Annotated in this window: 34 protein-coding genes and 1 pseudogene; 24 read left to right on the top strand and 11 right to left on the bottom strand. The window is 75.0% G+C overall.

Annotated elements, in window-relative coordinates; all coding sequences use genetic code 11:
* The 4 genes from ABZ457_RS18255 to ABZ457_RS18240 all read left to right on the top strand — a co-directional run.
* The coding region (locus tag ABZ457_RS18255) for a hypothetical protein (RefSeq protein ID WP_359158593.1) at positions 1-195 on the top strand (195 nt) is incomplete at its 5' end.
* A gap of 92 nt (positions 196-287) precedes the next feature.
* The gene (locus ABZ457_RS18250) at positions 288-1439 is read left to right on the top strand and encodes a YcaO-like family protein (RefSeq protein ID WP_359158592.1); all 1152 of its coding nucleotides are present in this window, start codon (positions 288-290) and stop codon (positions 1437-1439) included.
* Positions 1436-2893: a TfuA-like protein gene (locus ABZ457_RS18245; protein WP_359158591.1), complete on the top strand. Its 1458-nt coding sequence runs from the start codon at positions 1436-1438 to the stop codon at positions 2891-2893. The genes ABZ457_RS18250 and ABZ457_RS18245 overlap by 4 nt, the downstream gene beginning before the upstream one ends.
* Entirely contained in the window at positions 2890-3789 is a 900-nt protein-coding gene (locus tag ABZ457_RS18240; protein WP_359158590.1) for a tetratricopeptide repeat protein, read from the top strand. The genes ABZ457_RS18245 and ABZ457_RS18240 overlap by 4 nt, the downstream gene beginning before the upstream one ends.
* 35 nt (positions 3790-3824) lie before the next feature.
* On the opposite strand, the gene ABZ457_RS18235 is transcribed toward ABZ457_RS18240, so the two are convergent.
* The gene (locus tag ABZ457_RS18235) at positions 3825-4649 is read right to left on the bottom strand and encodes a hypothetical protein (RefSeq protein ID WP_359158589.1); all 825 of its coding nucleotides are present in this window, start codon (positions 4647-4649) and stop codon (positions 3825-3827) included.
* 464 nt (positions 4650-5113) lie between these two features.
* Between ABZ457_RS18235 and ABZ457_RS18230 the strand changes: the two genes are divergently transcribed.
* The 4 genes from ABZ457_RS18230 (at position 5114) to ABZ457_RS18215 (ending at position 10838) form a co-directional block, all read left to right on the top strand.
* Positions 5114-8338 carry an amino acid adenylation domain-containing protein gene (locus ABZ457_RS18230; protein ID WP_359158588.1) on the top strand — a complete coding sequence of 1075 codons (3225 nt, stop codon included), beginning with the start codon at positions 5114-5116 and terminating at the stop codon, positions 8336-8338.
* Complete coding sequence (locus ABZ457_RS18225; protein WP_359158587.1) at positions 8338-9282, top strand: nuclear transport factor 2 family protein; 945 nt, start codon at positions 8338-8340, stop codon at positions 9280-9282. The genes ABZ457_RS18230 and ABZ457_RS18225 overlap by 1 nt, the downstream gene beginning before the upstream one ends.
* Positions 9283-9433: 151 nt before the next feature.
* A complete protein-coding gene (locus ABZ457_RS18220) occupies positions 9434-9979 on the top strand; it encodes a hypothetical protein (protein WP_359158586.1) in 546 nt (181 codons plus the stop codon).
* Positions 9980-10178: 199 nt separating this feature from the next.
* Complete coding sequence (locus tag ABZ457_RS18215; protein ID WP_359158585.1) at positions 10179-10838, top strand: DUF6082 family protein; 660 nt, start codon at positions 10179-10181, stop codon at positions 10836-10838.
* A gap of 50 nt (positions 10839-10888) precedes the next feature.
* Here the strand turns inward: ABZ457_RS18215 and ABZ457_RS18210 are convergent, their stop codons facing one another.
* Both ABZ457_RS18210 and ABZ457_RS18205 read right to left on the bottom strand, forming a co-directional pair.
* Positions 10889-12001, bottom strand: coding sequence for an SPFH domain-containing protein (locus tag ABZ457_RS18210; RefSeq protein ID WP_359158584.1), 1113 nt, complete (start codon positions 11999-12001; stop codon positions 10889-10891).
* Positions 12002-12090: 89 nt separating this feature from the next.
* The gene (locus ABZ457_RS18205; protein ID WP_359158583.1) at positions 12091-12528 is read right to left on the bottom strand and encodes an NfeD family protein; all 438 of its coding nucleotides are present in this window, start codon (positions 12526-12528) and stop codon (positions 12091-12093) included.
* Between the two features lie 288 nt (positions 12529-12816).
* Between ABZ457_RS18205 and ABZ457_RS18200 the strand changes: the two genes are divergently transcribed.
* From ABZ457_RS18200 to ABZ457_RS18185, 4 genes are all read left to right on the top strand, one after another.
* A complete protein-coding gene (locus ABZ457_RS18200) occupies positions 12817-13407 on the top strand; it encodes a sigma-70 family RNA polymerase sigma factor (protein ID WP_359158582.1) in 591 nt (196 codons plus the stop codon).
* A complete protein-coding gene (locus tag ABZ457_RS18195; RefSeq protein WP_359158581.1) occupies positions 13398-13997 on the top strand; it encodes an Asp23/Gls24 family envelope stress response protein in 600 nt (199 codons plus the stop codon). Before ABZ457_RS18200 ends, ABZ457_RS18195 begins: the two co-directional genes overlap by 10 nt.
* Positions 13998-14048: 51 nt before the next feature.
* A complete protein-coding gene (locus ABZ457_RS18190) occupies positions 14049-14453 on the top strand; it encodes a hypothetical protein (protein ID WP_359158580.1) in 405 nt (134 codons plus the stop codon).
* 102 nt (positions 14454-14555) lie between these two features.
* Complete coding sequence (locus ABZ457_RS18185) at positions 14556-15065, top strand: Asp23/Gls24 family envelope stress response protein (RefSeq protein ID WP_359158579.1); 510 nt, start codon at positions 14556-14558, stop codon at positions 15063-15065.
* A gap of 93 nt (positions 15066-15158) precedes the next feature.
* Here the strand turns inward: ABZ457_RS18185 and ABZ457_RS18180 are convergent, their stop codons facing one another.
* Positions 15159-16520, bottom strand: a complete 1362-nt coding sequence (locus ABZ457_RS18180; protein ID WP_359158578.1) for a DEAD/DEAH box helicase — start codon at positions 16518-16520, stop codon at positions 15159-15161.
* Positions 16521-16811: 291 nt separating this feature from the next.
* On the opposite strand from ABZ457_RS18180, the gene ABZ457_RS18175 reads away from it, so the two are divergent.
* Positions 16812-17417 (top strand): snapalysin family zinc-dependent metalloprotease, encoded by a 606-nt coding sequence (locus tag ABZ457_RS18175; RefSeq protein WP_359158577.1) that lies wholly within the window; start codon positions 16812-16814, stop codon positions 17415-17417.
* An 85-nt stretch (positions 17418-17502) separates the two neighbouring features.
* Here ABZ457_RS18175 and ABZ457_RS18170 read toward each other — a convergent pair whose 3' ends face one another.
* Positions 17503-18339: an endonuclease gene (locus ABZ457_RS18170; RefSeq protein WP_359158576.1), complete on the bottom strand. Its 837-nt coding sequence runs from the start codon at positions 18337-18339 to the stop codon at positions 17503-17505.
* Between the two features lie 265 nt (positions 18340-18604).
* Positions 18605-20629, bottom strand: a complete 2025-nt coding sequence (locus ABZ457_RS18165) for a cellulase family glycosylhydrolase (protein WP_359158575.1) — start codon at positions 20627-20629, stop codon at positions 18605-18607.
* A gap of 371 nt (positions 20630-21000) precedes the next feature.
* Between ABZ457_RS18165 and ABZ457_RS18160 the strand changes: the two genes are divergently transcribed.
* From ABZ457_RS18160 to ABZ457_RS18125, 8 genes are all read left to right on the top strand, one after another.
* Complete coding sequence (locus ABZ457_RS18160) at positions 21001-22362, top strand: MFS transporter (RefSeq protein ID WP_359158574.1); 1362 nt, start codon at positions 21001-21003, stop codon at positions 22360-22362.
* Between the two features lie 73 nt (positions 22363-22435).
* A complete protein-coding gene (locus ABZ457_RS18155) occupies positions 22436-23770 on the top strand; it encodes a non-ribosomal peptide synthetase (RefSeq protein WP_359158573.1) in 1335 nt (444 codons plus the stop codon).
* A gap of 490 nt (positions 23771-24260) precedes the next feature.
* On the top strand, positions 24261-27524 hold the full coding sequence (locus tag ABZ457_RS18150; protein WP_359158572.1) for an amino acid adenylation domain-containing protein: 3264 nt from the start codon (positions 24261-24263) through the stop codon (positions 27522-27524).
* Positions 27521-29758 (top strand): non-ribosomal peptide synthetase, encoded by a 2238-nt coding sequence (locus ABZ457_RS18145; RefSeq protein WP_359158571.1) that lies wholly within the window; start codon positions 27521-27523, stop codon positions 29756-29758. The genes ABZ457_RS18150 and ABZ457_RS18145 overlap by 4 nt, the downstream gene beginning before the upstream one ends.
* A gap of 1 nt (position 29759) precedes the next feature.
* Positions 29760-31625, top strand: a complete 1866-nt coding sequence (locus ABZ457_RS18140) for a non-ribosomal peptide synthetase (protein ID WP_359158570.1) — start codon at positions 29760-29762, stop codon at positions 31623-31625.
* Positions 31615-34473: a condensation domain-containing protein gene (locus ABZ457_RS18135; protein ID WP_359158569.1), complete on the top strand. Its 2859-nt coding sequence runs from the start codon at positions 31615-31617 to the stop codon at positions 34471-34473. Before ABZ457_RS18140 ends, ABZ457_RS18135 begins: the two co-directional genes overlap by 11 nt.
* A gap of 154 nt (positions 34474-34627) precedes the next feature.
* Positions 34628-34828 (top strand): cold shock domain-containing protein, encoded by a 201-nt coding sequence (locus ABZ457_RS18130; protein ID WP_359158568.1) that lies wholly within the window; start codon positions 34628-34630, stop codon positions 34826-34828.
* 206 nt (positions 34829-35034) lie between these two features.
* Positions 35035-36975 carry a glycoside hydrolase family 15 protein gene (locus tag ABZ457_RS18125; protein ID WP_359158567.1) on the top strand — a complete coding sequence of 647 codons (1941 nt, stop codon included), beginning with the start codon at positions 35035-35037 and terminating at the stop codon, positions 36973-36975.
* Positions 36976-37007: 32 nt separating this feature from the next.
* Here the strand turns inward: ABZ457_RS18125 and ABZ457_RS18120 are convergent, their stop codons facing one another.
* From ABZ457_RS18120 to ABZ457_RS18110, 3 genes are all read right to left on the bottom strand, one after another.
* Positions 37008-37304 carry a YkvA family protein gene (locus ABZ457_RS18120; RefSeq protein WP_359158566.1) on the bottom strand — a complete coding sequence of 99 codons (297 nt, stop codon included), beginning with the start codon at positions 37302-37304 and terminating at the stop codon, positions 37008-37010.
* A 49-nt stretch (positions 37305-37353) separates the two neighbouring features.
* A complete protein-coding gene (locus ABZ457_RS18115) occupies positions 37354-38505 on the bottom strand; it encodes an AI-2E family transporter (protein WP_359158565.1) in 1152 nt (383 codons plus the stop codon).
* 179 nt (positions 38506-38684) lie between these two features.
* A complete protein-coding gene (locus tag ABZ457_RS18110; RefSeq protein ID WP_359158564.1) occupies positions 38685-39413 on the bottom strand; it encodes a ribonuclease H in 729 nt (242 codons plus the stop codon).
* A 303-nt stretch (positions 39414-39716) separates the two neighbouring features.
* Here ABZ457_RS18110 and ABZ457_RS18105 point away from each other — a divergent pair, with 303 nt between their 5' ends.
* Positions 39717-40475, top strand: a complete 759-nt coding sequence (locus tag ABZ457_RS18105; RefSeq protein ID WP_359158563.1) for a lysophospholipid acyltransferase family protein — start codon at positions 39717-39719, stop codon at positions 40473-40475.
* A 10-nt stretch (positions 40476-40485) separates the two neighbouring features.
* On the opposite strand, the gene ABZ457_RS18100 is transcribed toward ABZ457_RS18105, so the two are convergent.
* Positions 40486-41019 (bottom strand): hypothetical protein, encoded by a 534-nt coding sequence (locus tag ABZ457_RS18100; RefSeq protein ID WP_359158562.1) that lies wholly within the window; start codon positions 41017-41019, stop codon positions 40486-40488.
* Positions 41020-41112: 93 nt separating this feature from the next.
* Entirely contained in the window at positions 41113-41262 is a 150-nt protein-coding gene (locus ABZ457_RS18095; protein ID WP_359158561.1) for a hypothetical protein, read from the bottom strand.
* A gap of 235 nt (positions 41263-41497) precedes the next feature.
* Here ABZ457_RS18095 and ABZ457_RS18090 point away from each other — a divergent pair, with 235 nt between their 5' ends.
* Together ABZ457_RS18090 and ABZ457_RS18085 are read left to right on the top strand one after the other, a co-directional pair.
* Positions 41498-42388 (top strand): serine protease, encoded by an 891-nt coding sequence (locus ABZ457_RS18090; protein WP_359158560.1) that lies wholly within the window; start codon positions 41498-41500, stop codon positions 42386-42388.
* A gap of 243 nt (positions 42389-42631) precedes the next feature.
* A pseudogene (locus ABZ457_RS18085) lies at positions 42632-43248 on the top strand (hypothetical protein); the annotation flags it as partial.

The following is a 43248-nucleotide window of genomic DNA, read 5'->3' as shown; positions in this document are numbered from 1 at the left end:
ATCGTGGTTCCGGTGGACCTGGACGCCGAACTCGACGAGAGCATCGAGACGGCCGCCGTGGAGGCCGCCCTCAACCCCAACCACAACGAGATCGTGGTTCCGGTGGACCTGGACGCCGAACTCGACGAGAGCATCGAGACGGCCGCCGTGGAGGCCGCCCTCAACCCCAACCACAACGAGATCGTGATCGGCTGACCTTGTCGGCTCGCACGAACGGACGCCTCCGGCCGCATCCCGCCTCGGCGGGCCGGCCGGAGGCACCTTCCGGGCACTTCGGGGAGAGAAGCGTGGGCGAGAGTGCTGTGCCGGGCGCCGGCGGAACGGTGGAGGCCGGTACGCACCGCGCCGTTCCTCCCGAGGAGACCTGGGCGCGGGTGGCACCGCTGCTGCCGGCGATGGGGATCACCCGCGTCGCGGAGCTGACCGGTCTGGACGTCGTGGGGATTCCGGTGTTCCAGGCAGTGCGGCCGAATGCGCGGACCCTGTCGGTGGCTCAGGGCAAGGGGGTCACCCACGAGTCGGCGCGGGTGTCGGCGGTTATGGAGTCCATCGAGACCTGGCACGCGGAGGAGGCCGCGCCCGCTTCGGTGGCGGGCACGGTGCGGGAGATGGCGCGGCTTCTGCCGTACTCGGTGTTCGACCTGCCGATGCCGCCGCGATCGGTGCTGTCCGGGAACACCAGGCTGCTCTGGGTGGCGGGCCGGCGGATCGGCAGTCGCGAACCGGTGTGGCTGCCGCACAGCTGTGTGCGGATGGACAGCACGACGGCCGACGGGTGGTGCCCGCCGCTGCTGACCTCGAACTCGAATGGCCTGGCCAGCGGCAACACCGTGACGGAGGCGCTGCTGCACGGCTTGTACGAGGTGCTGGAGCGTGACGCCCGGGCCCGGGTCGAGGAAGCCGGCCGTACGGGTCCGGAAGTCGATCTCGGGTCGGTGACCGGGATCCCGGCGGAGCTGCTGGAGCGGTTCGCCGCCGCCGACGTGCGGGTACGGGTGCACGACCTCACCGAGGCCGCGGGGGGCGTGGCCTGCTACGAGGTACTGATCTGGGCGGCCGACCTGCCGGTGCGCTTCGCCGGCTGGGGCTGCCACCGGGACGCGGACGTAGCGTTGTCCCGGGCTCTGACGGAGGCGGCGCAGTCCCGCCTGACCATGGTGGCCGGGACGCGCGACGACCTGCCCGACGGGGCCTACGCATGGGCGGCCTCCCGGTCCCGTCTGGAGTGCCCCTTCCCACCGTCCACGCCGGCCCGGGTCTTCCCCGCACGGGGCACGGGGGCAGGCGGCGGCCCGGAAGAGGACCTCGCCTTCCTCGCGGACGTCGTGCGGCGACGGGCCACCGGGGTGTTCTGGGCCGACCTGAGCCGTCCGGGGTTCGACATCCCGGTGGTGAAGGTAGTGGCTCCCGGCCTGCGCATCGTCAAGGAGTACCGATGACCGTCTTCCTGTTCGCCGGGCCGTCCCTGCCCAGGACCGTACGGGAGCGCTGCGCGGCCCGCGCGAGGGTGCTGCCCCCGGTGGCCGCCGGCGACCTCCCTCGCCTGGCCGCCTGTCCGGGCGATGTGGTCGGGATCGTCGACGGGTTCTTCCACCGCCGTCCGGCGGTGCGGCACAAGGAGATCCTGGACCTCCTCTCCCGGGGAGTGCGGGTGCACGGCGCGGCGAGCATGGGGGCGCTGCGCGCCGCCGAACTGGCGGCGTTCGGGATGACGGGGCACGGCCGCGTCTTCGCCGACTACCGCAGCGGGGCGCTGTCTGCGGACGACGAGGTGGCGCTGCTGCACGGCACCGAGGACGAGGACTACGAGCCGTACACCGAGGCGCTGGTCAACGTCCGCTACGCCGTGGCCGACGCCGTCGGTCGGGGCCTGCTCGCGCGGACGGCCGCCGAGACGGTGCTCCGTGCCGGGGCCCGGCTCCCGTTCACCGAGCGCACCCGCCGGGCGATCGTGGCCGCCGCCGCGCACGACGGCCTCCCGCACGGTGACCTCGCGGCGGTTCGGGAGGTGCTCGACCGGGTGCCGGATGTCAAGCGGCAGGACGCCCTGGCGCTGGTGGACGCCGTCGTGGGACGAGCGGAAGCCGGCCCCCTGACCGGTGGCGCGGGACGGTCCTGGCAGCTGCGGGAGACCCTCCACCTGCGCCAGTGGCGCTCGGCCGCCCGGGGCGAGGAGGATCCTGCGGCCGGGTGGGTGCCCGAGGAGCAGGTCCACCGTCTGGCACAGGTCCTGGCCGTCGACTATCCCGCGTTCCGGGAACGGACCGGCCTGCGGTACCTGGCCACGGGCCCCCTTGCCGCGCCGGACGGCACTGTGGCCGGAGGCCCGGGGCCCGGGCCCGACGACGGGCCCGTGGCCCGGGTGCTGGAACGGCTGCGCCTGCTGGGGCTGCTCGCCCCCGGCGCGAGCGCGGACCCTGGCCTGGACAGGTGGTGCACGGCGGCCGAACGGGATCTGGAGGACGCGGCGCGCACGGTCAGGGCCGCGTCCCGGGCGCTGTTCCCGCATCCCGTTCTCGCCTGGCACGACCCGTTCCTCGCCGAACTGAAGGCGGTCGGAACGTACGCGGTGGTGCGCGAGCGGCTGGTGGAGTGCCTGCTGTTCCATCGGGAGTTGCGGCGGCAGCGGCCCACTCTGCAGTTGGCTCAGCTCCGGTCGGAGAACATCCTGGCCCACTTCGCCGGGCGGTGGGGCCGGCAGGACCTCCAGGACGCGGTGCTGGAACGCGGCTTCGCCACGGTGGACGACTTCCTGGCCACGGCCCGCGCCTTCTACCTCTACGACAAGGCCCGTCCCGACGCAGAGCCGCTGGTCCTGCACCCTCCGGCTGCGCACGGCGGCCGAGAGGCGGCCGGACCCGCCGAGTTCGTTCCCCCGCCGGTCGCGCCGTGACCGGCCGCCAGGCGGCCGAGCCGACCGCGGCCGCCCTGCGGGCCGCCATCGCCCGCCACCGCCACGAGCCCGCCAGGCGTCTGCACAGCCAGATCGCTCTGAGCCGCCTGTGGCGCGAGCGCGGCGACTACCGGCGCGCCGGGATCCTGCTCGCACTGACGCTGACCGCCGCCGAGCGCGTCCACGGGACCGACTCCCCCGTGGTGGCGACGGTCTGCAACGAATGGGGCGTCCTGGGCAAGTACACCGGCCACTTCGACCGGTCCCACGCCCTGTACCTACGAGCGCTGACCATCTGCGAGAGCACCTACGGCAGCGAGCACGACACCGTCGCCACCCTCTGCCACAACCTCGGCGGGCTGGCACACGCCCGAGGCGCCCCTCACGAGGGCGAGCCGTTCGCCGCACGCTCGGTGGGCATCCGTATCCGCCTGCACGGCTCCGACCACCTGCTGGTCGCGGCCGACCGCGCCGCCTGGGCGGCGCTCCTGGACGGCTGCGGTCGCCTCGACGAAGCCGAGACACAGCTCCGCGCCGCTCTCGCCGTCTTCCGCCGCGTCCATGGCGACGAGCACTACGAGATCGCCGTCACCCTTCACAACCTCGCCGCCATCCAGCACCGCCGCGGGCACCACAGCGAGGCAGCCGAGGGCTACACCCGCGCCCTCGGCCTGAAGACGCGCCTCCTGGGCGACGCGCATCCCGACCTGGCCACCACCCTGGTCGGTCTCGCCACCGCGCACCGCCGGCAGGGCGACATGGGCCGGGCAGCCGCCCACTACACCCGGGCCGTCGCCCTCCTCTCCCCCCGGGTCACCGACGACCATCCCGCCCTGGCCGCAGCCCGCCGCGGTCTCGAACAGACGCTCGCCGCCCCTGGAACGGCAGGCCCTTGAACGACCGGAGGCGGCGGTCCGCACCATGCGGGAGGTCAGGGTGATCCAGGGGCGGGTTCGGCAGGCGCCCCCGGCGGGACGGCGAGCACCGTGCGCACCCGGGCGCCGAGTTCGGCGAGGCGGGCCCGGGAGTCCGCCCACAACCAGCACTGCGTCACCGGCCTCCCGCGCCCGGGGCCGGTGACGGCGGCGCGCAGCAGGATGCGCTCGCCGTCGTCCGCGGCGGCGAAGCGCCGTCGCCTGCCGGACTCGGTGGCGGGCCGGGGCTGCCAGTACCGTTCCAGGTCCGCCAGGCCCTCGGGACCGGGCGGCGCGATGTCGAGCCGCGTTCCCAGGGGCGGGTGCAGGATGCGGTGGTCCCAGACGCGGGTGTGGACGAACTCGGAGAAGCGGTCCGCGCCGGGTTCCCAGACGGCCGTGGAGGAGAAGGCGTCCCAGGCGGTGACCACGCGGGGATCGTCCCCGTCGTCCAGCCGCACCGCCCAGTAGCGGTCGGCGAGCAGCACGGGCAGCAGGCCCCGGTCGCGGACGGGGTCGACGTGGGGGCCCTCGCCGTCCGGCCAGGCGTCATGGGCCGGGTCGTCGCCCCCGTGGTACTCGCCGAAGTCCTCCGGCCCCCAGGCGGATTCCTGGTGGTGGAACTCCGGTCTGCCGCACACACCGCGCAGGCCGTACCACTCCCGGACCGAGGCGGGGAGGGCCACACCGTGCCGGGCCTCGAAGCGGTCCATCCGGCCGACCGCGACATGGTCCAGCTCCGGGGCGGCGGGAGGGTCTGCGGCGGCCGCCACCAGGGCCAGGGCCAGGGCATGGAAGCGCACCGCCTCGCCCTCGGACGGTCGGGCCGGTCGCCGGGTCACCCGTGGCTCCCCGGCGGGTGGAGGGCTCGTGCGGGGCCGTCCCACCGTCTCCTCATGGTTCAGGGCTCCGATCCGTCTCGTGGTCCGGGACTCCGGTCGCGGCCGGCGCGGCGCAGCGCGGCCGTGCCGAGGCTCTCACCCGCACGCTACCGAGACCGCGGCAGTCCTCCCGCGCCCCCGGCCCGAGCACCGCGCCTCGCCGGGCCGTGAACCGGGCAGGGGCCTTGCGGCGCCTGGGCCGTCAGGGTCCGGGCAGCCGATGAGCAGCGACTACTCATCCCGGGCCCCGTGGGCTCTCCGTAGGGTCGGACCGAGGCCCTCGGCACCGCCCCGTAGCGGCCACGCGGCGACCAGACGCGTGTGCGTCCGCCGGACGACAGAGGAGGCGGGACTCCGGGGACCGAACTCGGACCGGCGCGGTGCGACGCGCGGCGCCTGTCATCCCGGACAGCAAGGTGCACGCCATGGTCGAGAACCCTCAGCACGCGCTCACTCACGGAGCGTTCCGACCGGACCGGCCCGCCGACGACGGGGAGAGCACCGCCGCCGAGGCGGCCACGGTGCACGGCGGCGTCGAGGACTGGGCGGTGCGGACGCCGGACGCCGTGGCCGTCTCCGACGCCGTCCGGTCGCTGACCTACGCGGAACTGTCGGCGGAGGCGGACCGGGTGGCGCGGTTCCTCGCGGCGGAGGGCGTCCGCCCCGGGCAGCGGGTGGGCGTGCGGCTGCCACGCGGCGCGGACGCGGTGGTCGCCTTCCTCGCCGTCCTGAAGGCCGGCTGCGCGTACGTTCCCCTGGACCCGCACTACCCGGAGCCTCGCCTGGCGTTCATGACCGCGGACGCGGGCCTCGCGGTCACCGTGACCCCGTACCTCCTGCGGGAGTGGGGACACCGGGACGTCCCCGCCGCGGACGGCGGCCGGGAGCGGCGCTCCCGAGAGACGGCCGGCCGGGACATCGCCTACGTGATCTACACCTCCGGGTCGACCGGCGAGCCCAAGGGCGTCGAAGTCCCCCACCGGGGGGTCGTCGCGATGGTCGCGGCGTCGGCCGGGCACCTCGGAGTGGACACCGCAAGCCGGTTCCTGCACGTCTCGTCCGTCTCCTTCGACGCCGCGGTGCTGGAGATCTGGGTGACGCTGCTGAACGGCGGGCACCTCGTGGTGGCCGACGACGGTCCGCCGAGTGCCGCCGAACTCTCCGGCGCGCTCGGCCGCGTCACCCACGCCTTCCTTCCCACGGCGCTGTTCCACCGGCAGGCGGAGGCCGCGCCGGAGTCCTTCCGGGGGCTCGCGGTGCTCGGCGTGGGCGGGGAGGCCATGGACGCCGGGCACGCGGCCACCGTTCTCGCGACCGCCCCGGAAACACGGCTGGTCAATCTCTACGGTCCGACCGAGATCACCGTCTACTGCACCTTCCATGTGCTGGACGCCTCCCGGGACGTGTCCGCACCGGTACCCATCGGCGTCGCGACCCGGCACACCCGGCTCAGGGTGCTCGACGCCGGTCTGCGCGAGGTCCCGCCGGGCGAGGTCGGGGAGCTCTTCGTCGGCGGGCCCGCCCTCGCGCGCGGCTATCTGAACCGGCCGGAACTGACCGCGGAACGCTTCGTCCCGGACCCCGGCGACGCGGATCGGCGTCTCTACCGGACGGGTGACCTGGTGCGCCTGCGGTCCGACGGCACACTCGAGTTCCGCGGCCGTGCCGACCGGCAGATGAAGCTCAACGGGCACCGGATCGAACCGGGTGAGGTCGAGGCGCTCCTCCGGCAGCACCCCGGCGTGGCGCAGGCGGCCGCCGTACGGTGCGACGACGGCTCCGGCCGGCCGTTCCTCGCCGCCTATGTCGTGCTCCGGGAGGGTGTGCCGGACAGCCCGGCACGGCTGCGCGAACACCTGGCGGGTGAGCTTCCGGCGCACCTCGTCCCCGCGACCCTCGACGTCCTGACGGAAATGCCGCTCACGGCGAACGGGAAACTCGACGCGGCGGCGCTGCCGCCGCCCGTACGGCGCCGCGACCCCGGGGCGGGGCCCATCACGGAGCCGCGCACCACTCTGGAGAAGGACCTCGCCGCCCTGTGGCAGGAGGTACTCGGCGTCCCGGAACTCTCGGTCGAGGACGAGTTCGCCGCGCTCGGCGGCACCTCCCTGGCGGCGATGCGGGTCACCTCCGCCGTCTCCCGCCGGTTCGGCGTCAGCCCGCCGCTCGCCATCCTGCTGGCCGGCGGCACGGTCGCGACCCTCGCGGAGTGGGTACGGCGCACCGGCGACGAGGGCGGCAGCGCACGGTACGAGCCCGTTCCGCGGGCGCCGGAGGACGGGCCGGTGCGCGCGACCGACGGCCAGCAGGGGCTGTGGTTCCACGACCAGGCGCGCCCCGGCAGCGCGGTGTACAGCGAGATCCTTCCCCTCCGCCTGCGCGGCCCCCTCAAAAAGGGTGTGCTCCGGCAGTGCGTGGAAGGACTGGTCGCCCGGCACGAGGCCCTGCGCACCGCTCTCGTCCCCGAGGGCCGGGACCTGTTCCTGCGCGTCGTCGGGCCCGAGAGCGCGGTGATGGCGGAGATCGACCTCTCCGGGCTCCCGGAGGCCGCGCACCCCCGGGCCGTCGACGAGGCGGTGCGCTGGGCGGCGCGGCCCTTCGACCTCCGGCGGGGTCCCCACCTGCGCGCCCACCTGATCCGCTTCTCCGCCGAGGACCATCTGCTGGTGCTGTCGGCGCACCACGCGGCCGTGGACGGGTGGTCGGCCAACATCCTCTTCGAGGAACTGGCCGAATTGTACCGGGCGTTGTCGGCCGGCGACCGGCCCGCGCTGAAGCCTCCCGCCCGTCAGTTCGCCGATTTCGCCGCCTGGCAGAACCGGCGTGTGGAGCAAGGTGCGTTCAGCGACGACGAGGAGTACTGGCGGCGGCAGCTGGCCGATGCTCCGGCTCGTTCCACGCTCCCCGCCGACCTAACCGCCGCCGCCGACGCGATCGGAGAGGGGGCGTTGGCGCGCATCGAGCTGCCCGGGGACCTGGTCGCCCGGGTGGACCGCCTCGCTCGGGAGACGGGTGCGACGCGGTACATGGTGCTGCTGGCGGCGTTCCAGCTGCTTCTGGCCCGCCACAGCGGAACCGACGACGTGGTGGTCGGCACACCGGCCTCCGGCCGCACCCATCCCGACCTGGACGGTGTCGTCGGCTATCTGATCAACACCCTTCCGTTGCGCACCCGCCTGAATCCAGAGGAACGTTTCTGCGACCTGCTGGCGCGCGTGCGCGCCACAGTCCTTGACGGCTACGCCCACCAAGGGCTCCCGTTCCGCCGGATCCTCCGGGCGGGCGGCGTCCCCGCGGACTCCCTGACCCCGCTGGTCCAGGTCGCCCTGGTACCGGAGGACGTGTACACGCACGCGTTCCGCCTCGCGGACGATGTGCGCGCGGAGTTCGAGTACCACGACGCGGGGATCGCCAAGTACGACCTGACCCTGGCGCTGGCCCCGCGTCCCGGAGGCGGGTTGGGGGTCAACGCGGAGTTTCGCACCGACCTCTTCCTGCCGGTCACCGTCGCCAGGCTCCTGGAGCGGCTGCGCACGGTGCTGGAGAGCGCGACCTCCGCGCCAGATACTCCCGTGGGCGAGCTGCGGACCCTGCCGGACGGCGAACTCGCCCTCCTGCCGCGGCGTACCAGGCGTGAGGAGGCACGGTGATGAGTGGGCAGCACCCCCGAGACGGGATCAGGGAGGCGTGCGAGAGCTTCCTCGACGCCTACGGGAGCCGGGACCTCGACCGCTTGCGGGGGCTAATGAGCCATCGGGAGGACCTTGTCGTCCTCGGCACTCACCGGGACCTGCGCTTCACCGGCTGGACTGCATTCGAGGCGGCTCTTGCCGACCAGTTCGCCGCGATGGGGCGGATGGCCGTTCGGACAAGCGGATTCGAGGCCTCGCTGCTCGCGGGGGGACGGGCGGCGTGTGCGGCGCTGACCGTCGACTGCGACGGCACGGTGTCCGGGAATCCGGTCAGGGCGGAAGGTCTCCGGATCACCCTGACCCTGGAAGTGCGGGACGGGACCTGGCGCATCGTCCAGCTCCACTGGTCGGTGCCCCAGGACGGGTCCCTGCTCCGGCCCGAGGAGTGCGACGCCCCCGGCGGTGGTGAGGACCCCGACGACATCGCGGACGCCTTCGCCGCCTACGAGGAACTGGCACGGCGCGTCACGGAGTCGGTCAACCGGCGCCGGTTCGACTTCTCCCGCGACATCGCACCCCTGGTCGCAGGGGACTTCGTCGAGATCGTGAACGGTGTGCCGTACGGGCCGGACGCGGTCCGGCAGACCTTCGCACCACTGGTGGAGGCGGTGGGCGGCGGCGCCGCCTTCTCCTGGACCGTCGCTCTGGAGTCCGGGCGGGTACTCACTGACGGCACCGTGCTGCTGATCACGACGGCACGTGTCGTCCTCAGCGGTCGGGGCCGGCCGCGCGTGGACGACCGGTACCGGATCACCAACGTCCTGCGGAGGTCCCCCACCGGCCAGTGGGTCTTCGTCCACCAGCACCGGTCCGAGCTGGCCGAAAGCGCGGCCGACGTCGACCCCGCGGACAACACCGGCCCGGAGAGAGCCGCCTCCTGGGCAAGGCGCACGGGGTGGTGACGGTTCCGCTCCGTCGCTGAATGGCCGCGCCGACCGTACAGACCGCCGTGAAACCGGCCGGGCGCAGATACGTGACGCCGTGGATGGGTAGTGGGCCCTCGGCTGCCGGGCGAGGAGCGCGCGGCGAGGACGAGCCGGTCGAGGGGGACTTGTGGCGGTACTGGATCAACTGCCCGCGCTCATAGGCGTCGTGGTGGGTTCGATCGGCTCCTACGCGGCGCAGAGCCTGACCGAGCGCCGGGTGTGGAGGCGTCAGCGGGACGAGCGGTGGGACGAGAAGCGTTTCGAGACCTACGGCCGGTACGCGGGCGCCCTGAAGGCCCAGCTCCGTATCGCCCAGCGCATCGGTGCCTCCCTCGGGTTCGCGGACGTCACCGACCCGCTGGAGCCGGCCGAGGGTCTGCCCCTGTTCGCAGACGCGGAATCCGTGCGCGCGACGGAGTGGGAGTCCGTCCTGCTGGTGGGCGACGCGGCCACCATCGCGGCGGCCCGGAACTGGCACGAGACGGTCTGGACGGTCGAGCTGCTCATACGGGAGGGGCCGGTCGACGCGCAGCTGTGGACCAGGGCCCACCAACTGGCGAGCGCCGCGCGGGACTCCTTCTACGAGAGCGCCCGGCGTGACCTCGGCATCAAGGGCACGCCCCCGCCGTCGGGGCAGTGGCCACGGCAGTGGCGGGCGGAACTGTCGGGGTAGGCGGGGCGGACGGGCCGCGCTGCTCCAGCAGTTGGCGGATCGTCTGCTCCACCTGCCGGTCCGTCCCGGTCTCGCCGCCCGTCATACTTCCCGGTGTTCCACCGGCGCCACGGCCTCGCTCCGCGCGAGGGTCGCGCGGGTGAGGCGCGCGGGGCGTGGGTAGGTCGCTGGATCAGATGGTCATCGGGGTGGGGGGCGTATGAGGTTTTCGGCGGGCAGACTGGCGTGGATCGCGGCGGGCGTGCTGGGGGCGTTCGGGGTGATTCTCTTGACACCGTTCCTGTTGAAGGCCGTGGGCCCGAAGGACGCGGACTGGGAGCGGCTCAGCCAGATCAGCCAGGCGTACGGGGCGCTGTCGGTGATCCTCTCTGCCGGTGCCCTGGCGGGTGTGGCGCTCTCTCTGGCGCATCAGGCCCGGCAGAACCGCATCGCGACGGAGGAGACCACGTGGAGCGCCCACCGGGAGCTGCTGCTGCTGTCGTTGTCGGACACGGAGTTCCTGCCGTGCTGGGAGCCGCCGACGATTCCGGTGTCCCAGGAGGAGTGGCGCCGCATGGTGTTCACCAACCTGATCATCCAGGACTGGGAGAAGACCTACGTTTTCGGGTTGATGAGTGACGCCCAGCTGGTCAGGACCTTCGAGGTGCACTTCCAGGGGCAGACGGCACGTGATCACTGGCGCAACTCCCGTGTGCACTATCTGCGGCACGCCGAGGCCGGTACGAACAGGCGGACGCGGCGATTCGCACAGACCGCGGACCGCTGCTACGAGGCCGCGGTGGCGGCCGGGGAGGCTGTGGCGGCGAGCGCCTACTTCGGTGCCCGGCCGCCGGTGCCGGGGCAGCCGTCGGTCGGCTAGCACCTGTCCGGCCGGACCGCTGATCGCGCCGGGCGGGCGGGCGGCCGGTCTCAGTCGCCGGAGGGCTGGCGCCGGCCCGAGACCTGGGGTGAGCCCGAGCTGGCCGCCTCCGCCTCGGCCTTGGCGTCGCTCACGGCCGCCGCGGCTTCCTTCGCGACCTGGTCGGCGGCGCGGGCGGCGTCCAGCGACAGTGGCGATCCGGCGGTGATCGCCGCGGTTGCGCCGTCGTCGGGGGCGTCGTCCGTGCCGGCGGCCGCCTCGGGTTGCGCGGGGGCGGGCGGGGCGCCCGTCGCCGACTGGCCGCCGAAGGCGGTGGTGACGGTGCGGACGGCCTCGGTCAGCTCCCCCGGGATCACCCAGAAGGTGTTGTTGTCACTGCTCGCGAGATGCGGGAGCGTCTCCAGGTACTTGTAGGCGAGGACCTTCGGGTCGGCGTTGTTGCGGTGGACGGCCTGGAAGACGCGTTCCACCGCCTTCGCCTCGCCGTCCGCCCTAAGGATCATGGCCTGCTGGGTGCCTTGCGCCTCCAGGATGTCCTTCTGCTTCGTGCCCTCCGCGGTGAGGATCTTCGCCTGCCGCTCGCCCTCGGCGTGCAGGATCGCCGCGCGCTTGTCGCGTTCGGCGCGCATCTGCTTCTCCATCGCCTCCTTGATGGTGTGCGGCGGGTCGATGGCCTTGATCTCGACGCGGTTGACGCGGATGCCCCACTTGCCGGTGGCGTCGTCGAGGACCGTGCGCAGGCGGGTGTTGATCTCCTCGCGCGAGGTGAGGGTCTCTTCGAGGTCCATGCTGCCGATGACGTTGCGCAGCGTGGTCACGGTGAGCTGGTCGATGGCCTGGAGGTAGTCGGCGACCTCGTAGGCCGCCGCCCGCGGGTCGGTGATCTGGTAGTAGAGGACCGTGTCGATGTTCACGACGAGGTTGTCCTCGGTGATCACCGGCTTGGGGTCGGAGGAGTACACCTGCTCGCGCACGTCGAGTTTGGTGTTGACGCGGTCGGCGACCGGCACGACGAGGTTCAGGCCGGGTTGCAGGGTGCGGTGATAGCGGCCGAAGCGCTCGATGTTGTAGCGCCGCGCCTGCGGGACGATCCGCACCGCTGAGGCCACGAGGAAGACGACAACGATCGCCGCGACGAGAATCGGGATGACCACCGGATCCACATGTCCTCCCTGGGTGCGGTCGGCCGGGTTGTGTCCGGCCGGAGTGTGTTCAGCCGTTCGGCGTTCGGTCGTTCATGGCGTTCGGTCGTTCATGGCAAGAGTTCGCGGGGGTAGACGACGGCGGTCGCGCCGTCGATCTCCATGACGTCGACGAGGGCGCCCACGGGGATCACATGGCTTTCGTCAAGGGCCCGGGCCGACCATGCCTCGCCGGCGAGCTTGACCAGGCCGTGCGTCGCGGTGACCTCCTGCACGACCTCCGCCGGCTTGCCGACCAGCGCGTCGCTGCCCTCGCGGGAGAGGGGTGAGCGTGCCATCTGCCGCAGCGCGACGGGCCGCACCAGGACGAACCCCGCGGCCGCGGCCACTCCGAGCGCGACGAGTTGTCCGAGGAGTCCGACGCCGAGACCCGCGACGACGGCGGCGACCAGGGCGGCACCCGCGAGCAGCCCGAAGACGAGCGTCAGGGTGAAGAACTCCGCGACGCCCAGACCTGCGGCGGCGAGCAGCCAGATGAACCACGGCATGCGGTCACCCTCCCTGGCTCTGTGGAGGGGGGTCACTTCTGAAACTACCCGCGGGAGCAGCGGGCTGAACATATGTGCGTCTGCCGGATTCCCCGGGTGCAGGAGGCACGGGCCCGCGTCCGCAGGGTCGTGGCACCGCTGCGGGCGGGGCCGGCCGGGGCGGTGGGTGGCCAGGCGGTCGTACGGTGGAGGGACGGGGTGCGACGCGCCCGGAAGCGGGTGGGGCGCTCCGGTGACCGTGGGAGTCCGGGGTCCGCGAGTGCCGCCCCCGACTGGGTCCGACCAGCGATGACCGTGATGTACGGCAGTGCCGCGCAGACCGTCGCCGGGGCCGCGGAGGCGGTGCTGGACGACGTCACTCTGGTGGACCGGGCGCGGGACGGGGACACCCGGGCCTTCGAGGTGCTGGTGCTGCGGTACCAGGGTCCCGTGTACCGGCTGGCGCTGCGGATGCTCGCCGGCAGCGGGGACGCCGAGGACGTGGTGCAGGAGGTGTTCCTGACCGTATGGCGGCGGCTGGGCGGGCTGCGGGACAGCGGCGCGTTCGTGGCCTGGCTGTACCGGACGACGACCAATCGGTGCCTGAACGTGATCCGGGCCCGGCGGCCGCGTACGGACACGGATCTGGACGCCCGGGCCTCCGGTGACGCCGCCGGGTGCCCGGAGCGGGCGGCGCAGACGGGCGCCGAGCTGACGGCGCTGTCGGACGCGCTGGGGCTGCTGACGCCCGAGCAGCGGGCCTGCTGGCTGCTGCGGGAGGTGCACGGGCGGTCCTACGAGGAGATCGCGAGCGCGACGGGAACGACCCGCACGGCGGTCCGCGGGCGCATCGCGCGGGCCCGGGCGCAGTTGGCGGAGGTGATGGCGCCGTGGAGGTGAGCGGGGAGCAGGGCCGGGTGCTGCCGTGCGGACGTGACACGGAGACGGTGTGGCGGCGGACCGGTGCGGGGAACGGGCGGGCCACCGGGCCCCTTGACGCGGCCCGGGCCGGTGACGGTCACGATCCGGGCTGTGCGCACTGCGCGGCCGTCGAGGAGGGCTTCGCCGTGCTGCGGGCGGCGACGGACGAACTCGTCGCGGAGCGGGTCCGGCCCTCGGCCGGGCTCACCGGGCGGATCATGTCGGCGGTGCGTGCCGAGCGGCGGCGCCGGCATCTGCTGGTGCTGCCCACGGGCGAGCCCGGGCAGGCGCGGATCAGTGAGCAGGCGGTGGCGTCCGTTCTGCGGTCCGCGGCCGACTCCGTCGAGGGTGTGCGGGCGCGGCACTGCCGGGTGGCACCGGCCGGGGCGGAGGACGGCGCCGAGGACGGCGCGGTGCGGGTGGAGCTGTGCATCGCGGTCCGCTACCGGGGGTTCCGTGCCGAGGCGGTGGCGGAGGTGCGCGAGCGGGTGCGGGCGGCGGCCGCGGCGCGGATCGGGGTGCCGCTGGCGCGGCTGGATCTGACGGTGGAGGACGTCCACGACCACTGACCGGCCGCCGGGGCCGGCAGGCACCCGACCGGTCCCAGGGCAGGTGACCGTATGCGACCGTCCCCCGCGGAGGACGAGCTCGCCGCCGTGGCCGCGCGGGCGGCGCGGCGGGTCGCGGGTGTGGCGCGGCTCGAACCGGGTCTGTCGGGCCTCGCCTCCGAGGTGACCCGGTCCGCCCTGCGGTCGGTCGGGGGCGTGGGTGGCGGCGGGCACGGGGGCGGGCCGGCTGCGGCCGAGGGGGTACGGGTGCGGGTGGACCGGTCGGCGCGGCCGCCGGTGCTGCGGGTGTCGGTGGATCTGATCGTCTCGGGCCGGGACCAGGCCGCCGCCGTGGCGCGGGCCGTGCAGCGCGCGGTCCGGCGGGCGGTCGCCGATGCCGCCGGCAGCGCGCCGTGCTCGGCCGCGGTATCGGTATCGGTTCTCGGGATCGAGCCGGAGGGCCGGGACCTGCGGTGACGGATTCCGGGAAGAAAGCCCGTGACATTTCGGCGCCCGGTGTGTCCAACACGTAGAGCGAGCACGAGACCGTCTCGCCGCCAGGCTTCAGAGGAGGGCACGATGAAGATCGCCGAACACTCCACCTTCTCCGCGGGGGACACGGACAAGAGCGTTGGCCGCCGCTCCGCACCGGCGGAGCGGAACAAGGACGACGGGCAGGGCAAGGACGTCGGGCAGGAGCGCGGCAGCACCACGATCGCCGATGTCGTGGTGCAGAAGATCGCCGGGCTCGCGGCCCGCGAGGTGTCCGGGGTGCACGCGCTGGGCGGCGGCGCGGCACGCGCGTTCGGCGCGGTGAAGGGCCGCATTCCCGGGGCGTCCGCGGGGCCCGGGCAGGGCGTGTCCGTCGAGGTCGGCCGGAAGCAGGCGGCCGTCGATCTGCAGCTCGTCGTCGAATACGGCTCCGTCATACCCGACCTGGCCCGCGCGGTGCGGGAGAACATCATCGACACCGTCGGGGAGATGACCGGGCTGGAGGTCGTCGAGGTGAACATCGACGTCGACGACGTCCATGTCCCCGGTGATCCGGACGACGAGGACGACAAGGAGGGTGGCGGGCGCGTCGCCTAGTCACAGCGGTGCGGGCCGGGCCGCGGGCGGGCGGGGCGCGCGGCTCCGGCTCGGGCGGTACCTGGGTCGGCCTGGGTCGTCGCGCGGTGCGCGTCAGCGGCCCCGGCGGACCCGGGCCGCGGCGCGTGCCTCCGCTGCCTTGCGGGCTTCGGCGGCCTTGCGGGACTCCTTGGCGGGGCGGCCGGGGCGGGTGCCGATGCCTCGGAAGGCGGCGTTGCCCTCGGCGGGCCGGGTTCCGGACGGAGGGCGCCGTGCGCCGGTGATCGCGGTGAGCTGGGCCTCGCCGGAGCGCACCTGGGTGACGGTGGGCCGGATCCGGGCCTCGGACAGCATCCGGTTCACCTCGCGGCGTTCGCCGGCGGTGACCAGGGTGACGACCTTCCCGGACTCCCCCGCGCGGGCCGTACGCCCGGCGCGGTGCAGGTACTCCTTGGCGTCGGCGGGCGGGTCGACGTTGACGACGAGGTCGAGCGCCTCGATGTGGATGCCGCGTGCCGCGACGTTGGTGGCGACCAGGACGTTCGTGGCGCCCTCCTGGAACTGGGCGAGGGTGTGGGTGCGCTGGGGCTGGGACTTGCCGCTGTGCAGGGCGGCGGCCCGGATGCCGCCGGCGCGCAGTTGCCGGGTGAAGCGGTCCACGGCGGCCTTGGTGTCCAGGAACATCAGGACCCGGCCGTCGCGTGCGGCGATCTCGGTCGCGGTGGCGAACTTGTCGGCGCCGTGGACGTTGAGGACATGGTGTTCCATCGTGGTCACCGCGCCGGCGGCGCGGTCGACGGAGACGGGGAGGGGGTCGTGGAGGTGCTCGCGCACCAGGCGGTCGACGTCGCGGTCGAGGGTGGCGGAGAACAGCAGCCGCTGGCCGTCGGGGCGGACCTGGGCCAGGAGCTGTGAGACCTGCGGCAGGAAGCCCAGGTCGCACATCTGGTCGGCCTCGTCGAGGACGGTGATCCGGACCTGGCCGAGGTCGCAGTCGCGGCGGGAGACCAGGTCGGTCAGGCGCCCGGGGGTGGCGACGAGGACCTCGGCGCCGGCGCGGAGCTGGGCCGTCTGCCGGTTGATCGACAGGCCGCCGACCGCCGTGGCCAGGCGCAGGTCCAGGGCGCGAGCGTAAGGCTCCAGGGCGTCGGTGACCTGCTGGGCGAGTTCCCGGGTGGGCACCAGGACCAGGGCGAGCGGGGCCTTCGGCCGGGCGCGGCGGCCGGCGGTGCGGGTGAGGAGGGCGAGGCCGAAGGCGAGGGTCTTCCCGGAGCCGGTCCGCGCGCGGCCGAGGATGTCCCGGCCGGCCAGGGCGTGGGGCAGGGCGGCCGCCTGGATGGGAAAGGGCTTCTCGACGCCGAGCCCGGCCATCGCGGTCAGGAGCGCGGGCGGCAGGCCGAGCCCGTCGAAGGATTCGGCGGGCGGCGCGTCCGGGGTGGCCGGCGTATCGGCGTTGACCGGCGTATCGGCGTTCATGGGGGCCTCTCTCGTTCGTCGCCCGGAACGCGCCGGGGCCCGTACCCCTGCGGTACGGGCCCCGGCGGTGTCGAAGCGTGCCTCCATTTTACCAGCGGGAACGCGGACCCCGGCCGGGGAACGGAGAACTCACTGACAGGTGCATGACTGGCATGGTGGTGGACGGGTAGGTTCCCGGGGCCCGGGGAGACGCGTCAACCGGCCATCCCCTCACGTCAGTTGCCGGTGGTCGCGGCTCCCGCACTCTCGGCCCCGGAGCGGGCCGAGCCCCCCATGAGTGAAGGGACGACCATGACGGACCACTCCCGCCGGCCACGCCATGCCTTCTGGCTGAAGGCCGCCGGCACCGCCGCCGCGTTCACCGTGTGCGCGGCGACGGCGGCCACCGCCGTACCCGCACCCGCGTCTTCGCCCGTGTCCACGCCGTCGGCCGCGGCGGTGACGATCACCTATGACGACAGCCGGGCTGGCGGCTGGGAGGCGGCCGTCGCCGCCGGTGTCGCCGCGTGGAACGACAACGTCGGCAATGTCCAGCTGGTCGAGGCCGCGCCCGGCGCCCGGGCCGAGATACAGATCGTGGCCACCAGCGGCTGGCCGCAGGCGAACCTCGGCCCTGTCCGGCCGGGCGGGCAGGTACGCGTCGAGCTGGGCAGCCAGGCGGTGGACGAGGGCCACGACAAGACCCGGATCGTCGCCCACGAGATCGGCCACAGCCTGGGCCTGCCCGACACCAAGCCGGGCCCGTGCTCGCAGCTGATGTCGGGTTCGAGCGCGGGCACCGCGTGCGCCAACGCGGTCCCGGACGCCGCCGAGCGGTCCCGGGTCGAGTCCGCCTACGGCGGCGGCGCCGCCTCCCGCGTCCCGGCGGACGGGCACCTGGTGGTGGACGCGCCGTAGGACCGGCGGCGCCGCGTACGGCAGCGGCCCGGCGGGGGACTTCACATCCCCCGCCGGGCCGTACCCGTTCGGCGTGCGCCGGGGGCTACTTCCAGATCTCGGCGACCCACTCGGGGTGGTCGATGAACGGGTTCCGGTTCTTCTGGATCCCGAAGATCGCCTCGTTCCGTGCCTTCTCGAAGGCGTCCGGCGGGTCGGCCTCGTTCCACTGCTTCAGCACCGACAGCCGGCCCATCGCGGGCGCCGAGCCGTTGTCGACCTGGTCGTTGGGTTCGAGGTCGGGGAAGCCCTCGCCGCCCTCGTAGCGGACGGCCATATAGAGGATCATGCGGGCGACGTCGCCCTTGACCTGGTCGCGCGGTTCGAAGGAGTCCGCGTCGGACCGGCTGCCGGGGGCCTCGTCGACCGGCTCGCCGCCGTTGTCGAAGTCCAGGTTGCCGCGCGCGGAGTTGACGGAGGCGTCCTCGGGGCGCAGATGGTGGATGTCGGTGCCCGGGCCGGTCGACGTGCCGAAGTCGCCGTGGGACTTGGCCCAGACGTGCTCGCGGTTCCAGTCGTCGGCGCCGCCTCCGTGGGCGGTCTTCGCCTGGGAGCGGCCGCTGTAGAGGAGGACGACGTTGTCCGGGTTCTCCGGGTCCTCGTCGGTGGTCTTCAGTGCGTCCCAGACCTCGTCGTAGGAGAGCTTGGTCTGCTCGCTGACGATGGCGTGGAGGGCGCTCTTGAGCTCGTCGCCGGTCTTGCCGAGCGCGCCTTCGTAGTAGGTGTCGTCGAGGGCCGCGGACGGGGCGGCGGGCGCTCCGGCGCCCGATGCGGTGGGCGGTGCCGCGCCGGCGTACGCGGCCACGGGTATCAGGGTCGCGGCGGCCGCGGCGACGGCCAGGGCGGGGCGGCGCCAGGAAGGGCGCCGGCGGTGAGCGGACATGGTGTGGGGGGTGTCCTCTCCCTCTCGGCGGGCACCGCGCGGGAGTTCGGGCGATCGGCCGTTCCCCCCGGCTGCGGGCCCGGCAGTCGGTTCACAGCGGATGCTTCAAGCCATGGAGCTTGGCATGTCCCGACCACCAGGGAGTGGACACGGGGAGCCCATCCTGTGTCGACCCCGTGAAGGAACCTTTCTCCTGGAGGGTTTCGGGCCGCCCGGCGGGGGCCGGGCGGCCCGAAACCGGCCACGGGAAGGAGGCGGGGCCGGTTCAGCCGAGGGGGCGGCAGTACAGCGCGTCCGGGGTGCGGGCGGAGCCGAGCCGGCCGGTCCAGGCGACGCCCGCCGCGTACTCGTGGTCGGCGCACTGGCCCTTGTACCGACCGTGGGCGAAGTCCCCGCCCGCCGGGGCGGAGCCCCGGTTGTCGCCGCGGTCGAACCAGACCGTGCGGCCGGGTGCGGCCGCCGCACCGCCCGGGATGCGGGTGCACAGGGCGGAGGAGACGGCTGCGCCGCGCACGCCGTAGCCGGTCATCGCGTGTCCGGCCGGGCACTGGAACTTGGTGTAGCCGTGCGCCCAGTCCCGGCCTCCTTCGACATGCCGCTCGTCCCTGACCGCCTCGAAGCCGCCGGACGGAGCCCCGGCGGGGCCCGCGACGGCGTCCGAGCAGAGGCCGCGGTTGCCGGTGCGGGCGAGTCCGATCAGGCGCTGCCCGTCCGGGCAGACCGCCTTGCGGGCGCCGGGGTCGACGTCGGGCAGGGCACGCATTCGCCGCGACTGGACGGTGTCGCCGTGGTCCGGGGCGAGCATGGACCAGCGGGTCGCGGGCGGCACCGGGCCGGTGCGGCCGGGTGTGCCGGTGAGCCGGGACCAGGCGGCGGAGCGCCAGTCGTCGCCGTCGTGGACGCCCATCCGCCGGCCGGCCGTGTCCCAGTGGAGCAGGGCCCAGCCGTTGCCCCGGCGGTCCTGGTGCCAGCCGACGAGGGGCCAGTAGGCGAAGTCGGCGTCGGCGCGGACCAGGAGGTCGGTGAAGTTCTCGAACCAGGCCCGCTGCTTCGCCCCGGTCTCCTCGCGGCCTCCGGCGCCGAACTCGCTGATCCAGACGGGGGCGGTGAAGTGCCGGTCCCCCTCGGCTGCGGCGAAGAGGGCCTGGCGCTCGACGGTGGCGGCGAGTTCGGCGGGGCCGAGGTCCCGGTAGCGGGGGTCGCTGGTCTCGCCGAGGCCGGTGGCGCCGCTGTGGCGGGGGCCGGTGTAGTCGTAGAAGTGGGCGGAGTAGACGAGTTTCCCGGAGTCGACGAGCGTGTGGGACAGCTGCCGGACGGGTTCCAGGGTGGGTCGCCCGTGCGGCAGGCCGTCGACGGGCAGACCGGTCCAGTTGATCCCCTCGACGACGATCAGCAGATCCGGGTCGGCCTCGGTCAGGATGCGGTCGCCGACGCGCTGCGAGGCGGCGAACCAGTCGTGGCGGTCACCGAGGCCCCAGTTGGGGTCGTCCCAGACCGAGCGGCGGACCTCGTTGTAGAGGTCGGCACCCACCACGCGCGGGTTGTCCCGGTAGCGGCGGGCCATGAACAGCCAGTCGTCCTCCCACTGCGCGGCCGTCACGTTCGCGTTCCAGCGTTCGTTGCCGTCGACGCCGCAGCACCAACGGGTGGTGTTGGTGTGGTTGTTGAGGATCACCGCGAGGCCGGCGGCGGTCAGTTCCCGGACGACCGTGTCGTAGACCCGGAGCGGTGTCAGGCCGCGCAGCGCCGGGTTCGCGGCCACCGCGCGGTCGGTGACGGGGGTCGTGTCGCGGACCATCTCATTGGAGAAGGGCAGCCGGATGCTGTTGATCCCGATCTCCAGGAAGCCGTCGATGATCTCGGCCATGGGCGCGCGGTCGAGGCCGAGGGGGACGCGGCCGGAGTTCTCGCCGGCGTGGTGGCTGGCGTCGTCGTCGCGGCTGCCGGAGCCGTTCCATGTGCCGCTGGCGCCGTGCCAGTTGCCGGAGCGCAGTTTGAAGCGGTCTCCGTCGGCGTCGACGATCCAGCGGCCGCGGGTGCTGAGCGGGGGCGTCCAGTCGGCGGCGACGGCCGGGCCCCGGGCGCTGGGGCCGGTGACGGCGGTGGCGGTGGCCCCGGGCGACGAGCCGGCTGCGGTGGGCGGGGGTTCGGCGGCGTGGGCGGGCGCGGGCAGCGCGGTGGGCACCAGCAGCGGCACCGCCAGGACGACGGTCAGGGCCTTGGCCAGGGATCCGCGCACACTGCCTCCTCCGTGGGCCCGGCGAACCCGGCGGGCCCGCCGGATTGTCATGGCAGGTTCATGATGAGGGGATCGGCGCCCTCCGCACCACAGGGCGTCCCCGTCCAGGCCCGCAACCGGGCCCGGTCCGGCCCGGATTCGCCTTTAGCAGAGGGAATGACCCACTCCGCCCGCAACAAGTGCGGACGGCGGCTTTCGGCCAGAGTGGCGCCTGTGACTCTGGGTACGGGACACCCCGGCCGCGGGCCGCGACCGGGGGGCGGCCCCGCGTGCCTTCGTGTGCCCCGCGTAGTGATTCATCCGGGGACTACCTCTACATCGTGAAAAATTTCCCGCATTTCCGCTGAAACACAGAAGGAAAATGGTCAAAAGTGAGCACGTCACTTTGACTACTGATCGGCCGTTCAGTGAGGGTCGTTCACATGTCCGTTACACGAACCGCCTCCGGGAACGGTGGCCCGCTGCGTCTGCGCGACTTCCGGCTGCTGCTCGCCGGTGCCGCCGCCTCCCAGGTGGGCGCGCAGGTCACCCTGGTCGCCCTGCCGCTCGTGGCGGTTCTGGTGCTCGACGCCTCCGCGTTCGAGGTGGGGCTGCTCACCGCCGCCGAGACGGCGGCCTTCCTCCTGATCGGCCTGCCGGCGGGGGCCTGGGTGGACCGGATGCGCAAGCTGCCGCTGATGATCCGCGCCGACGCGGTGCGGGCGGTGGCCATGGCGAGCGTCCCCGTGGCGGGCGTCACCGGTGTGCTGACGATGACCCAGCTCTATGTGGTGGCCCTGGTCACCGGTGCCGCCACCGTCTTCTTCGACGTGGCGCACCAGAGCTATCTGCCCCACCTCCTCCCCCGGGAGCACCTGGTCGCGGGCAACGGCGCGCTGGAGACGGTGCGTTCCTCCGCGCAGGTCACCGGTCCGGGCCTGGGCGGCTCCCTGGTGCAGCTGCTAGGCGCGCATCTGGCGATCGTGGCCGACGCGATCGGCTACGCCCTCAGCGCCCTGTTCCTGCTCGGCATCCGGCGCACCGAGGAACGGCCGGAGAAGGTGCCCGGCGCCTCGCTGCGCGCGGACGTCGCCGAGGGGCTGCGCTTCGTCGTCCGCCATCCCCTGCTGCGGGTGATCGCCGCCGCCACGGGTCTGGGCAACTTCTTCACGGCCGTCCTGATGGCCACGCAGACCGTGTTCCTGGTCCGGGTCCTCGATCTGCGGCCCGCGACGATCGGTCTGATCCTCTCCGCGGCGGCGGTCGGCGGGCTCGCCGGGGCGCTGTGCGCGGGGGTGATCGGGCGCAGGTTCGGGCAGGCGCGGATCATCTGGCTGTCGGTCCTGGTGACGGGCCCGTTCGCGGTCCTGTGGCCGCTGTCCTCGCCGGGGGCGGGCGCGGCCCTCTTCGCGGTGGCCTCCGGGGCGGTGTTCTTCGGCTCCGTGGTCTACAACGTGGCCCAGGTGAGCTTCCGTCAGGCGCTCTGCCCGCCGCAGTTGCTGGGCCGGATGAACGCCACCCTGAGATTCCTGATGTGGGGGACCCTGCCGCTCGGCGCCCTCGCGGGCGGGGCCCTGGCCGACGCGTTCGGGCCGCGCGCGGCGCTGGTCTGCTGCGCGGCGGGCTTCCTGCTGGTGCCGCTGCCGCTGCTGTTCTCTCCGCTGCGCCGGATGCGGGATCTGCCGGCGCCGGCGGACGGTGACGGGGAGGGGGACATGAGCGGCGGGGGCGGTCCGGCGGCCGGGGACGCGGCCGGCGGTCCGGCGGCGGGGGACGGGACGCCGGTACGGGCCGAGGCCCCGTAGCCCCCTGCCCTGACGCGGCCCGGGCGCTTTCGTGCCGGGCGGCGAGAGACGAACCACTTCGAGAGAGGAACCCGTGCACAGCATCACGAGCCAGTACCTGGCCCGCTACCGGCGGCTCGACACCGGTGACGGGACACCGCACCTCCTTCCCGTCACCGGTGCGCAGCGCCGCTTCGTGCTGGTGCGGTCACTGGACCGGGCCGGGCGGCCGGACCTCGTGCCGATGTTCTTCGCGTTCCCGGCCGGGACGGTGGACATCGCGCGGCTGCGTGGCGCGGCGCACCGCCTGGCGAGGCTGCACCCGGTGCTGCGGGCCCGGCCCACCGTGCTGCGCGGCACGCCCGTGCTCGCGCTCACCGAACCGGACGTCCCGGTCACGCGCGTCGACCGCGCGCCCGGGGAGAGCGCGGCGGCGGCGCTGCGGCGGGTGCTCGCGGCATGGGAAGCGGACGGGCCTGCGATGCGGATCTTCCTCGTCCGGGACGACGGGGAGGACGGCCGGGACGGGGGCGCGGCCGAAGGGCCCGGCGGAGCGCGGGAGACCCTCGCGATCGTCCTCGACCATGCCGCGTGCGACGGGCAGTCGCTGGCGCGCATCGTCAGGGAGCTGACCGCCGCGTACGCCGAGGACGGGAACGGGGAGCGCGGGGCCGGGGCGGCGGAGGCCGAACTGGACGCCTACCGCTCGGCGGTGCTGCTGCACCTGGACGCGGAGGAGCGCGCGTCGTCACCGGAGGCGCTGGCCTACTGGGGCGACCGGCTGCGGACGGTACGGGAGCACGCGCCGCTGCCCCGGGCGGTCCCGGCCGAGGCGCCGGAGGCGCAGGAACTGCCCAGTGGGGCAGCGGAGTTGCGGGTTCCGGCCGCGCCCGGTGGGGCGTCGTTCCCCGTACTCCTCGACGCCTGCGCCGCCGCGGCCCGGGCGCTGTACCGGACGGACGCCCCGGTGCCGCTGGGCTACCCGTGGGGTGGCAGGCCGCCGGGCGCGGCGCCGGTGCTGGGCTGCTTCCTGAACACCGTCGTCTTCCCGGCCGGGGGTGGGGCGCCCGTGGGCGGTTCCACCGCCGACGCCTGGTGGGACGACCTGGACCGGGCCGACACCCCGTTCGACGCGGTGGTCCGCGCCGCCCGGGCCGCGGGCTCGGGCTGGACCGGCCGGCTCGACGGGCTGCTGACCGTGGACGACGCGCGCGGCCGGCCCCCGCTCGTCCTCGGCGGGGTGACCGGCCGGGAGGTCCACGTCGACGGGCGCCCGGTGCGCGGGCCGTTCGCCGTCTCGGTCACCCAGGGGGCGGACCTCCATGTGCGGATGGTCTGGGACCGCGCGGTCCTGTCCGACGACACCGCCACGGGGGCGTTCGACGCCCTCGCGGGGGCGCTGCGCGCGGCGGGAGCGGCGGCCGCCTGAAGCGGGACGCGGGCCGGGGGCGGGGGCCGGGGTTCTTCGTCGCGTGTGGGTGCGCCGCATGTGTGGGCGAGGGCCATGTGGTGGCGCGGGATGTGCGCGCGCCCTACGAGCGGCCGCAGCGCAGGTGCCCGGATGACATATGTCCGCACCACGTGTGCCCGGACCACACAGGTCCCGGCCACACAGGTCCGCGTCACACAGGCCCCGGCCACACACGGCCCCGCCACACGGGCCGCGGCCACACAGCGCCCCACCACACGTCCCCGGACCACATGGGCCCAGACCACACAGCCCCGCGCCCCACAGCCCGCCCCGTGTCACCCGCTCGCCCCCGGACCACCGTCCGCCCCCCTCAGACCACGTCCCCGGCCGACCGGCCGGGGTGCCCGCCGGGCGGGACCGCGCGACCCGCGGATCCGCCCCGGCCCGTCCGGCCGCGACCGTGCCCGGACACCACCCAGACCGACCCGACAACCCCCAGGGATCGCCCATGCTTCCGCTCTCCTCCTCGCAGGAGATCGTCTGGCTGCACGAGCAGGTACAGCCCGGCAGCCGCGCCTACAACTTCACCGCCTCGCTCGACCTGTGGGGCTCACTCGACGCCGAGGCGCTGCGCCGCGGTCTCGCCGCCACCCTCGACCGGCACCCCGGGCTGCGCCTCGAACTGGTCCCCGTGCCGGGCGGGATGCCCGGCCAGCGCGTCGCCGACGCCTGCGCCCCGCGTCTGCGCACGGTGGACCTGAGCGGCGAGGCCGACCCCGAGGCCGCCTTCCGCGATCTGCTGCGCACCGAGGCGGAGACCCCTCTCGACACCGAGGAGGCGCCGCTGCTGCGCTGGACCCTCGTGCGGCTCGCGGCGGACCGGCACCGGCTGATCCATGTCGAGCACCATCTGATCCACGACGGGCACTCCTTCGCGATCCTGCTCAAGGACGTGTTCTCGGTCTACCGCGCCCATGTCCTGGGCGAGCCCGTCACGCTGCCTCCCGCCTCCTCGTACGCCGACCATGTGCGTACCCAGGCGGCGGCCCGCGAGGAGCGGCGGGAGCGCGCCGCGGCCGGGGAAGCGGACGGAAGCGCGGACGAGAGCCTGGCGTTCTGGAAGGCCGAACTGGCGGACGTCCCCCGCGATCTGCCGCTGCCCGGACTGGCCAGGCCGGGCGCCGCGCGCCGGCACCACGGCGGGCAGTTGCGCCAGTCGATCGGCGCCGACCTCGCGGAGCGGCTGCGCGCGCACTCCCGCGAACGGGGACTCACCCCGTTCGCCGTTCTGCTGGGGCTCTTCGCGGAGTTGCTGCGCCGGCACAGCGGGCGGTCCCGGATGGTCGTGGGCACGGCGGTCGGCAACCGGCCGCGGGGCTTCGAGGACGCCGTCGGGATGTTCGTGAACACCATCCCGCTGGCGCTCGACCTGGACCCGGCGGCCCCGGCGGAGGAGGCGACCGAGGAGGTCACCGACACCCTGATCCGGGCGCTGCCGCACCAGGAGACGCCCGTCCAGGAGCTGACCCGGGCCCTCGGACTGCACACCTCGGGCGCGGACAACCCGCTCTTCGCCGTCATGTTCAGCGCGCATGACGCCGTGCTGCCGGAGATCGACGTGCCGGGTCTGGACGTCACCCTGTTCGAGGGCTTCAACACCGGCACCACCCGTTTCGACCTCGATGTGGTGCTGCTGCCCGACGACCGGCGGGGTGTGAGTGTCCGGCACGGGGCCGCCGGGATGACCCTCGTCTGGGACTACGACGCCGACCGGTTCGGCGAGCCGGTGGCCACCCTGCTGGCGGAACGTCTCGTCGGCCTGCTCCGCGCCTATCTGGACGCGCCCGCCACGCCCCTCGCGAGCCTCGCGCCGCCACCCGCTCTCCCGGCCCCCGGCGCCACCGCCACCACCCCGGACGCCGGGCCCGCGACGGACGGTGCCGGACGGGATCTGCTGGACCCGGTCGCCGCGCACGACCCCGACCGGCCCGCGCTGCTGATCGGCGCCCGGCGCGTCACCTACGGCGACCTGGACGCCCGGGTCGCCGGGCTCGCCGAGCGGCTGCGCGCGGCCGGGGTGACGGCCGGGCAGCCGGTCGCCTGTGTGCTGCCGCGCGGCGCCGAGTCCGTGGTCGCACTGCTCGCCTGCCTGCGCACCGGGGCGGTGTACTGCCCGCTCTCGCCGTCCGATCCGCCGGCCCGGCTGGAGCTGCTGCTCACCCGCCTCTCCCCCGCGCTCGTCCTCACCGCGCCCGGCATCGAGGTGCCCGTCCCGGAGGGCCTGCCCACCGCCGATGTCGACGCGCCGCGTCTGCCGGCCGCCCGCCGGGCCGGGGAAGTCCCCGGGGCGGTGTACGTCATCCACACCTCCGGCTCCACCGGTACGCCCAAGCCCGTCGCGGTCGGCCGGACCGCGCTGGAGAACCATCTGACCGGCGCCGCCGCGCGGTTCGGCCTGGTCCCGGGCGACCGGGTGCTGCTGTTCGCCCAGCCGTCCTTCGACGTGGCCCTGGAGGAAGTCCTTCCGTCGCTGCACGCCGGTGCCTGCCTGGTGGTCCCGGACACCGATGTGCCGACCGGCACGGAGCTGGCCGGGCTGCTCGCCTCGGCGCGGATCACCGTCGCCAATCTGCCGACCAGCTACTTCCTGGCGGTCCGTGCGGACCTGGTGCCCGCGCTCCGCGAGGGCCGCTGGGCGCCCCGGCTGCTGGCCCTGGGCGGTGAGCGGCTGCCGGCGGACGTGATGCGGTCCTTCCGCGCGGAGACGGACGCGCGGCTGCTCAACGTCTACGGCGTCACCGAGGCGGCGGTCAGCAGCACGGTCCACGAGATCACCGCGGAGAGTCTGCGGCACGCGGCGGAGGTGCCGCTCGGCACCGAGCTGCCCGGGGAGCGCGTCCATGTCCTGGACGCGGGCCTGCGGCTCCTGCCGGACGGGGCGGTGGGCGAACTGGCCGTCGCGGGGGCGGGTCTGGCGGAGGGCTACCACGGCCACCCGGAGACGACGGCGGCACGGTTCGTCGCCCTCGACGCCCTCGGCGGGGAGCGCGTCTACCTCACCGGCGACCTGGGCTACCGGGGTCTCGACGGGGAGCTGTACTTCCTCGGCCGCCGCGACCACCAGGTGAAGCTGCGCGGCCACCGCATCGAGCTGGAGGAGGTGGAGGCGGCCGCCTCCGCCGCGCTCGGCGGCCGGTCCTGCGCGGTGGTGCTGGACCGGGAGTCCCCGGGCGGTCCGCGTCTGGTGGGCTTCCTTGAGGCCGGTGACGGCGGCGCGGAGTGGGACGAGCGGGCGCTGCACGCGGAGTTGAGCCGCCGGCTGCCGGCCGCGCTCGTCCCGGCGCAGTGGGCGCGGCTGGCCGCCATGCCGACGCTGTCGGGCGGCAAGCCGGACCGGGCGGCCCTCACCCGGGCGGCCGCCGGTCTGGAGCCCGCCCCGGAGAAGGAGGCGGACGGCTCCGGCACGGAGGCGGACGGCTCGGGCACGGAGGCGCGCGGCGACGCGAGGGCGGCGGCGGACCCGATGACGGCGCTGCTCGCCGAGGGCTGGCGCACGGTCCTGGGCCACGACCGCTTCGACACCGCCTCGCACTTCTTCCACGCCGGCGGGCACTCGCTGCTGGCCGCGCAGCTGGCCGCCTGGCTGGAGCCGCACCTCGGCCACCGGCCGCCGCTGCGGGTCCTGTTCCAGCACCCGGTCCTCGCCGAACAGGCGGGCGCCCTCGCGGCCGCCGCCCCCGCCGCCCCGACCACTTCGACGGAGTCCCGATGAACGACACCACCGCACCGACGTCCGGCGCCCCCGCCGTGGCCCACGGGCCCGCGGGTGGCGCGGCGCAGGCCGTCCTCGCCCGCTTCGAGGAGTGGGCGCGCACCTCTCCGCACGCCCCGGCCGTCACCGACGGCGCGCACGACTGGACGTACGAGGAGATATCCGCGGCGGCCGACGAGGCCGCGGCCGTCCTGCGCGGACGGGTGCGTCCCGGGGACCTGGTGGGCGTCTGCCTCGACCGGTCCGCGGCCCTCGTCGTCGCCGCCGTCGCCCTCGCCCGGCTGGGCGCGGTGTATCTGCCGCTCGGTCCCCGGCCCGGCGCGCGCCGCACCGAGGCGGTCGCCGAGGACCTCGACGTCGTCTGCCTCATCGGCGACCCGGGGGTGCTGCCGCCGGCGCACCGGGACGGCGAGCAGGTGAAGCTGCCGCTGCCGGACCGGGGCGCGAACGCGGTGGCCACGGTCGTCGCGGCGTTCGCCGAGGAGCGTGCGGCGGGGGCGCGCCGTGCGCCGGCGGGGGCGTTCTACGCCGTGCTGACCTCCGGCTCGACGGGCCGGCCGAAGGCCGTGGCGGTCGGTGAGCGGTCCCTCGCGGGGCTGCTGGACTGGTACCGGGACGAGACCGGGCTGGCCCCGGGCGACCGCCAGTCGTTGCTGATCGGGGTGGCCTTCGATCCGCATGTGATGGAGCTGTGGGCCGGGCTGACCTCCGGCGCGGCCCTGGTGCCCGCGCCGGACGAGGTGCGCTGGGACCCGGCGGTCCTCGCGGAGTGGTGGCGGGACGCGGCCGTGACCGTGTCCGTCGCGGCCACGCCGATGGCGGAACCGCTGCTGGAGGGGCCCTGGCCCGCGGATCTGGTGCTGCGTCACCTGGTCGTCGGGGGCGACCGGATGCGGCGCCACCCCGGCGCGGACGTGACCGCGACCGTGCACAACGCGTACGGGCCGGCCGAGGCGACGGTGGTGACCACCGTGCACACGATACGGCCGGGCGAGCGGCCCGCGGACCTGTCGTCCGCGCCGCCGATCGGCCGCCCGGTCCCGGGCGCGACCGTCGCCGTGACCGGCCCGGACGGTCGGCCCGTGGCGGTCGGCGAGGAGGGCGAACTGCGCATCGGCGGCGCGCTCCTGGCGCTGGGTTACGTGGACCCCGAGCTGACGGCCCGCCGCTTCACGGGCCCGCCGGTACGGGAGGACGCCGCCGCGCCGGGCGCGTCGGCACCGGCGGGTGACGCCGCGCACGACGGGGCGCGGGCCGCCGAGGGCGCGCCAGGTCCGGGCGCGGCCGAGGGCGCGGCCTCCGGGCTCGCCCGGGTGCCGGGCGCCGCTGACCCGCAGGGCGGGGCGCAGGCCGCCGCCGCGGACCCGGGCACGGGCGCACCGTCCGGGCTCGCCGCCGTGCCGGGCGCGGGAGCGCCGGCGGGTGCCCCGGAGGCCACCGCAGATGGACGCGCCGGCGCCGTCGGGTCCCCCGCGACCCCCGGCGCGCACGGCGGTGCCCGCCCGGCGGGCGCCACCGGCGCGCCCGTCGAGGCACCCCCCGCACCCCCCGTGTCCGCCGTCCCCGGCGTGGACCGCCTCTACCGCACCGGTGACCGGGTGCGGATGGACGCCGACGGGGTGCTGGAGTTCCTCGGGCGGCTGGACGACCAGGTGAAGGTCGGCGGGGTGCGGATCGAACCGGCCGAGGTGGAGGCCGCGTTCGAGCAGGACCCGGGGGTCGGGGGCGCCGTCGTCACCGCGTCCCGCACCCCCGAGGGGCGTACCCGGCTGGTCGCCCATGTCCGGCCCGCGCCGGGCGCGCGGCCCGTCGGGGACGCGCTGCTCGCCGCCGTGCGGGCGTGGCTGCCGGAGCAGGCGGTGCCCGCCGCCGTGCGGATCGTGGACGCGTTCCCGCTGGACGCCAACGGGAAGGTCGACCGGGCCGAGCTGGCCCGGCAGCCGGACCGGCCCGCCGAGCCAGGCGCGGAGCCCACGGCCGGGGCCACCTTCGGCGAGCGGCTGGTGCTCACCGCCGTGCGCGGTGAACTCGGTCTGCCGGATGCCGGTCTGGACGACGACTTCACCTCGGCGGGCGGCACCTCGCTGGCCGCCGCCCGGCTGCTGGCCGTGATCCGGCGGGAGGCCGGGGTGCGGCTGCGCGCCCCCGAACTGCTGCGACAGCCGGATCTGCGCGCCGTCGCCGCCCTCGTCGACGCACGCCGTACCACCGACCGCCGAACGGAAGGGACCTGAGATGACCGTCCTCGACCCGCATCCCGCACCCGCCCGCCCGGCGTTCGCGCCCGCCTTCGGGCCGGACGGGGACACTCCGCCGCGTACGCTGCCCGCCCTGGTGGCCCGGCACGCCGCGCGCACCCCGCACGCCCTGGCCGTCGTCGACGGGGACACCACCCTCACCTACGCCGAACTGGTCTCCGCCGCGAGCGCCCTCGCGGGTCATCTGCGGGAGCGCGGTGTCGCCCCCGGGGACCCGGTCGGGCTGCTGATGCCCCGCTGCTCGGGGGCGGTCGTCGCGCAGCTCGCCCTGTGGTGGGCGGGCGCGGTGTGCGTGCCCCTGGACCCGGCGCATCCGCGGCCGCGGACCGAGGCGATGGCCGCCGACGCGGGCGTCGGACTCACCGTCGGCGACGCCAAGCTGCTGGAGTCGGCCGGTCTGGACGGCCCGACGCTGTCCCTGCCCCGGCACGAGCCGCTCGCCGGGGTGGAGACGCCCGCCGCCGAACTGGCCCCGGACGCGACCGCGTTCGTGATGTTCACCTCCGGGTCCACGGGCCGCCCGAAGGGCGTGGCCGTGCCGCACCGGGCGATCGCGGAGCTGCTCACGGACCCGGAGTACGTCACCGTGACCGCCCGGGACCGGGTGCTGTTCCACTCCCCCGCGACCTTCGACGCCTCGACCTTCGAGGTGTGGGGCGCGCTGGCCAACGGGGCGGCCGTGGTGGTGTGCACGGTGGAGCGGCCCTCGTTCGAGGATCTGGCCCAGCATGTGGAACGGCACGGTGTGACCGTCGCCTTCTTCACCACGGCCCTGTTCCACCAGCTCGCGGCGCGCCGTTCGCGGGTGTTCTCGGTGCTGCGGAGTGTCGTCGTGGGCGGGGAGGCGCTGGCGGCGCAGCCCGCGCGGGAGGTGCTGCGGGCGTTCCCCTGGCTGGAGCTGGTCAACGGCTACGGGCCGACGGAGGCGACGACCTTCGCCACCGCGCACCGGGTGACCGACGCGGACTGCGACGGCCAGGTGCCGATCGGCCGTCCGATCGCGGGCGCGGTGCCGTATGTCCTGGACGCCGGGGGGCGGCCCGTGCCGGACGGGGAGCGCGGTGAGTTGTGGATCGGCGGGAGCCGGCTGGCGCACGGGTACGTGGGCCGTCCGGAGCTGACCGCCGAGCGGTTCGCCGACCGGCCGGGCGCGGGGCGGCTGTACCGCACGGGTGATGTGGTGTCCCTCGGCGAGGGCGGGCTGCTGCACTTCCACGGCCGCACCGACGACCAGGTGAAGGTGCGGGGCCACCGCATCGAGCCGGGTGAGGTGGAGCACGCGCTGCGCGGACTGGACGGGGTGGACGACGCGGCGGTGACCGTGCACCGGCCCGGTCCGGGGGATGTGCGCCTGGTGGGGTACGTGGTCGCCGCGCCCGGTCCGGTGCCGCGCGGCTCGGCGCTGCGGGAGCGGCTGGCGCTCACGCTGCCGGCGCATCTGGTGCCGGACGAGCTGACGGTGGTGGAGCGGCTGCCGCTCACCACCTCGGGGAAGGTGGACCGCCGCCGGCTGGGTGAACTGCTGCCGGGCGGCGACGGGGACGGCGTCCCGGCGGAGCCGCTGACGCCGCTCCAGCAGGCGGTGGCCGAGGTGTGGGGGCGGGCGCTCGGCTCCGAGGTGACCCGCGCGGACGCCGACTTCCTCGCCCTGGGCGGGCATTCGCTGCTGGCGCTGGTGGTCACCGACGACCTGCGCGAGGAGCTGGGCGTGGAGGTGGCCCTCGCCGACTTCTTCGCCGAACCGACCGTGGCCGCCCACGCCGCCCTGGTCGAACGCGTCCTGCTCGCCGCGCACACCGATCTGCACCCCGAGACCACGGAGGCGACGACCGATGGCCGCTGACACCACCCCTTCGGCCCAGGCCCTCCAGGAGGAGCTGCTGCGCCGGGCCCGCGCCCGTGCCTCGGGCCGCCCGGGGCCCGGGACGCCCGCACGCCGGGAGAGCGCGGAGAACGGAAGGGCTCCGCTGTCCCGGGCCCAGCGCCGGATGTGGCTGCTGGACCGGCTCGGCGGGGCGGGCGACTCCTACAGCGTCCCGTTCGCGACCCGGGTCCGGGGCGAGCTGGACCCGGAGGCGCTGGGCACGGCGCTGGGCACGCTGGTCGAACGGCACGGGGCGCTGCGGACCCGGTTCGGGCAGGAGGACGGGGAGCCGTTCCAGGAGACCCTGCCGGCGCCGGGGCGCATCGCGCCGGTGGTCACCGCCTGCGATGCGCAGGAGGCTCCGGGGCTGCTGGCCGAGGAGGCGGGGCGGCCGTTCGACCTGGCGGCGGGGGCGCTGCCCCGGCTGCTGGTGCTGCGGCACGGCGAGCGCGACCACACGGTGCTGGTGACCTTCCATCACATCACCATCGACGGCGGTTCCCTGGAGACGGTGGCGGCGGAGCTGGCCGCCCTGTACGCGGCGGCCGCCGGCGGGGGTGACGCGGGGCTGCCGGCGGGGCCGCCGCAGTACGCGGACCACGCGCGGCGGGAGGACTCCGGCCTGGGCGGTTTCGAGGAGGGGCTGCGCCACTGGGCGGACCGGCTGGCCGGTGCGGCGCCGGTGCCGCTGCCGCGTCCGGCCGGGGCGGCGTCGGAGGGGAATGTGACCCTCACCCGTTCGCTGCCGCCGGAACTGCCCGCCGCTCTGCGGGAGCTGGGCACCCGGCACCGCTGCACCCCGTTCACGGTCGCGCTGGCGGCCGCGTTCGCCTCGCTGCACCGGCTGACCGGCGCCGACGACCTGGTGATCGGGGTGGCGGGCACGCACCGCCGGGGCAGCGGGATGCGCGGGCTGGTCGGACTGTGCGTCAACACCCTGCCCGTGCGGGTGGACCTGTCGGGTGATCCGGCGTTCGGCACCCTGCTGGACCGGGTCCGGGACGCCCAGCTCACCGCCCAGGAGCACGGCGAGGTCCCGTTCGACCTGGTGCTGGAGCGGCTGGGGGCGGCCGCCCGGGGCGCGGACGGGACGGCGCTGGTCAGGGTGACGGCCGATGTCCTCGGCGAGCCGACCGCCCTGCGGCTGCCGGGCACCACCGGGGAGTACGTGGACGTCCCGGCGGGCGCGGCCAAGTTCGACCTGTCGTTCGGTCTGCTGGACACCGCCCGGCCCGCCGCGCTGGTGCAGCACGCGGGTTCGGCGCTGGACGAGGAGACGGGCACCGCCCTGGCCGAGTCGCACGCCGCGCTGCTGGCGGCGGTGGCCGCCGATCCCTCGCTGCCGCTGTCCCGGCTGCCGGCCGCGACGCCTTCGGGCGGCCGGGAGGTTCACCCGGCGGAGGCGGCGCTGCGGTCGCACCCGGGGCTCGCGGACGCCGCCGTGGTCGCGCCGGAGGGCGGGCCGCTGCTGGGGTACGCGGTGCCGCGGGGCGTGTCCGGTCCGCCGCCCGCCGAGCTGCGGTCCTTCCTGCGCGGCCGGGTGCCGGCCGCGCAGGTGCCCGCCGCGGTGATGCTGCTGGACGCGCTGCCGCGTACGGAGGACGGCTCCGCCGTGGTGTCCGCGCTGCCGGGCCTGCCGGCCGCGCCGGCTCCCGAGGGGCCGAGGGCCGAGGCGGTGACCGGGGGCTTCCGTGAGCTGCTGGGCCGTACGCCGGGCCCGGACGACGACTTCTTCGCGCTCGGGGGCCACTCGCTGGTCGCGGTGCAGCTGGCCGAGCGGCTGCGGGCGGCGGTGCGGCTGCCGCTGACCGGTCTGGACGTCCTCCAGGCGCGCACGCCTCGGGCGATCACCGCGCTGCTGGACGCCCGAGAGGCGGAGCGGGCGGCGGCGAAGGCGGCCTCCGGGACGGGCCGGGCGCGGCGCTCCCGTGAGGGCACGGTGCTGGTCACCGGCGCGACCGGCGGGGTGGGCGCGTTCGTGGTGCGTGAGCTGGTGGCGCGGGGCCGCCCGGTGCTGGCGCTGGCCCGCCCGGAGTCGGCGCATCTGGCCGGCGGGGAGGGCGTGGACGTCGTGGAGGGCGATCTCGCCGACCTCGACGGCCTGCGGGCGGCGGTCCGGGACGCGGACGCGGTCGTCCACGCGGCGTGCACGTTCACCCGTCACGAGGTGGACCGGGCGGCGATGGAGGCCATGGCCGGGGCGTGGCGGCGGGGGCCGTTCGTCTTCGTCAGCAGCACGGACGCGTACGGGCGTCCACAGGGCGCGGAGGTCGCCGAGGAGGACCCGTCGGTGGAGCCGCTGAGCCCGTACGGGCGGGCGAAGCGGGAGTGCGAGGCGATGGTGCTGCGCGCGGCGGGCACCGGCGGGCGGGGCGGGGCGAGCGCGGTCCGCTCACCGCTGGTGTGGGGCGGCCACGACCGGTTCCGGGAGCAGTTGCGCTGGGGGGCGACCGGGTCGCTGTACCAGGCGGCCGCGGAGGGGAGGCCGGTGGCGGTGCCGCGCGCGGGTGCGGGCGGCCGGCCCTGGTACGGGGCGCCGTGGGTGCACGCGGCGGCCCTGGCCCGGTCCGTGGTGTCCTGCCTGGACGCCCCGGTGCACGGGGTGGCCAACGCGGTCGGCGGGCATGTGTCCTGGCTCGACTTCGCGACCGGGCTGACGGGTCTGCTGGGCGCCGGGGGCGGGGTCGTCGAGACCGACGAGGTGCCCCGGGACCTGGACCATCCGTGGCGCTACCGCGCGGACCGGCTCGCGCCGGAGCTGCGCCCCCGGCCGGGTGAGGACTGGCGCACGGCACTGGCGGCGATGGTGGCGCCCGCGGGCCGCTGAGGTCACCCCCGGGAGCGCCGGGTTCACCCTTAGGGCCGGTGCCACAGGTGTGAGAGCCGGACGAAAAGCGGGTAGACCGTTTGCCGGGCCACGTGGCACCGGCCCGTATCGCATCCCCTGCCGGGCACCCCGGCAAGAACGAAGGAACAGCACCATGGCCAGCGGCACCGTGAAGTGGTTCAACGCCGAGAAGGGCTTCGGCTTCATCGCCCAGGACGGCGGTCCGGACGTCTTCGCGCACTACAGCAACATCTCCGGAAACGGCTACCGCGAGCTGGCCGAGGGGGAGACCGTCACCTTCGACGTGACCCAGGGCCCCAAGGGGCCGCAGGCGGAGAACATCGTCCGCGCCTGAGGGGCGCGCTCACCGGGGCCGTGGGGCCCGGCACACACCGTGCCGGGCCCCACGGCCGTTCCTGTGCCCACGGCCGGCCTGGGCGTACGGCCCCGGTGCCCGGCCCGTGTTGCGGCGTACGGGGGAATCCCGGCGGGGCGCGTTGGCGGGCGGCGCGGCCCCGCACACGATGACCGCGCCGGACCGGTACGAGAGTGGGCGACTTCATGACATCCGACGCGCGCGACGACGACCGCACCCCTCCCCGGGACGGCGGCCGGCCGGACCGGGAGGCGCCGCCGCCGCGCTATCTGCCGATCGCCGAGCACGGCCTGATCGGCGATCTGCGCACCGCCGCCCTCGTCGGCACCGACGGGCGCATCGACTGGTTCTGCGCCCCGCGCTTCGACTCCCCGAGTGTCTTCGGCTCCCTCCTGGACGCGGAGAAGGGCGGCTGCTGGCATCTGGAACCGCTCTGCCGGACCGCGTCCCGCCAGCAGTTCTACTTCCCGGACACCAACATCCTCATCACCCGGATGCTCACCGCGGACGGCATCGTGGAGGTGCAGGACTTCATGCCGGTGCTGCGCCCGCACGACCCGGGGCACCGGCAGCGGCTGGTGCGCCGGGTGGTCGCCGTCCGCGGCCGGATGCGGATGCGGACGGTCGTCGCCCCGCGCATGGACTACGGGCGCGCCCGCCACGAGCTGAGTCTGCGCGAGCACGTCGCCGAGTTCCTGACCGACCGGCTGGTGGTCAGTGTGCACAGCAGCGTCCCGCTGGAGCGGACCGGGGCGGAGGGCGCCGACGCCGGGGCGGAGTTCCTGCTCACGGAGGGCGACAGCGCGCTGTTCGTGCTGGAGACCCGTGAGCCGGGCAGCGACTGCCCGGTGGAGGAGCTGTCCGCGGAGGCCGCCGAGCAGCTCTTCCGGTCCACCGTGTCGTTCTGGCGGAAGTGGCTCGGCCGGTCCTCGTACACCGGCCGGTGGCGCGAGACGGTGCACCGCTCGGCGCTCACCCTGAAGCTGCTGACCCACGAGCCCACCGGCGCGATCGTCGCCGCGCCCACCGTCGGCCTCCCCGAGGAGCTGGGCGGCAGCCGCAACTGGGACTACCGCTACGTCTGGATCCGGGACGCGGCCTTCTCCCTCTACGCGCTGCTGCGCCTCGGGTTCACGGACGAGGCCGCGGCGTTCGTCGGCTGGCTCGCCCGCTGTGTGCGCCGCAGTGACAGCGACGGCGACGGCGACAGCCGCGGGGGCGGCCGGGGCACCGGGCCGCTGCGGGTGCTGTACTCGATCGACGGCCACGCGGACCTCCCCGAGGAGGAGCTGCCCCATCTGGAGGGCTACTGCGGCTCCTCCCCCGTGCGCATCGGCAACAGCGCCGCCGACCAGCTCCAGCTTGATGTCTACGGCGAACTCGTGGACTCCGTCTATCTGTTCAACAAGTACGGCGACGGCATCACCTGGGACACCTGGTCGGATCTGGCGGGCGTGCTGGAGTGGCTGCTCGGCAACTGGGACCGGACGGACGAGTCGATCTGGGAGACCCGTGCCGGGCGCAGGCGCCACACCTACTCGCGGGTGATGTGCTGGGTGGCGGTCGAGCGGATGGTCCGGATGGCGCGCCAGCGGGGCCTGCCGGGCGATCTGGCCCGCTGGACCTCGGTGCGCGACGACATCTACCGGCAGGTGATGACGGAGGGCTGGAACGAGCGGCTCGGCAGCTTTGTGCAGCGCCTCTCGGACGTGCCCGGCGAGCAGCCTCCGGAGATCCTCGACGCCTCGCTGCTGGTGATGCCGATGGTGAAGTTCTGCTCCCCGCAGGAGGAGCGGTTCCGCTCGACGATGCGCGCGATCGGCCGGGGCCTGGTGACCGACTCCCTGGTGTTCCGCTACGACGCGTCGGTCTCCGGGGACGGCCTGGCCGGCATCGAGGGGACCTTCTCCATCTGCTCCTTCTGGTGGGTGGAGGCCCTGACCCGCACCGGGCAGATCGAGGACGCCCGCCTCGCCCTGGAGAAGACGTTCACCTACGCCAACCATGTCGGCCAGTACGCGGAGCAGATCGGTGTCACGGGTGAGCAACTGGGCAACTTCCCGCAGGCGTTCACCCATCTGGCGCTGATCAGCGCGGCGGTCAACCTCGACCGGGCGATGGGCTGAGGCGGGTCGCCGGGCCGGGGCAGCCCGCCCGGTCAGGGCGGGGTGCCCCGGCCGGTCCGGTCCGCGGACGCGGCCGCGGAGTGGAGGGCGCGCAGGGCGAGCAGCAGGACGCCGATGTCGTCCAGGTAGACCGGGTCCGGGATCAGGTCGACCGGCGAGATCGTGTAGACGACGGCGGCCCAGAACAGGGCCTTGGACTGCAGTGGGACGCCCGCGTCGAGGAGCAGCCTGCGGGCGCGGAAGACGCGGACGAGGAGGACGGCCGCGTAGACCGCCGCCAGGAGGGCGAGCAGGGCGGCGGCCACGAGGAGCCAGGGCACATGGTCCATGCCGTTCCTGTACCCCGTCCCCGGCGGCGGATCGCCCGCAGGGGGCCGGTTACGCGGGGACGGCGGCACCCGGGCCCGGTGCGGGGTCCGGCTCGGGGCCGGGTTCGCCGTCCGGGTCGGCGGCCGGCTCCGGGGCCGGCGGGTCGCTGAGCTGCTCGCGGGTGTAGTTCCAGGCGACCGCGATCAGGGCGGCGACGGGCACCGCGAGGAGGCTGCCGACCACTCCGGCGAGGCTGCCGCCCAGGGTGACGGCGAGCAGGACCACGGCCGCGTGGAGACCGAGGCCGCGGCTCTGGATCATCGGCTGGAAGACGCTCCCCTCCAGTTGCTGGACCACGATGATGACGGCCAGCACGATCAGCGCGTCCGTGAGCCCGTTCGACACCAGGGCGATGAGCACGGCCACGAAGCCGGCGAACAGGGCGCCGACGATGGGCACGAACGCGGAGACGAAGGTCAGCACGGCGAGCGGCAGCACCAGGGGGACGTCCAGGATCCAGAGGCCGAGGCCGATGAAGACGGCGTCGAGGAGTCCGACGAAGGCCTGGGAGCGGACGAACGAGCCGAGGGTCTCCCAGCCGCGTTCCGCGACGGCCGGTACGTGGACGGCCGTCCGGCCCGGGAGCTGGCGGGTCAGCCAGGGCAGGAACCGGGGCCCGTCCTTGAGGAAGAAGAACATCAGGAAGAGGGCGAGGACGGCGGTGACGACCCCGTTGACCACGGTGCCGACGCCGGTGACGACGGCGGTGACCATGCTGCCGAGGCTGTCCTGGATGCGGGCGGTCGCGGAGTCGAAGGCGCCGGAGATCTGGTCCTCGCCGATGTTCAGCGGCGGGCCCGCCGCCCAGTCCCGCAGCCGCTGCACGCCCTCGGCGACGCCGTCGGCCAGCTCACCGGACTGGGAGGCGACGGGCACGGCGATGATCGCCACGATCCCGCTGACGAGGAGCAGGAAGCCCACGGTGACCACGGTCGCGGCCAGGGCGGGACGCCAGCCGTGGCGGCGCAGGAAGCGGGCGGCGGGCCAGGTCAGGGTGGTGAGGAAGAGGCCCACTATGAGCGGCCAGACGACCGGCCACATCCGGCCGAGGACCCACAGGGTCACCCAGGTCATCACGAGGACGGCGAGCAACTGGACGGAGGTGCGCGCCGACGACCGGAGCGCGGCACGGGTCCTGGTGGAGCTGAGCACGGCAGACATGGGGATCACCCTAAAGGCGCGGGCCACAGGCGCTGTCACCTCCTCCCGAGTGCCAACGACCGGGGGGCGCGCAGGTGTCGGCCGTGCAGTGCCGGACGGCCGACCGCGCAGTGCCGGACGGCCGGGCGGCGGCCGGGCCGTTGGCGCGGGCCGGGCGGGCCTTCCCGCCCGGCTCCGGCTCAGCTTCCGGCGGACGCGGTGGCGCAGGCGGGGTGGCCCCAGCCGTCGGTGTTCCTGGTGATGGTCTCGCCCTGCGCGTAGGGGCGGCCGCAGCGGCAGCGGCCGGGGAACTTCGCCTTCACCGAGGCCCGCGAGGAGGTGCCCTTGCCGGAGCGGGCACGCGGTGTCCCGTCGCCGGAGCGGCGGGTGCCGGCCGCGCCACCGGTGCCGCCGCGCGGGGGGCCGGACCGGGTGGGCGCCTCGGGCGGGGGCAGGACGGAGCCCCGGTCGGAGCCGGCCGCCTCCTGGGTCCGGGCGGCGGCACTGGCCGCGGCGTCCGCGGCGGCGTTCAGCGGGTCGCCGTCGACCTGGTGGGCGGGCGTGTAGACGAACCGCACATCGCGTCCGGCGAGGAGGCCGTCGATCGCCACCACCAGGTCGCGGTTGGCGACGGGCGAGCCGGAGGCCGTCTTCCAGCCCTTGCGGCGCCAGCCGGGGAGCCAGGTGGTGACGGCCTTCATCGCGTACTGGGAGTCCATGCGGACCTCCAGCGGTGTGGTCTCCTCGACGGACTCCAGGAGTTCGCGCAGCGCGGTCAGTTCGGCCACGTTGTTGGTCGCGCGGCCCAGCGGGCCCGCCTGCCAGGTCGCGACGCGTCCGTCCGCGCCCGCGACCACCCACGCCCAGGCGGCGGGCCCGGGGTTTCCCTTCGACGCGCCGTCGCAGGCGGCGATCATCCGTTGCACCATGCCCCGATGCTGTCATGTCCGGGGAGGTGCGAGGGCCGCCGGGGCGGCGGGGCCGGTGTGCGCACGGCGCGAGTGCGTGCGGGGAGGAGGGGTCGGGGGGCGGGGTGTGCACCGCGCGGGTGCGTGCGGGTGGGTCCGGGACGCGGGGCGGGTGAGTACGGCGGCGCGGGCCGGGTGAGTCGGGGTGCTCAGGCGGGCGGGGTGCAAACGGGCCGAGGATGGCGGCACTTCACCGACACCGACCTTCACCGACACCGACCGCGGTCACCGGCCGCCGTCGCCGCACGCCGCCAGGAGACGCCCGTGTCCGCCCTCAGCCGCCTCGCCGATGTCCTCGTCCGTGCCTCGGGCGAACTCTCCGTGACCTGGGACGGCGGGCGGGAGGTCGCCCCCGGCAGCATCCTCGCCGCGAACCACACCGCCCTGGCGGACCCGGCCGTGGTCGTCGCCGCGCTGCGGCGGCTCGGTGCCGAGCCGGTGGTGCTGGCGGCCGCGGGGCTGTGGCGGGTGCCGGTGCTCGGTCCCGCGCTGCGGCGCGAGGGGCACATCCCGGTGTACCGGGGCGGCAGCCGGGCCGCCGAGGCGCTCGGCCTGGCCGCGGCCGCGCTGGAGCAGGGCCGGACCGTGCTCCTCTACCCCGAAGGGGGCCTGCCCCGCAGGCGGGACGCCGGGGAGCGGGCCCCGGAGGGCTTCCGCAGCGGTCTCGCCCGCCTCTCGGCGCTCACCGGCGCGCCGGTCGTGCCGGTGGGTCAGGCGGGCGCGCGCCGGCTCACCTCGGGCGGCGCGGGGAAGCAGCTGGCCGGGGCGCTCACCGCGCCCCTGCGGCGGCCCCGGCTCCATGTGCACATCGGCCGCCCGGTGGACCTGTTCCCGGGAGGCCCGTTCCCGGCGGGCGGGGCCGCGCCGGGCGCCCGGGACCTGGGGGCGGCCACGGCACGGGCCCGGGACGCGGTCACGGCGGCGTGGCGCGTCGCGGTTGGCCGCTGCGGCGGCGGGGTGTCGGCTCCGGCGCCCGCGGCGGGTGGTGCGGCACCGGCCGAACGGGCCGGGCAGGTCCAGTGAGGTGGTGCGCTCAGCCGGGGCGGGGGTCCGGGCCGGGGCCGGCGGGCGTGTCCGGGCTGCCGGGGCGGGCGCTGTGGTCGGGGTGCCCGTGCGTGCGCCGGGCCTCTTTCATCCGGGCCTCGTAGAGGTGGTCCCGGCCGTCCGCCAGTTCGGCCAGGGCTGACCGTTCGAGCGTCCGGAACGGCTCGTAGTAGGTGGCGTTGTACTCCTCGACGAGCTGGAAGGTCCAGCGGCCGGGGATCACGTTGCGCCCCAGGATCTCCCGCTGGACCCGGTCGGCCCACCGGTCGTGCCCGGCGGCGCGCAGGAGTTCGACGGCCCGGTCCAGCTCCAGGTCGGCGGTGCCGGTCAGCTGGTGGAACGCGTAGAGGTGGCCGCGGGCCCGCTCGGTGGTCTCCAGCGCCTTGGACAGGGCGCCGAGTGCCTCCACCGTCCGGTCGTCGACGTCCTCGGGGCGCTGGTGGGCACGGTCGGGCCCGTCGTCCTCGCGGCTGTGTTCCCGATGTTCCCGATGCGGTTCCTGGTCTGGTTCCTGGTGCGTCACGCAGTCCACTGTGCCCCGGGGGCGGGCCGCCCTCACCCCCGGCGCACCGGCCGCCCGGGCCCGCCGGTGTGCCGGGAGCCGCGGGCCCGCGTCTCAGCGGCGGCGGCCCCGCAGGCGGTGCAGCAGGCCGCGGGCCTGGGTGCGGCGGCGCGGGTCGGCGGCCGCCCGGCGGGCCGCGTCGATGGTCCGCCGGCCCTGAGGGCTGCGGCTGAACGCCTTGATCCGTGCGATCAGACGGGACATCTCTGTCTCCTCGTGCTCCGGGATTCACTCCCGCGGTGGGCTGTGCCGGTGCGTATACCCCGCTCCCGCCGCCCAACTCGCCTGCCGCCGCGCGGTTCCACCTGCGGGAAGTACCGCCCGGGAATGAACCCCGGAGCCGATTCCGCGGTCTGGCTTGACGGCAGATGCCGGTGCCCGCCCGCCGAACCGGCCGGCGGGCACCGACAACCGATACGAGAAGCGGAGACAACCCCCCATGAAGGTATCCCCGTTCCGGTCCGGAACGGTCCGCGTCGCGGCGCTGGGCACCGTGTCCGCCGTGACCCTCGCCCTCACGGCGACGGCGGTCACGGCCGGCACCGCGCAGGCCGCCCCGAAGGACGACCGGGCCAAGCCCGGTGTCCGCGTCATCGGCGGTAAGGAGCAGGCCACCGGCGCCCATCCGTGGATGGCGGCGCTGCTCACCAAGGGCAAGGAGAACCCGGTCAAGCGCCAGTTCTGCGGCGGCAGCCTGATAGCCGACACCGTGATCCTCACGGCCGCGCACTGCGTGACCGGGGTCAAGGCGAAGGACCTGGAGGTGACGGTCGGCCGCACGGTGCTCTCCAACAAGAAGCAGGGACAGCTCCGCAATGTGCTCAGCATCGTCTCGCACCCGCGGTATCTGAAGGGCAAGGAGGCGTACGACCTCGCCCTGATCGAACTGACCAAGCCCGTCAAGGGCACGGCCGCCGTGAAGCTGCCCACCCAGGGCACGGACGCGCTGCTGCGCCCGGGCGCGAAGGCCACGGTCATCGGCTGGGGCAATGTGAACACGGACGTCCCGCGCTACCCGGACCGGCTGCGCGGGGTGGACGTGCCGCTGCTGTCCCACCCGGAGTGCAGGGCGACCTACCGCGGTTACGACAAGGCCGTCAACATCTGCGCGGGCGTGGAGGGCAAGGACTCCTGCCAGGGCGACAGCGGCGGCCCGCTGTTCCGCAAGGTCTCGGGCCGTACGTACCAGATCGGTGTCGTGTCGTACGGCGAGGGCTGCGCGGAGCAGGGCGCGCCGGGCGTGTATGTGTCGACCAGCTCGGACAAGGTGTGGAAGACGCTCTCCGAGTCCCGTGAGGGCAAGCGCATCAAGCGGCTGCTGGGCCGCTGACACCGGCGCGCGCACCACACACGCACCACGCGCGGATTCGCGCACGCGCCAAGGCCGCGGGCCGTTCCCGGAACCTTCCGGGGGCGGCCCGCGGGCCGTTGGGCCGGCCCTGCCACGGGCGGGTGGCGAAACGGATGACGGATGGGTTGAACGCGACGCGCTCCGCATCCGTATCCAGCAGCGCGCCGGGCCGTCGGCCGGGCGCGGGCGCGCGCCCGACGGGCAGGAGAGTAAGGGATTCCCATGGGACAGGCAGTGCGAAGACGTTCGAGGCGGGGCAGCCGGCTGGCCGCCGCGTCGATCGCCCTCATCCTGGGCGGGGCCGGGCTGGTCGCGGTGAACACCTACGCGGCGGCGGGCGAGGGGCAGGGCCCCTGGCCCGGCGGGGACTCCGCGGCGCAGACGCGCGGCGGTCCGGCCGCGAGCACGATCAAGTGCCCGGAGGCGGCGAACGGACTGCCGGAGGTGCCGGAGGCCGCGCGCCCCGAGGTCGACCGGGAACTGGCCACGCTGGACACCCAGATCACTGAGGCGTACCAGCGTTTCGCCGCGGAGCGGGAGAAGATCGCCCAGGACCCGGAGTTCGCCACCAACGCGATCCTGAACCCGCTGAAGGACAAGCGGGTCGCGGTCCTCGACCGGATCGCCCTCGCCATCGGCCGGGTGAGCGGGGAGCGCCCCGAGGGCCTGGAGGCGATGGCCCCCTGCACCCTGCAGGCCGACGACACCGCTCAGGAGGGCGGTGACAACGGCGGTGGTGACCAGGGCGGTGACAACGGCGACGGCCAGAACGGTGGCGGTGGCGGCTTCGGCGGCCAGGCCGGCAACGGCCCCGTCGCGGGCGACTTCGTCAACATCCA

The sequence above is a fragment of the Streptomyces sp. NPDC005805 genome (assembly GCF_040630445.1).
GTDB lineage: Bacteria > Actinomycetota > Actinomycetes > Streptomycetales > Streptomycetaceae > Streptomyces.
This window is presented reverse-complemented; position numbering and strand designations above follow the sequence as displayed.

Bases quoted from the DNA above. Each gene is read 5' to 3' on its own strand.
- ABZ457_RS18245 (WP_359158591.1), top strand. From the start codon at position 1,436: ATGACCGTCTTCCTGTTCGCCGGGCCGTCCCTGCCCAGGACCGTACGG.
- ABZ457_RS18150 (WP_359158572.1), top strand. From the start codon at position 24,261: ATGCTTCCGCTCTCCTCCTCGCAGGAGATCGTCTGGCTGCACGAGCAG.
- ABZ457_RS18110 (WP_359158564.1), bottom strand. From the start codon at position 39,413: ATGGTGCAACGGATGATCGCCGCCTGCGACGGCGCGTCGAAGGGAAAC.
- ABZ457_RS18175 (WP_359158577.1), top strand. From the start codon at position 16,812: ATGACGGACCACTCCCGCCGGCCACGCCATGCCTTCTGGCTGAAGGCC.
- ABZ457_RS18140 (WP_359158570.1), top strand. From the start codon at position 29,760: ATGACCGTCCTCGACCCGCATCCCGCACCCGCCCGCCCGGCGTTCGCG.
- ABZ457_RS18200 (WP_359158582.1), top strand. From the start codon at position 12,817: ATGACCGTGATGTACGGCAGTGCCGCGCAGACCGTCGCCGGGGCCGCG.
- ABZ457_RS18165 (WP_359158575.1), bottom strand. From the start codon at position 20,629: ATGACAATCCGGCGGGCCCGCCGGGTTCGCCGGGCCCACGGAGGAGGC.
- ABZ457_RS18125 (WP_359158567.1), top strand. From the start codon at position 35,035: ATGACATCCGACGCGCGCGACGACGACCGCACCCCTCCCCGGGACGGC.
- ABZ457_RS18095 (WP_359158561.1), bottom strand. From the start codon at position 41,262: ATGTCCCGTCTGATCGCACGGATCAAGGCGTTCAGCCGCAGCCCTCAG.
- ABZ457_RS18205 (WP_359158583.1), bottom strand. From the start codon at position 12,528: ATGCCGTGGTTCATCTGGCTGCTCGCCGCCGCAGGTCTGGGCGTCGCG.
- ABZ457_RS18145 (WP_359158571.1), top strand. From the start codon at position 27,521: ATGAACGACACCACCGCACCGACGTCCGGCGCCCCCGCCGTGGCCCAC.
- ABZ457_RS18190 (WP_359158580.1), top strand. From the start codon at position 14,049: ATGCGACCGTCCCCCGCGGAGGACGAGCTCGCCGCCGTGGCCGCGCGG.
- ABZ457_RS18215 (WP_359158585.1), top strand. From the start codon at position 10,179: ATGAGGTTTTCGGCGGGCAGACTGGCGTGGATCGCGGCGGGCGTGCTG.
- ABZ457_RS18225 (WP_359158587.1), top strand. From the start codon at position 8,338: ATGAGTGGGCAGCACCCCCGAGACGGGATCAGGGAGGCGTGCGAGAGC.
- ABZ457_RS18160 (WP_359158574.1), top strand. From the start codon at position 21,001: ATGTCCGTTACACGAACCGCCTCCGGGAACGGTGGCCCGCTGCGTCTG.
- ABZ457_RS18180 (WP_359158578.1), bottom strand. From the start codon at position 16,520: ATGAACGCCGATACGCCGGTCAACGCCGATACGCCGGCCACCCCGGAC.
- ABZ457_RS18230 (WP_359158588.1), top strand. From the start codon at position 5,114: ATGGTCGAGAACCCTCAGCACGCGCTCACTCACGGAGCGTTCCGACCG.
- ABZ457_RS18135 (WP_359158569.1), top strand. From the start codon at position 31,615: ATGGCCGCTGACACCACCCCTTCGGCCCAGGCCCTCCAGGAGGAGCTG.
- ABZ457_RS18120 (WP_359158566.1), bottom strand. From the start codon at position 37,304: ATGGACCATGTGCCCTGGCTCCTCGTGGCCGCCGCCCTGCTCGCCCTC.
- ABZ457_RS18130 (WP_359158568.1), top strand. From the start codon at position 34,628: ATGGCCAGCGGCACCGTGAAGTGGTTCAACGCCGAGAAGGGCTTCGGC.
- ABZ457_RS18170 (WP_359158576.1), bottom strand. From the start codon at position 18,339: ATGTCCGCTCACCGCCGGCGCCCTTCCTGGCGCCGCCCCGCCCTGGCC.
- ABZ457_RS18115 (WP_359158565.1), bottom strand. From the start codon at position 38,505: ATGTCTGCCGTGCTCAGCTCCACCAGGACCCGTGCCGCGCTCCGGTCG.
- ABZ457_RS18090 (WP_359158560.1), top strand. From the start codon at position 41,498: ATGAAGGTATCCCCGTTCCGGTCCGGAACGGTCCGCGTCGCGGCGCTG.
- ABZ457_RS18185 (WP_359158579.1), top strand. From the start codon at position 14,556: ATGAAGATCGCCGAACACTCCACCTTCTCCGCGGGGGACACGGACAAG.